Raw genomic sequence first — 43928 nt, forward strand, 5'->3', positions numbered from 1 at the left:
GTCACGACTCCAGAGCAGATACGCGTAACTCGAATTGGCGTCGAGCACTTGGGAATCCACTGCGATTCGCCACATCCGCGCTCCGTCGTCCACCCGCGGCCGACGAATCAGCGTCTGGGTCGAAACGTTCCGACGGCCGTTCCGCTCGTCGGTTGCCGGAGAACTGAATGACATACTCCGCGTTCGGGTCTGCATCACCTCTTCAGAATTGCCCGCGAACGTTGAGGTCTATCGTGCGACTACTTTACGGTTGTGTTACAGAAGTATGATCGGTGAATTTCGTCACGGTGGGCAACCACACCATGAATCGCGCCCCGCCGCCGGGACGGTCGTCACATTTCACGCGGCCGCCGTGGGCGGCCACCGTTTCGGCCACCAAAGCCAATCCGATGCCGGTGCCCGACCGTTTCCCGCGGCGGACGGTCACGAATCTTTCGAAGATGCGTTGCCGATCCTGTGGGGCGACTCCCGGACCGGCGTCGTCGACCGTGATCACCATTTCGTCACCGGCGCGCGCGACGCCCACCGCGATCACTCCGCCACCGTGCCGCTGCGCATTCTCGAGCAAATTCACCAGGGCACGCTCGAGTTCGAGCTTTCGCCCGGTCACGATTCCGTCGTCGGCGACGGTCAGCAGTTCCGGTGAATAATGCATTTCCGCGAGGGTGTGAGTGAGCAGTTCGCGCACCGACAGCGGTTCGGCGTCGGCGCCGTGCATCCGCGCCTCGGCCCGGGCCAGCGCCAGCAGATCGTCGAGCAGTCTGCGCAGATGGTCGAGTTCGGCGCGGACCAGCTCCAGCGCCCGCCGCGACCGTTCCGGCAGTTGATCCTCGTAGCGCGACATCACTCCGACGCTGGTGGTGAGCGTGGTCAGCGGGGTGCGGAGTTCGTGGCTCACGTCACCGACCAGCCGGCGCTCGCGATCGATGCGGTTCTGCAGCGAGTCGACCATGGTGTTGAACGCGTCCACGGTCGGGGCGAGATCGGGATCGTCGGTATCGGGCAACCGGGTGCCGAGCTCACCGGAGGCGATCTTGGCCGCGGTGCCGGTGACCTGGCGCAACGGTTCCAGCAAACGGTGCGACAGCCAGATTCCGAAGATCGCGCCGATCACGGTGCCGCCGAGCGCGCAGGCCAGTGCGGTGCCCCATCCGCCATCGATCCTCGCGATCAGCACCGCCAGCAATGCCGAGACCAGGCCCGTGACGGTGAAAGCGACGATCACGCGACCGCGCAGAATCTGGCGGCGGGGCAGGCGCGGAAATCTAGCGCTGCACATCGAGGCGGTAGCCGAGCCCGCGCACGGTTACCACGATCGCCGGCTCCGACGGGTCGCGCTCGATCTTGGTCCGCAGCCGCCGGACGTGCACGTCCACGATCCGCTCGTCACCGAAGAACCCACGGTCCCAGACCCTTTCGAGCAGGACGCTGCGCGACAGCACCCGCCCGGGAGTCTCGGCCAGTTCGCACAGCAGCCGGAATTCGGTGAGGGTGAGGTGCAACTCCTCGTCGCCGCGGTGCACGGTGCCGCCGTCGGCCGAAAGTACCAGCGGCGCTTCGGGATAGGCGTCGAGCACGACCTCCTGCGGGGCCGGCGGCTCCACGGTTTGCTGGGCGCGGCGACGCAGCGCCCGCATCCGGGCGGTGATCTCCTTGATCTCGAACGGCTTGGTGACGAAATCGTCGGCGCCGGCCTCCAGGGCGGCCACCACGTCGTGAGTGTCGTCACGCGCGCTGACCACGATGATCGGCACGTCGTGATCGCGACGAATCTCACGAATACAGGTGAATCCGTCCATCTCCCCCAGCATCAGATCCACGATCATCACATCCGGTGCGCCGTTGTCACGCAGATGTTCGAGCGCATCCTCGGCCTCCTCGGCCTCGGCGACGTCGTAGCCCTCGTCCTCCATGGCCAGCCGCAGCGCACTGCGGACCCGGTCGTCGTCCTCTACGATCATCAAATTTGCACTCATCGTCACACCTCGTCCAGCTGCGCGTCATCGGAGCGTGGTTCCCCGACCCGTCCGTTCCTCAGCAGTGCGAGCGGCCGCGCAGCCTGTGGTCTCGCACCGTTCTCTCATAACCACACATCCCTCACAGACATCGGTGGCGGACCACACGACGCCGGGCACGCCGGTCGATCGGTCACTGAGCGCCCACTGGGCACACAACAGTAACTGGAGTACCCGGCGCGACGATGCGTAAACACGGGGCAACACCACCGAGGTGCAAGCACCTGAAAAAGCCCCGTAAACTACGTACCGAGACAGTAAGGCGATTGGTGCGCTGCGGGGGCTTGCCCAGGCGCACGGCTAACGCAGGAGACACCATGTCCACTCGCCGCTGCCGATTCAGTGTTGCGCTCGGGGTTATCGCCCTGGTGACGACGCTGATGGCCGCGTGCTCGTCATCCCCGGATCCCGCGTCGAATCCGACGCGGGGCACCGCGGGGCCCGCCGCGCCGGCCATTGCGATGGTCCCGGCCACGGGTAGTGCCGACGTCGATCCGCTCGGCACCATCGAGGTGAGCGCAACCGACGGCATCCTCACGGATGTGACGTTGACCAACGAAGAAGGCAAACAGGTCGACGGCACGCTCAATCCGGAGCGGACCGCGTGGAAACCGAAGGTTCCGCTCGGTTACGGGCACAACTACACCATGAGCGCCAAGGGCATCACCGTCACCGGACCCAGCGGTCCGATGACGTCGTCGTTCACCACGCTCACTCCCAGCAACCAGGTCAAGGCGTATCTGACCACCACCGGCGGGCAGCCGCTGGCCGAGGGCGGAACCTACGGTGTGGGCACGGTCATCGTCGCCCACTTCGACGAGGCGGTCGGTGACCGCGCGGCGGCCGAGAAGCGGCTCTCGGTCACGACCGAACCGCAGGTCCAGGGTTCGTGGTACTGGCTCGACGACAAGAACGCGCACTGGCGCCCGCAGCAGTACTGGCAGCCCGGCACCAAGGTCACGGTCGCGGCGAACATCTTCGGCGCGCAGCTGGGTCCCGGCCTGTTCGGCCAGGAGGACTCCAAGACCAGCTTCACCATCGGCGACTCGCACGTCTCCATCGCCGACGACAACACCCACGAAGTGCAGGTGTTCGAGAACGGCAAACTGATCCGCACCATGCCCACCTCGATGGGCCGCGGCGGCAGCGAGCAGGTCGGCGGCAAGACGATCTACTTCAACACCCCTGCGGGCATCTACACCGTGATGGGCAAGGGCAATCCGGTCATCATGGATTCCTCCAGCTACGGCCTGCCGGTCAACTCGCGCCTGGGCTACAAGGAGGCGATCGGCTGGGCCACCCAGATCAGTGGCGACGGGATCTACCTGCACCAGCTCGACTCCACGGTGTGGGCGCAGGGCAATACCGACACCTCGCACGGCTGTCTGAACCTGAACCTGGACAACGCTCGCTGGTTCTACAACTTCGCGGTTCCGGGTGATGTGGTTGAGGTCCGCAACACCAGCGGCCCGCCGCTGCCGTCGTGGAACAACGGCGACTGGATCGTGCCGTGGGATCAGTGGGTGGCCGGCAGCGCGCTGCACTCCTGATCGCACCGGCACCGATCGCCACGGCACGTCGTGTTCGCGGGCACCGAGCCTCAGCGCCGCACCGGGTAGCGCTGGTCCAGCTCGAGATTCAGGCCGAGAACGTCGACCCTGGGCTCTCCCAGGAAGCCCAGGTCCCGACCGTCGGTATGTGCCGCCACCACAGCGGCGACCTGTTCGGCCGTGATACCCCGGGCGGCCGCCACCCGCGCGCTCTGGATCTGCGCGTAGCGCGGTGAGATGTGCGGATCCAGTCCGGACGCCGACGCGGTGACCGCGTCGGAGGGCACCGGGGTATCGGCCGGCGCGTCACCGCGGACGGGGACGATCAGCCCGGCCGAATAGTCCGTTCCGGGCTGGGCACAGTCCACCCGGACCCCGCGGTAGGCGTCCTGGAACGGCGTCGCCGGGCACGCCTCGTTCACGCTGACGACCTTCGTGGGGGCGGTGACCTGCCCGTGGCTGTCGCGGGGGCCGAAGACCGCCAGCACCGCACCGACCCCGCCGGGTGTGCAGAACGGTCGCGCCCCGGAGACGCCCTCGCGCTCGCCGATCTGTTTGCTGCGCGTGCAGACCGTGGTCAGCAAACCGGTCTTCGTCTGCGACGGGTCGGCGGCCATGGTGTCGACGACGTCCTCGGGACCTTTGTTGCCGAAGCCGGTGTTGGTGGGGTCGTAGCCGTCGGGGCGGCTGCCGTCGGCCGGGGCGGAATTCGACGGGCGGGTCTGGAAGTACTGCGGCAGCGCCGTCCCGCTGCCGTCGGTGAAGGCCTGACCGATGAGGCTGCTGCCCACCAGCTTCCCGTCGCGGTGGACGAGCGAACCCTCGGCCCGGTTGTGCAGGCCCGGCAACTGCGCGACCGCGAAAACGGCCAGCGGATAGGCGATTCCGGTGATCACCGTCAGCACGAGCAGTGCCCGCACGGCGGCCAGATGCTGGCGGAACCAGGTGGTGTATCGCATCGAGAACGAAGGCATATCAGGACATCCCAGGCAGGAATCGGACGACAAGGTCGATGAGTTTGATGCCGATGAACGGGGCGACGATGCCGCCCGCCCCGTAGATGGCGAGATTGCGGCTGAGCAGTTTCGACGCACTCGAGGGGCGATAGTCGACGCCGCGCAGAGCCAGTGGGATCAGCGCCACGATGACGATCGCGTTGAAGATCACCGCGGACAGGATCGCCGACTGCGGACTGTGCAACCGCATCACGTTGAGCACGTCCAGGCCGGGGAACAACGCCACGAACAGCGCGGGAATGATCGCGAAGTACTTCGCGATGTCGTTGGCGATGGAGAAGGTCGTCAGCGCGCCCCGGGTGATCAGCAACTGTTTGCCGATCTCGACGATCTCGATCAACTTGGTCGGATCCGAATCCAGATCGACCATGTTGCCAGCTTCCTTGGCCGCCGACGTTCCGGTGTTCATCGCGACGCCGACATCGGCCTGCGCCAGCGCCGGAGCGTCGTTGGTGCCGTCGCCGGTCATGGCGACCAGGCGCCCGCCGGCCTGTTCGCTCTTGATCAGCGCCAGCTTGTCCTCGGGAGTGGCCTCGGCCAGGAAGTCGTCGACTCCGGCCTCGTCCGCGATCGCCTTGGCGGTCAGCGGGTTGTCGCCGGTGATCATCACGGTGCGAATCCCCATGCGGCGCATCTCGTCGAAGCGCTCCCGCATGCCCTGTTTCACCACATCCTTCAGATGGACCACACCCAGCAGCCGGGCTTTCCCGTCGAGCAGTTCGCCGACCACCAGCGGAGTGCCGCCGGAGGCGGAGATGCCGTCCACAGTCCGCCCGACGTCCTCCGGCACCGAACCACCATGGACCCGAACCCATTCCGTGACCGCACTCGCGGCGCCCTTGCGCAACTGATGCCCGTCCCGCAGATCCACGCCCGACATCCGGGTCTGGGCGGTGAACTCCACCCAGTTCGCGCCCGCGAGCTCACCAGGGGTGCGTTCGCGTTTGCCGTACGCGGATTTCGCGTACACCACGATCGAGCGGCCCTCGGGTGTTTCGTCGGCGAGGCTGGAAAGCTGTGCGGCGTCGGCCATCTCGTCCTCGGTGACGCCCGGCATGGCGACGAAGCTCGACGCCTGCCGGTTGCCGAGGGTGATGGTGCCGGTCTTGTCGAGCAGCAGCGTGTTCACATCGCCGGCGGCCTCGACCGCGCGACCCGACATCGCCAGCACATTGCGCTGGACGAGGCGGTCCATGCCCGCGATGCCGATCGCCGACAGCAATGCGCCGATCGTCGTGGGAATCAGGCAGACCAGCAGCGACACCATGACGATGCCGGTGATGCCGTGCGCGTTCAGCGCCGCGCTGTCGCCGACCCCCGGATTGTTCACCTTGGAGAAGATCGCCGGCGGCTGCAACGTCACGACCGCGAACACGAAGATGATCGTCAACGCGGCCAGCAGGATGTTCAGCGCGATCTCGTTGGGTGTCTTCTGCCGGCTGGCGCCCTCGACCAGCGCGATCATCTTGTCGATGAAACTGCCGCCCGGCTCCTGGGTGATCTCGACGACGATCCGGTCCGAGAGCACGGTGGTGCCGCCGGTGACCGCGGACCGGTCGCCACCGGATTCGCGGATCACCGGCGCCGATTCCCCGGTGATCGCCGATTCGTCGACCGAGGCGATGCCCTCGACGACGTCGCCGTCACCCGGGACCACCTGCCCGGCCTCGACCACCACATAGTCGCCGCGCCGCAGTTCGGGTGCGGGGACCCGTTCCTCGACCGGCGCCTCGGCGCCCGGTTGCCAGTTCACCAACCGCCGGGCGACGGTGTCGGTCTTGGCTTTTCGCAGCGTATCGGCCTGCGCCTTACCGCGGCCCTCGGCGACGGCCTCGGCCAGGTTGGCGAAGATCACCGTCAGCCACAGCCAGATCACGATCGCCCACGCGAAGAGCGTGGGATGGGCAACGGCGAGGATCGTGGACCACAGGGCGCCGATCTCCACGATCAGCATCACCGGATTGCGCCACAGCGTGCGCGGATCCAGTTTGCGCAGGGCCTCGGGCAGCGACCGCGCCAGCAGCGCCGGATCGAACATGCCCCGGGACTTCCGGCGCGAGGAAGGTTCGGCACCGCGCGCGGCGGCCACGGAATCGGTTGTCGGAGCGGTCATGTCAGTGGATTCCTTCGGCGAGCGGCCCGAGCGCCAGCATGGGCAGGAAGGTCAGGGCGACCAGGATCAGCGTCACGCCGGCGACCATGCCGACGAACTGCGGCCGGTGCGTCGGCAATGTGCCGATCGATTCGGGCGTATGCCCCTGGCCGGCCAGCGATCCGGCCAGCGCGAGCACCAGGATGATGGGAACGAATCGGCCGAACACCATCGCCAGGCCGAGGGCGGTATTCCACCAGACGGTGTTGCCGCTGAGCCCGGCGAACGCCGAGCCGTTGTTGTTGGCGGCCGAGGTGAAGGCGTAGAGCACCTCCGACAGACCGTGCGGACCGGAATTCGCCATGGCCGCGCGCTCGCCCGGCAACGCCATCGCGATCGCGGTGCCCACCAGCACGATCAGCGGACTGACCAGGAAATACGATGCGGCGAACTTGATTTCGCGCGGGGTGATCTTCTTGCCGAGATATTCCGGTGTGCGCCCGACCATCAACCCGGCGACGAATACGGTGATCACCGCCAGGATCAGCATCCCGTACAGACCCGATCCGACACCGCCGGGCGCGACCTCGCCCAGCTGCATGTTCACCATGGTCATCATGCCGCCGAGGCTGGTGTAGGAATCGTGGGCGGAGTCGACGGCACCGGTGGAGGTCAGCGTCGTGGACGTGGCGAAGGTCGCGGAATCCGCTACGCCGAACCGTGTTTCGACGCCCTCGAGCGCCGAGCCGACCGCCGTCGGCACGGTGCCGTGATGGCGCAGCTGCAGGAAGTTGGTCAGCGTCACGCTGATCAGCGCGAGCACGCCCATCACCGACGCGATCGCGAAACCCTGCTTGGTGCTGCCCACCATGCGGCCGAAGGTCCGCGGCAGCGAGAAGGCGATCAGCAGGATCAGGAAGATCTCGACCCAGTTGGTCCAGGCCGTCGGATTTTCGAACGGGTGCGCGGAGTTGACGTTGAAGAAGCCGCCACCGTTGGTGCCCAGCTCCTTGATGCTTTCCTGCGAGGCGACCGGCCCGCCCGGAATCGTCTGCGTCGCACCGGTGATCGTCTGCGCGACCTGATCGTGCAGGTGGAAGTTCTGGATCGCACCACCGGCGACCAGCACGATCGCGAACACGAACGCGATGGGCAGCAGGATCCGGAGGGTGCCGCGCACGAGGTCGACCCAGAAGTTGCCGAGGTCGCCGGTGTGGCGGCGAGCGAACCCGCGCACCAGTGCGACCGCGACCGCCATCCCGACCGCGGCCGAGACGAAGTTCTGCACGGCCAGGCCCGCCATCTGGACCAGATGTCCCTGCGTCGACTCACCGGCGTAGTTCTGCCAGTTGGTGTTGGTCACGAAGCTGATCGCGGTATTCCACGCCAGCGCCGCGGTCATCTCGGTCCCGGGCTCGTGCAGATGCAACGGCAGGTGGCCCTGAATCAGCTGCAGGAAGAACAGCGCCAGGACGCTCACCGCGGAGAAGGCCAGCACGCTGCGGGCGTAGACGCCCCAGGTCTGCTCCACTCCGGGCTGGACCCCGATGGCGCGATAGAGGAGGCGTTCGGCGCGCGAGTGTTTCGTGCCCGAATACACCCGGTACATGTAGTCGCCGAGCGGGATGTGGACCGCCGCGAGCGCGATGATCAGGGTCGCCACGAAGACGACCCCGGCAGTGGTTGTGCTCACCTAGAACCTTTCCGGGAACAGCAGCGCCGCGATCATGTAGACGGCGACGCCGAGCGCCAGGATCAGACCGACGATGTTCTCGATCACAGCCGTTCCACCCCCCGTTGGAGCAGGCCGAGCAGGGCGAAGATCGCCACGGTCACGACGGTGAACACCGCGACAGACATAAGTGCAAACCTCTCTGTTGACGGCATCCGGAGCGGATGCGCCGCCAGAGAGTCAAGCGTCTCGAACGGTCCGTTTTCGACGGCCTTGACGGCTTCTTAGCGGCGCGGACGACGGCTTTGACGAGGTGCTTACGTCCCTCCAGCGTCCGCGAACGCGCCGTCAAAGTCAGCACCGGCCCCGTCAAGAAAGCGTCAAGATCGGCGAACGATCACCCGCGCAGGTGCACAGTGTGTTGTCCGGTTCGCCCAGTCGACCGGCACATCGGCAATCATCGGGGTCGTGAGGAGAAGACAGTGCCGGATTTCGCGGTCGCGGCGATGGTGATCATCGTCTTCGTCAGCTGCGCGCTGGGTCTGCGCGTGGCCGGCGGGCGCACCACCCGGGTCGTCCGGGTTTCGCGCCGTCCACGTCGTCCGAATCGCGCGATGATGGACCTGTGAAGCGCGGACAACTACGCATCTACCTCGGGGCCGCGCCCGGCGTGGGAAAGACCTACGCGATGCTCGGCGAGGCGCATCGGCGGATAAGCCGTGGCCGCGACGTGGTCGCCGCGGTGGTGGAGACTCACGGCCGCAGCAAGACCGCGGAACTGCTCGAGGGCATCGAGCGGATACCGCCGGCGATGCGCACCTACCGCGGCACGACCCTGCCCGAGCTGGATCTCGACGCGGTGCTGCGGCGGGCGCCGGCCGTGGCCCTGGTGGACGAACTCGCGCATACGAACGTGCCGGGATCGAAGAACGAGAAGCGCTGGCAGGACGTCCACGAACTGCTCGACGCCGGTATCGACGTCATCTCCACGGTCAACGTTCAGCATCTGGACAGCCTCAACGACGTCGTCGAGCAGATCACCGGCGTGGTGCAACGCGAAACCGTCCCGGATTGGGTGGTACGCGGCGCCGACCAGGTCGAACTGGTCGACATCACCCCGGAGGCATTGCGGCGCAGGCTTTCCCACGGCAACGTCTACACCGCCGACAAGGTCGACGCGGCGCTGCGCAACTACTTCCGGCCCGGCAACCTCACCGCGCTGCGCGAACTGGCCCTGTTGTGGCTGGCCGATCAGGTCGACGCGGCGCTGGCCAAATACCGCGCCGACCACAAGATCACCGCGACCTGGGAGGCGCGCGAACGCGTGGTCGTCGCGGTGACCGGCGGGCCGGAATCGGAGACGATCGTGCGGCGCGCGAGCCGCATCGCCACCAAATCCAGTGCCGAGCTGATCGTCGTGCACGTGGTGCGCGGCGACGGGCTGGCCGGGGTGTCGGCGCAACGGCTGCACCGGTTGCGTGAACTCGCCGCCGGACTCGGTTCCAGCCTGCACACGGTGACCGGCGAGAACGTACCGAGCGCCCTGCTGGATTTCGCCCGGCAGGTCAACGCCACCCAGCTGGTGGTGGGCACCTCCCGGCGCTCGCGGTGGGCGCGGATTCTCGATCAGGGCATCGGCGCGACCGTGGTGCAGCGCTCGGGAACCATCGACGTCCACATGGTCACCCACGAGGAGGCGCAGCGGGGACTGCGCTGGTCTGCCCTGCTGCGGCGGCAGCGACCGACCGCGTCGTGGCTGGCCGCGCTGGTCGTGCCCACCCTGATCACCCTGGTCTGCTATCTGTGGCTGGATTCGCGACTGGATCTGGCCGGTGAGAGCGCGATGTACTTCATCGGCGTGATCGCGGTCGCGTTGCTGGGCGGTGTCGCGCCGGCCGCGCTGTCGGCGGTGCTGGGCGGGTTGCTGCTGAATTGGTTCTTCACCACCCCACGCCACAGCCTCACCATCGCCGAGCCCAACAATTTCCTCACCATCGTCGTGATGGCGGGGGTCGCCGTGGCGGTCGCGGCGCTGGTCGACATCTCGGCGAATCGCACCCGCGAGGCACGCACGGCCTCGCGCGAAGCCGAGTTGCTGACCCTGTTCGCCGGCGCGATCCTGCACGGCGCCGACCTGCCCGATCTGCTCGAACGCGCCCGCGAGATCTACCGTCAGCGGGCGGTGAGTTTCGTCAGCGATGCCGAGGTGATCGCCTGCGTCGGTCACGATCCGGCGCGCACCCCCGGCGCCGCCGATACCGCGATCGGAGCCGGCGACGAGGAGCACTGGCTGCTGCTCAGCGGGCGCGCGCTGACGCCCGGGGACCGCCGGGTGCTCGCCGCGGTGGCCGGGCAGGCGGCCGGGCTGGTGCGCCAGCGCGAACTCGCCGACCAGGCCCAGGCGGCCGCCGGTGTGATGGCGGCCGACCGGCTGCGCCGCGCGCTGCTGTCGGCGGTCAGCCACGACCTGCGCACGCCGCTGGCCGCGGCGAAGGCGGCGGTATCGAGTCTGCGCAGCGAGGACGTGCAGTTCTCTCCCGCCGATACCGCCGAATTGCTGGAAACCATCGAGGAATCCACCGATCAGCTCACCGCGCTCGTCGGCAATCTGCTCGACTCCTCGCGGCTCGCGGCCGGCGCCGTGGAACCCAACCTCAAACAGGTCTACCTGGAGGAGGTGGTCAACCGCGCGGTCGTCGGCGTCGGGATGGGGACCCGCGGTGTGCGGCAGGCGGCGATGGACCGGGTGAAGGTCGAGGTCGGCGAGGTATCGGTCTATGCCGACAGCGGCCTGCTGGAACGGGTGCTGGCCAATCTGATCGACAACGCTCTGCGCTACTCGGCGCCGGCCGGAACGGCGGTCCCCGACACACCGGTGCGGGTTGGCGCCGAACGCGACGGCGGCCGGGTATCCATCACAGTGGTCGACTACGGTCCGGGCGTTCCTACCGGACTCGAGGACCAGATGTTCGAGCCGTTCCAGCGATTGGGCGACCGCGACAATTCGACCGGTGTGGGCCTGGGCCTGTCGGTGGTCCGCGGATTCGTCGAGGCGATGGGTGGGACCGTACACGCCGAACCGACGCCGGGAGGTGGGCTGACCATGGTGATCGAGTTGCCGGCAGAAGAGACACAGGAGGCGTCGTGAGCGACCATGCGCAACCCGCTCGCGACGCCGACCGGGTGCGGGTGTCCCGCAAGACACAGGAGGCGTCGTGAGCAACACTGCGCAGCCCGCTCGCGACGCCGACCGGGTGCGGGTGTCCCGCAAGACACAGGAGGCGTCGTGACATCGGCCGAACGACCGCCGGCCGCGACCCGCGTGCTGGTCGTCGACGACGAACCGCAGATCCTGCGCGCGCTGCGGATCAATCTGTCGGTGCGCGGCTACGAGGTGATCACCGCCGCCACCGGCGCGGCGGCGCTGCGGGCGGCCGCGGAGAAACACCCCGACGTGGTCGTGCTGGATCTCGGCCTGCCCGATATCGACGGGGTCGAGGTACTGGCCGGAATTCGCGGCTGGAGTTCGATGCCGGTGATCGTGCTGTCCGCCCGCACCGATTCCTCGGACAAGGTGCAGGCCCTCGACACCGGCGCCGACGACTACGTCACCAAACCGTTCGGCATGGACGAACTGCTGGCCCGCCTGCGGGCGGCGGTGCGGCGTTCCGCCTCGACGGCCGAGGAGTCGGCGCCCATCGTGGAAACGTCCTCGTTCACCGTCGATCTCGCGGCGAAGAAGGTCATCCGCGGCGGCCGCGACGTCCACCTCACGCCCACCGAATGGGGTGTGCTGGAAATGCTGGTGCGCAATCAGGGCAAGCTGGTGGGCCGCCGGGAACTGCTGCGCGAGGTGTGGGGCCCGACGTATGCGACCGAAACCCACTATCTCCGGGTGTATCTGGCGCAGCTGCGGCGCAAGCTCGAAGACGACCCTTCCCAGCCGAAACATCTGCTCACCGAGGCCGGTATGGGGTACCGATTCCAAGCCTGACCCGAGCCCGGCCACGCCCGGCAGAACCGGTGATATCGGACACAACGGCCTCCCCACGCCGTGGTGAGAACCGGCGTGCGGTGCGGATACGCCGGGCACGATGGCAGGATCGACGGTATGTCCGAACAGACCGCCAACTCCGCCGCACCCACCGCCGCCGCTGCGCAGCCCGCGACCGTCGCGGCCGCCCCGCAGACCAAGGCGCCGAAGCCGGTGACCGAATTGTGGGTGGAGCGGACCGGCACCCGCCGCTACACCGGGCGCAGCTCGCGCGGAGCCGAGGTACTCATCGGCTCCGACGGCGTCGAGGGCGTCTTCACCCCGGGCGAGCTGCTGAAGATCGCGCTGGCCGCCTGCACCGGGATGAGTTCGGACTTCCCGCTGTCCAACCGGCTGGGCGAGAACTACGACACCACGATCCGCGTCTCCGGCGACGCCGACCGCGAGAACGAGGTGTATCCGGAACTGAACGAGATCGTCGAACTGGACCTGTCCGAACTCGACGAGGCCGGGCGCCAGCGCCTGCTGGTCACCGTGCAGCGCGCCATCGACAAGGTGTGCACGGTGGGACGGACGCTGAAGGCGGGCACCACGGTGAATCTGACGTTCCAGATCGACAAGATCGACTCGTGAGCCCCGACCCCGTCCGGCTCAGCGCCTGGGTGCACGGCCTGGTGCAGGGCGTCGGGTTCCGCTGGTGGACGCGAGCGCGGGCGCTGGAGCTCGGTTTGGTGGGCCACGCCCGCAACACCCGGGACGGGCGCGTGCACGTGGTCGCCGAGGGCCCGCGACCGGCGTGCGAGCGTTTGCTGGCATTGTTGCGGTCGGGTGACACGCCTGGTCGAGTCGACCTGGTTGTGGAAAACTGGGGCGCCGCCCTCGGCGGAATCACAGGCTTCGAGGAACGGTAGCGGCGGGGATACAGGAGTCGATCGTTGGCAACACATGAGCCGGGCGGCGGACCCGGGGATCGGGATTCGCACGACCCCCGCGACACCCCGTCCGCGGGGGAAGACAACACCGATGGTGGCACGGAATCCGGCGAGTCGAAGGGAATCGGCGCCTCGGATCCGACGGTGCGTTTCGGCGCGCAGCCCGACGGCGAGCGCGAAACCGGCGCATCCGAGGCGGAACCGACGAGACGCCTGGGCGAACCGGACCCCACCCTCCCGAATCCGCGGACCGCGCCGACTCTCCCCGGCACGCCCATCCTGCCCGGCTTCCCCGACCCGGCCTCGACGATTCCCGGCCTGGCCACCCCCGGTGCGCCGAACCCGCTGTCGGACAACGCTTTCGGCACCGACGCCGGTGGGCCGGCCGATCCCGAGGGTGAGAATCCCGGCGCCGCGGGCGAATCCGACAGACCCCGGCGCATGCGCGGGAGTATGCAGCGGCAGGAGGCCGGCGTCACCCAGCCCCGCCCGCCGACGGTGGCCGAGGCGCGGGCGCGCGACAAGGCCCGCAAACGCGCCGAAGAGGCGGAGCGGGCCGCGGCGGAGGCCGCGGAAACCAAGCGGCGCAAGCGCAAACGGCTGCTCATCGGCGGCGTGGCGGTGGCCGGCATCGCCGCGGTGGTCGGCACCGGATATCTCGCCTACCAGGCCGCACACCGCCCCGCGAACGTGACCGCCTACTGCATCACCGACGACAACGGGCAACAGCAGGTCGTACCCGACGACGACTGTGTGCGCGCCCAGTCCTACGCGAGTACCGGCGGCTATTACGGCGGCGGCGGCCTCGGACCCGGCATCTTCCTCTACAACGGCCACCAGTACCGCTACTACTACGGCGGCAACAACACCGTCGGGCGCGCGCCCGTCGGCGGCAGCACGGTCGCGCCGAAGAAGGCCACCGTCAGCACCAAGAGCGGGACCGTCGTACGAGGCGGTCTCGGCAGTAAATCCGGTTCCACCAGTGGAGGCTCCTAGATGCGTCGGATGCGCAACCGGCAACGTACCGGCTGGCAGAAGATCATCGCCGATCAAGGGCTGGTATTCGGCTCGCCCGGCCGCGACGCGAACGGACAATCGCGCCCGTACTGGGACGAATCGGTGCACTACGAATTCGATCTCGACGAGATCCTCGCGCTCGAGGCCCAGGTCGAGGTGCTGCACTCGATGTGCCTGCACGCGGTCGAGCAGATCGTGCTCACCGAGCGCTTCGCCGATTTCGGCCTGCCCGAATGGAGTTGGGAGCCGATCAAGAAGTCGTGGCAGCGCAGCGACCCGTACGTCTACGGGCGTTTCGATCTGCGTTACGACGGCCGCGGTCCGGCGAAACTGCTGGAGTACAACGCCGATACGCCGACCTCGCTGCTGGAAGCGGCCATCGTGCAGTGGCACTGGCTCACCGACGTCTACCCCGACGACGACCAGTGGAATTCGCTGCACGAGCGTCTGGTCGAGCGTTGGGGCGAGCTGCTCGATCAGCTGCCCACCAATCAGCTGCATTTCACCTGGTCCTCGGCCGACGCCTCCGGCGAGGACAACGTGACCACCGCGTATATGCAGGAGACCGCCGCCGAGGCCGGTTTCTACACCATCGCGCTGCCGATCGAGGAGATCGGATTCGATACCGAGCTGGAGCGTTTCGTCGATCTGGCCGAGGCGCCGATCGGTTCGATCTTCAAGCTGTATCCGTGGGAGTGGGCGCTCGACGACGATTTCGGCAAGCGCGTGGTGGACTCCATCCCCGAGACCGCCTGGGTCGAACCCCTCTGGAAGACACTGCTGTCCAATAAGGCGCTGCTGGCGGTGCTGTGGGAGATGTATCCCGGGCATCCGAATCTGCTGCCGGCCTATCTCGACGATCCGCACGAGCTCACCGAGTACATCCGCAAACCGAAGCTGGGCCGCGAGGGCGCCAATATGACCATCGTCGGCGCCGGGATGGAGACCTCGACCGGCGGCGTGTACGGCGAGGAGGGGTTCGTCTACCAACTTCTCGATCCGCTACCGGATTTCGACGGCTTGCGGCCGGTCCTGGGCGCCTGGATCGTCGGCGACACCTCGGCCGGTCTCGGCATCCGCGAATCCCCCGGCCTGATCACCGACGACGGCGCCACCTTCGTTCCGCATCGCATTCCGACCAAGTAGCATTCAGCGACTCGATCAACATCACCGGAGGAATCTGTGTCGTCCACCCTCGCGCTCGAATCAGGGTATTGGAGCTCCGTCGGGCACGGCGTCGGCGCGATCGCGCTGTACGCGGTGCTGGGTCTGGCCCTGATGCTGATCGGATTCCAGGCCATCGACAGTTCCACACCCGGACCGCTGCGCAAGATGGTCGCCGCCGGTAATCCGAACGCGGTCGTCATCGCCTCCGCGGGCATGGTGAGTATGGCGTTGATCGTGGTGCTGGCGATCTACTCCTCCGGCGGCCGGCTGGTCGAGGGCCTGATCGCCACCGGCATCTACGGGCTGGTGGGCATCATCGCGCAGGTGGTCTCCATCCGGCTGCTCGAATGGCTGGTCGGCCTGCACATCGGCGATCTGCTGAAATCGTCCAGCTACCAGATTCAGTCGCTGCTGGTGGGCGCCGCGCATCTGGCGATCGGCATGGTCGTCGCGTTCGCGATCCTCTGAGCGGGCCCGGTTCGCCGCGAGGAGTCACCGCGCGGTGAACTCCAGGAGTTCATCCAGTGGCAGGCTGTTGATGATGCGATCGGCCGGGACCTCGTTCGCCGCGGCACGTTCACAGCCGTAGCCCTGCCAATCCAGCTGGCCGGGGGCGTGCGCATCGGTATCGATGCTGAAATAGCAGCCCATCTCCACGGCAAGGCGCAGCAGCCGGCTCGGCGGATCGAGCCGTTCGGGACGACTGTTGATTTCCACGGCCGTCCCGTAACGGCGGCAGGCCTCGAAGACGAGTTCGGCGTCGAACGACGATTCCGGCCGGATGCCGCGATTACCGGCGACCAACCGCCCGGTGCAGTGGCCGAGTATGTCGACGTTCGGATTCGCCACCGCGTACACCATGCGCTTGGTCATGGTCGCCGAGTCGGCGCGCAGGTTCGAATGCACGCTGGCCACAACGACGTCCAGGCGAGCGAGCAGTTCGGCCTCCTGGTCGAGGGTGCCGTCGTCGAGGATGTCGACCTCGATACCGGTGAGGATGCGAAACGGCGCGAGCCGCTCGTTGAGTTCGGCGACCACGTCCAGCTGGCGGCGCAACCGCTCCGCGGAGAGTCCGTTGGCGACTTTCAACCGCGGCGAATGATCTGTCAGCGCACAGTATTCGTGGCCCAGCGCCTGCGCGGTGCGCATCATCTCCTCGATCGGGCTGCCGCCGTCGGACCAGTCGGAGTGGGTGTGCAGATCACCCCGCAGCAACGCGCGGACCTCGCCACCGGCGGGTGCGATCAGCTTTGCGGCGGAACGCAATTCGGCCAGTCGCTGCGGTACGGCGCCCGTGCAGGCCTGTTCGATCACCGCCGCGGTCTTCGGGCCGATGCCCGAAAGTTCCTGCCAGGCACCGGATTCGCGGTAACGCTCGAAATCGGCGTCCGAAAGCTCGGCCACCACATCGGCCGCCCGCCGGTAGGCCTTGACCCGATGGGTCTGCGCGCGATCGCGTTCCATCCAGAACGCGATCTCGCGCAGCGCGGCCACCGGATCCGGAACCTGGCCGCCCACTAGGGCAACCGGCTGTATTTGATGAACGACACTCCGTCCTCGAACACCCGGCCGGTGAGCACCCGGAACAACGCCGGCTCGGGCAGCCGCGGTCCCGCACCGAAGAGCGGCCGGCCGTGTCCCAGCACGATCGGATACAACTTGAGGAAGATCTGGTCGATCTCCGGCAGCAGCGCCTGTGCCAGTTCACCGCCGCCGCACAACCAGATACCCGAGCCCTTCTCCTGCTTGAGCCCCCGTACGCGCCCCAGCGGGTCGGAGGAGATCAGCTCGACGTCCGGATCCGGATCGCCGGGCAGGGTGGTCGACACGACGAACTGCCGCAGATGGGAATACGGGCTCGAGGTGCCGGTCCGCACCCCGAAATCGTGGGTCTTGCGTCCCATGATCACGGTGTCGAAACTTTCGCCCGGACTGTCGATCCCGAGCGATTCCCGGATCTTGGTCGGTAACGTCTCCGGATACTGCGCGGTGATGGCGGGGCCGTGGTCACCGCCGACCGGGAAGAAGTCGACCGATCCGTCCGAGGTGGCGATATACCCGTCGATGGTCGAGGCCACGAAGTAGGTCAGCTTGCGCATCCGCTCTCCCTTCGTACGAAGTGGCTTTATCGGACACACCGCAAATTTAGCGCGTGCTCGCCGCTATCGCCGGGGCTTCGGCTGGCAGCGCGGACAGGAGTACGACGAGCGGTTCATGAACTTCTCGCGGCGGATCGGCGCGCCGCAGCGACGGCACGGTTCGTCCTCGCGGCCGTAGGCGGCCAGTGACCGCTCGAAGTATCCGGAATTGCCGTTGACGTTGACATACAGCGCGTCGAAGGAGGTGCCGCCGGCGTCGAGGGCCGCACCCATCACCGCCTGTACCTCGCTCAGCAGCCGCCGCAGCGCGGGCCGGGTGAGCGCCGCGGCGGGACGTTCGCCGTGGATGCGCGCTCGCCACAACGCCTCGTCGGCGTAGATGTTGCCGATGCCCGAGACCACCGTCTGATCCAGCAGCACCCGCTTGATCTCGGAGGATTTGGTCCGCATCCGCGCGACCACGGCCTCGGCGTCGAAACGGGGGTCGAGCGGATCGCGCGCGATGTGGGCGACCGATTCCGGCAGTTCCTCACCGTCGAGAGCGATGAGCCTGTTCAGCGCCCAGCCACCGAAGGTGCGCTGATCGATGAAGCGCAGCTGGGTGCCGTTGTCGAGTCCGGCGACGATATGCGCATGCTTCTCCAGCGGCGCCTGCGTGGACTGCACGAGCATCTGGCCGCTCATCCCCAGGTGGACGACGAGTGCGGCATCGGGATCGTCGAAGGTCAGCCAGAGGAATTTGCCGCGGCGGCGGGCGGATTCGATCCGCAGGCCCGCCATCCGGCCGGCGAGATCGTCACCGCCGAGTTCGTGGCGGCGCACCGACCGCGGATGTTTGACCAGGACCGATTCCACGACGTGGCCGACGACGTGCTCCTCGAGTCCGCGCCGGACCACCTCGACCTCGGGCAGTTCGGGCATCAGTCACCGGCTTCGGCGGAACCGTCCGCGGTGAGCGCCTGCCACGCGGCGCCCGCGGCCTTCTGCTCGGCTTCCTTCTTCGACCGGCCGACGCCCTGCCCGTAGGCCTGGCCGCCGATCACCGCGGTGGCGGTGAATTCCTTGTCGTGGTCGGGACCGGTCGAGGTGATCTCGTAGCTGGGCACGCCGATGCCGCGTTCCGCGGTGAGCTCCTGCAGACTGGTCTTCCAGTCCAGGCCGGCGCCCATCCGGGGACCGCGTTCGAGCAGTTCGGCGAACAGCCGCAGCACGACGCCGCGCGCGACCTCGATGCCGTGTTGCAGATGGACCGCACCCAGCAGCGACTCCATCCCATCGGCGAGAATGCTCGCCTTGTCCCGGCCGCCGGTGAGTTCCTCGCCCTTACCGAGCAGCAGATGACGGCCGAGGCCGCCCTCACCCAGGCCGCGCGCGACCTCGGCCAGGGCATGCATGTTCACCACACTGGCGCGCAGTTTGGCGAGCTCGCCCTCGGATTTCTCCGGATGCTCGAGGTACAGGCGCTCGGTGATGCTCAGACCGAGAACCGAATCGCCCAGGAACTCCAGGCGTTCGTTGGTCGGCAGCCCACCGTTCTCGTAGGCGTAGGAACGGTGGGTGAGCGCCAGCCGGAGCAGATCCGGGCGCACCTCCACGCCGAGCGCTTCCAGAAGGCTGGCGTGGTCAGCGGCATCGCCCGCTGCGGGTGCGTCCGCTTCGTCCTTACCGGCGGTCACTTCGCGGCTACCCGATCGGCAGATCAGATGGCCGAGGTGACCTGGCGGCCCTTGTAGGTACCGCAGTTCGGGCACGCGATGTGCGGGAGGGTCTTCTGACCGCACGCCCGGTTCGGGCAGGTGATCAGGGTCGGCGCGGTGGCCTTCCACTGGCTGCGCCGCGAGTGGGTGTTGGCACGAGACATCCGGCGCTTCGGAACGGCCACGACTACTTCTCCTCTGTCGTCGAACTTGCCGAACCATGGCGGTCGGCAAGCGATCGGTCTACGTCTGATAGGGCGTCGGAGACGCCGGAGCTGGGGGTTTCGCTCGCGAATTTCGCAAGCCCCGCCCAGCGAGGGTCCAGTATCTCATGCGTGTGATCCGGACCCGCAATCGCCATCCGGACACCGCATTCCGGGCACAGCCCGGCGCAATCGGGTTCGCATAGCGGTTGCAGCGGCAATTCCAGACCGACGGCGTCGGTGACCACCGGCTCGATGTCGATCATGTCGTCGACGAGCCGGTAGATCTCGTCTTCCTCGGTGGTCTGCTCGGTCGCGCTGTCCGGGTAGGCGAACAATTCGGTGATCTCGAGTTCCAGATCGTCGGTGAACGACTCCAGGCAGCGCGAGCACTCCCCCTCGATCGGCGCCGACACCGAACCGGTGACCAGCACGCCCTCCGAGACCGCCTGCAGGGTCAGATCGAGGTCGATCTCGGCACCGGCCGGGATCGCGATCAGGTCCAAGCCGATCTTCCCGGGGGCGGTGACGACCCGATGCACCTGCCGGATCGAGCCCGGGGCGCGCCCCAGACTGCGGGTGTCCAGCACGAAATCCGCGTCGGTCTGACGACGACGCGCACTGGGACCGGACTGGGCGGACATCGGACACTCACTCACGTTTCGAGGGGGTTTGGGCAACCACTCCACAGTACGCGAACTGCGCCGATCCCCCCAAATCCCGGAACGAGCGCGGGCAGATCAGCGCCGGAAGTCGGCGGCGTAGTCCGGAATGCCGGTCCCCGAACGCAATTGCTGGCGACCACGGCCCACCGTCCGCAGCGTCGAGTGCAGCGTCTCCTCGAAATCGGCGAGCTGGGAATCGACGTAGTGGTCGCATTCCTCGCGCAGCCGGTCGGCCTCGGTCTGCGCGGCGTCGATCAGGCGCGCGGATTCGGCGTGCGCGGCCCGCACCACCTCGGTCTGCGAGACCAGGCGCTCCTGTTCGGCCTGCCCCTCGGCCACCGATCGGTCGTAGGAGGCCTGGCCCGCCGCGATCATCCGCTCCGATTCGGTGCGGGCGCGGCCGGTGAGCGCCTCGTACTCGGCCTTACCGTCGGTCACGATGCGGTCGGCCTCGGCCTGTGCGGTCGCGACCAGGTGATCGGCGTGCGCGCGGGCCTCGGCGACCATCCGGTCGGCGTGGGCCTTGGCGTCGGCCAGCAGCCGGTCGGCCTCCTCGCGGGCGCCGGCGACGGTCTGTTCGGCCTGGTCGTTCGCGCCGGTCACCGTCGCGTCGGCGGTATTGCGGGCATCGGAGACGATCTTGTCGCGGTGGTCGAGCACGTCCTGGGCGTCGTCGAGTTCGCCGGGCAGCGCCTCACGCACGTCGTCGAGCAGTTCCAGCACATCACCGCGAGGCACGATGCAATTGCGAGTCGGCGGGATACCCCGCGCCTCTTCGACGATCGCGACCAGTTCGTCGAGTGCCTCGAATACGCGATACATCCTGCTGACCCCACTCTCGTGCCGAACTACTGCTCTCGGCCCAGTGTGCCCGCATCCCGCGTGTCTGCCCAGATCACCTTCGGTGTGTCGGATGGTGTTTCCTATCCCACACAAATCAAGTGGAGGAAATCTCTCCGCTTGGTGCTATCTTTTCTACCGAGCGGTAGACCAGCCGGAACCCGTCACCCTCGGGCGCCCGGCACTGTGCGATCGGAACGACCATGGTTGTCCTTTATCCGGCACCCCCGGGTATGTGGGTGAACCCACAGCCCGATCCGGGCGTATCCATCGTGCGCAGCGAACTGCCGGCCGAGACGCCGGAACCGCAGCGATCCCCGCTCGTTGTCCGCCGCCTCGCCTCGCGCTTCGCCGACTACCTGCGCGGGGACCACTGGCTGTCGCAACTCGTCCGGTTCGCGCTGGTCGGCGGTTTCAGCAATATCGGCTACTTCCTACTCTTCTTGGCCTGCTACAGCGGCGGGCCGCAGCTGGCCAACCTGACCGGATCCATCGTCAGCACGGCACTCGCCAACGAACTGCACCGCCGCCTCACCTTCCATGCCGCCGACCGGGTCGGCTGGCTCGCAGCCCAACTCGAGGGCGGTGGACTGGCGCTGGCCGGACTCGCCATCACCTCGGGGGCGCTGGCGGTGCTCGACATCGCGGCGCCCGGACTCGACGACGTCGCCGAGGCGATCGCCGTCATCGGCATCACCGCCGGAGTCGGTGCGCTGCGCTTCCTCACACTGCGACTCTGGGTGTTCTGAGTGTTCTGATCGCGGTGTTCCGATCGCGCCGCGGCTCCGGGTGTTCTGATCGCCGAGCACTCCTGCACGGGGTGCGGCTGCAACCTGGTCATCTGCGCAAGGAACCGAGTCTGCTTACCCCACGTCCTAACTCAGCAAACGTCGTTGCGAGTTCTCATCGTGGGAGGTTCGGCAATGCACCACCGTTCGGAGAACCACTGTCCGGGAAGCCCCACCATCTGGCGGGCGGGTCTGCGCTCGGCCACTTCCCCCCGCCCGCGGGTACCGGTCCCCTGTCCTCTTCTCCCCCACCCGCGCCGCACCCGGCCGTACCAGGACCCGCAATGACGCACCGAAACACGCGTGCCGAAACCTTGTGCTGCGCAAGCCGGTCAACGGTGCAGGGCGGGGTCGCCGGGTTGCACCGGCGCCGGGACGCGGTCTCGGCAGGGGTCGGCGACGACGAGATCCGGCGGCGGTGTGCGATCGGGAGCTGGCGGCGGGTGCGGCGCGGGGCGTACGCCGAGGCCTCGCTACTCGCGGAATTGGACGGCGTGGCGCGGCACCGGCTAGCGGTGGCGGCACTGCTGCCGGAGATGGCGGCCGATGCCGTGGTGAGCCACCAATCGGCGGCGGTCATGCTGGGTGCGCCGATGTCGCCGGCACTGCTGGACCGTGTGCACGTGACACGCAATCGACGCCACGGCGGGCGCATCAAACCGAATCTGAAGGTGCATTGCGCACCCGTCACCGTGGTGGCCGAACGGCACGGGCTGCTGGTCACCAGTCCCGCTCGCACGGTCATCGATCTGGCTCGCACCCTTCCGTTCGAATCGGCGGTCGTCGTCGGCGAAGCCCTCGCTCGCGAATTCGGCATCACCGCACCGGCATTGGCACGCGAACTGGCCTGCGCCCGGGGTCGGCGCGGCGTCGACGGCGCCCGGCACGTGATCGGTTTCCTCGATCCGCGCAGCGCCGGAGTCGACCACTCCCGGATCCGGGTGTTGCTGCGGCTGCTCGGTTTCCCGCCGGCGTCCGCGGGTGGGGTGATCCATGCCGAGGACGGGAGAGTGCTGGGGACGGCCGACCTGTATCTCGGCCGAACCGGGGTGGTGCTCGAGGTCGACGGAAACCGGCCGAGCAGAGCGCGGGCCCATGGCGGCCCGTCGCGCCGCCCGCCGGATGCGGTGTTGCGGCGCTACGGATTTCAGCCGGTCCGCACCACCTGGCGCGGTTTGAGTACGGGAGGCACCGCGGAACGCGTGCACGCCGCGCTGAGCCGGGCCCGCGAGCAGCGCCCCCGCGGTTACATCCGCCCCGCGCCCCTCCCGGCGCCGACGCCACTGCGGCTGCGTGCGCTGTGACGACCACGATCGGCTCGGCCCGCCCCGACCTGTTAGCGTCGCTGCATGGCTGGAGCACTGTGCCCCGGGTCCTTCGATCCGGTGACCAACGGGCATATCGACGTCATCTCGCGCGCGGCCGCGCAGTTCGACGAGGTCGTCGTGACCGTGATGATCAACAAGAGCAAGCAGGGCATGTTCAGCGTCGACGAGCGGATCGAGATGTTGCGCGAGGCGACCGCCGATCTGCCCAACGTACGGATCGAATCCTGGTACGGGCTGCTGGTCGATTTCGCTCGCGAACAGGGCATCACCGCCATGGTCAAGGGGCTGCGCGATGCCACCGATCTCGGGTACGAGATGCAGATGGCCCAGATGAACAAGCACCTCTCGGGCGTCGACACCTACTTCCTGGCCACCAACCCGGCGCTGAGCTTCCTGTCCAGCTCCCTGGTCAAGGAGGTGGCGACCTTCGGCGGCGACGTCACCGGCATGTTGCCGCCGGCCGTGCACAAACGCCTGCTCGCGCGCATCGCCGAACGCCGCGGCTGAGTCGGTCGCCGCGGCGGCGGGAGCCTCCGCGGCGGCAGGCCTTGCCGGCGGAACGACCGTCGACCGAGCCCGGGGGCCGGGGATTATCCGTGGTATTCCGCCAGATCGACGCGAGTTTCGCCGTATCGGCGCGACTTCAACGCCGAATAACCTGCGGGCCATGCCGTTTCCGGTGATCGCGCCGACCGCTCGACGACGATCAGCGCGTCCCCGTGCAACCAGCCGTTGGCCGACAACGCCCGCAGGTCGGCCTCGACAGCGGCGTCGGCGACCGCGTAGGGCGGGTCGGACAGCACCAGGTCGTACGGTTCGGCGGGTGCCGTCGCGAGGACGGAAGCGACTGTGCCCGGGCGCAATTCGGCGCCCGGGACCTCGAGATCCGCGATATTTCCGCGAATCACCGCGGCCGCCTTGCGATCGGATTCGATCAGCAGCGCATGGGACGCACCGCGCGACAGCGCCTCCAGACCGAGGGCCCCGGACCCGGCATAGAGGTCGAGTACCCGGATGCCGTCGAAATCCATGCGCGCGGAAAGCGCGTTGAACAGCGCTTCCCGCACCCGGTCCGAGGTCGGCCTGGTCCCCGCGGGCGGAACCCGCAGCCGCCGACCACCGGCCGTGCCCGCGACGATCCGGGTCACCGCGGTTCCTCCGCCACGGCAAGCCGAGGGCGCGGGGCCGTGCGGGCAGGTCGGCCCCGCCCGCACGACGACGTCGACCGATCCACCGGCATACGGCATGCGCGAGCCGGTCCGTGACCGATCACGGCCGGCCCTCGCCCCGCGCACGAATGTGGCTGACCGGCATCGTCATTCGGCCGATGTCTCGTTCATGCGCAGTTCCACCAGCAGGTCGCCACCTTCCACCTGCTGCACCGTGCCGATCGCCACCCGGGCGACGACTCCCGCGCGGGGTGCGGTGATGGCGGCCTCCATCTTCATGGCCTCGATGGTGCCGACCGTGTCACCGGCGGCGACCGTGTCGCCCTCGCCGACGGTCAGGGTGACGACACCGGCGAAGGGTGCGGCGATATGGCCGGCGTTGTTCTTGTCGGCCTTCTCCGCCACCGGAACCTCGCTGGCGATCGAGCGGTCGCGCACCTGTACCGGACGCAGCTGTCCGTTGAGAATGCACATCACCGTGCGCATGCCGCGCTCGTCCGGCTCCGAGATCGCCTCCAGGCCGATGAGCAGGGTGACGCCCTTCTCCAGTTCGACGCGGTGTTCCTCACCGTGGCGCAGACCGTAGAAGAACTGGTTCGCCGACAATCCGGTGGTGTCGCCGTACTTCTCCCGATGCGCCAGGAATTCCGCGGTCGGAGCGGGAAACAGCAACCGGTTCAACGTCTCTCGCCGCTGCTGTGACGAACCGTCCAGTGCCGCGGCGTCTTCCGCGGTCAGCGGCACTTCCGGCTTCGCCGGGCCGCGACCTTCGAGGGCGCGGCTGCGGAAGGGTTCGGGCCAGCCGCCCGCCGGGGTGCCGAGTTCACCACGCAGGAAACCGATGACAGAGTCCGGGATGTCGTAGCGCGCGGGGTCGGTGGCGAAATCGTCCACGTCCACGCCCGATCCGACCAGCGACAGGGCCAGATCGCCGACCACCTTGGAGGACGGGGTGACCTTCACCAGCCGGCCCAGCAGCCGGTCGGCGGCCGCGTATTTCGCCTCGACCTCTTCGAACCGGTCGCCCAGCCCGAGCGCGATGGCCTGTTGCCGCAGATTCGACAGCTGCCCTCCCGGGATCTCGTGGTGGTACACCCGGCCCGTCGGTCCCGGCAACCCTGATTCGAAGGGCGCGTACACCTTTCGCAGCGCCTCCCAGTACGGCTCGAGGTCGCAGACGGCATCGAGGTTCAGCCCCGTGTCGTAGGGCGAATGCGCGGCCGCGGCGACGATCGCCGAGAGCGCGGGCTGGCTCGTGGTGCCTGCCATCGGCGCACTCGCCCCGTCCACGGCGTCCGCGCCGGCCTGCCAAGCGGCCAGGTAGGTGGCGAGCTGCCCGCCCGGAGTGTCGTGGGTGTGCACGTGCACCGGCAGATCGAAGTTGCTGCGCAGCGCGGTCACCAGCGTGTGCGCGGCCGGCGCCCGCAGCAGCCCGGCCATGTCCTTGATGCCGATCACGTGCGCGCCGGCCTCGACGATCTGCTCGGCGAGCTTCAGGTAATAGTCGAGGGTGTAGAGGTTCTCGTCCGGATTCGACAGATCACCGGTATAGGACATCGCGACCTCGGCCAGCGCGGTGCCGGTCTCGCGTACCGCGTCGATCGCCGGCCGCATCTGATCCACATTGTTCAGTGCGTCGAAGATCCGGAAGATATCAATACCGGTACCGGTCGCTTCTCGCACGAACGCCCGCGTCACCTGCTCCGGATACGGCGTGTACCCGACGGTGTTGCGCCCGCGCAGCAACATCTGCAGGCAGATGTTCGGAATCGCCTCCCGCAGCGCGGCCAGCCGCTCCCACGGGTCCTCGTACAGGAAGCGCAACGCCACATCGTAGGTCGCGCCACCCCAGCATTCGACCGAGAGCAGTTCCGGGGTCATCCGCGCGACGTGCCCGGCGACGGTCAGCAGGCCGCGCGTGCGCACCCGCGTCGCGAGCAGCGACTGATGGGCGTCGCGGAACGTGGTGTCGGTGACGCCGACCGCGTCGCGCTCCCGCAACCACCGCGCGAAACCCTCGGGTCCCAGTTCGAGCAGACGCTGGCGGGTGCCGTCCGGCGGCGGCGCACTCAGATCGATCGCCGGCAGCTTGTCGTGCGGATATACCGCCGTCGGCCGCTCACCGTGCGGCTTGTTCACCGTCACGTCGGCCAGATAGCGCAGGATGCGGGTGCCGCGGTCGGCCGAACCGCGCTGGGTCAGCAGCTCGGGCCGCTCGTCGATGAACGAGGTGGTGATGCGTCCGGCGCGGAAATCCGGATCGTCGAGCACGGCCTGCAGGAACGGGATGTTGGTGGCCACGCCGCGGATGCGGAATTCCGCCACCGCGCGCCGGGCCCGCGCCACCGCCGCGCCGAAGTCGCGGCCGCGACAGGTCAGCTTGACCAGCATCGAGTCGAAGTGGGCGCCGACCTCGGCGCCGAGATTCGCCCCGCCGTCGAGCCGGATGCCACCGCCGCCGGGCGAGCGGTAGGCGGTGATGCGGCCGGTGTCGGGACGGAATCCGTTGGCCGGATCCTCGGTCGTGATCCGGCACTGCAGCGCGGCACCGTGAATCGACACGCTGTCCTGACTCAGCCCCAGATCCGCCAGCGACTCCCCGGACGCGATGCGCAACTGCGACTGCACCAGATCCACATCGGTGATCTCCTCGGTCACCGTGTGCTCGACCTGGATCCGCGGGTTCATCTCGATGAACACGTGATGGCCGCGCTCGTCGAGCAGGAACTCCACGGTGCCCGCGCACGAGTAGCCGATCTGGCGCGCGAACGCCACCGCGTCGGCGCAAATACGTTCGCGCAGTGCGGGTTCCAGATTCGGCGCGGGCGCCAGTTCGATCACCTTCTGATGCCGCCGCTGCAGCGAACAGTCGCGCTCGAACAGATGCATGACGTTGCCGTGCTGATCGGCCAGGATCTGCACCTCGATATGCCGCGGGTTGATCACCGCCTGCTCGAGGAAGACCGTCGCGTCCCCGAACGCCGATTCCGCCTCGCGCATGGCGGCCTCGATCGCCTCGCGCAGTTGCACCCGATCCGCCACCCGGCGCATACCGCGACCGCCACCGCCGGCGACCGCCTTCACGAACACCGGGAAGTCCATCTCCTCCGATGCCCGCAGCAGCTCCTCGACATCGGCCGAGGGCGCGCTGGAGTTCAGCACCGGGAGCCCGGCCGCCTTCGCCGCCGCGATGGCCCGCGCCTTGTTACCGGTCAGTTCGAGCACCTCGGCCGAGGGGCCGATGAAGGTGATGCCCTCGGCCGCGCAGGCCGCGGCGAGGTCCGGATTCTCCGACAGGAAACCGTAGCCGGGATAGACCGCATCGGCGCCGGCGGACTTGGCGGCGCTGATGATCTCGGGAATCGAGAGGTAGGCGCGCACCGGGTGTCCGGGGACACCGATCTGGTACGACTCGTCGGCCTTGAGGCGATGCACCGAGTTGCGATCTTCGTAGGGAAAGACCGCCACGGTGCCGATGCCGAGTTCGTAAGCGGCGCGGAAGGCACGGATGGCGATTTCCCCGCGGTTGGCGACCAGCACTTTGGAGAACATTCGATAAAGGTACCTGCCCGGCGAGCGGGGCCGGGCAGTGAATACGGCTTCGCAGCCATCCTCACAAACCGGATCGGCGAGTCTGCGAAGTTGTGTTCTTCCAGCGGAAACATATCCGGCCGGGCGGGCGGCGTTTCCCCTGCCGCTCGCGGTGGATTACGCTCGGGAACGCAGCTGGTTCGCTGCCGTCGACGAGTTGGAGCCCCGAGCGTCGCGCGCAGCGTCGAAACCGGTCCTCGCGGGCCGGCGAGAGGGAACCCGGTGAGAATCCGGGACTGTCCCGCAGCGGTGAACAGGAACGACCGCCGTCATGAGCACTGGATCCATTCCGGGAAGCGACGGCCAGTAGGCGACATCCGGGGCCCTCTCCGGACCGGTCCGCACGACCGATGCCTGTGAGTCCGAAGACCTGCCGGTTGTGCCGGATACGCCGTATCCGGCGGTCACCGCCTCGTGGATCGGGCGGGCGGACCCGTGGCACACCGGATACCCCGGTGCGGCAGTGTTTTTCGGGGCTTCGTCCGTCGTGCGGCGGTGATCTGTGGCTTCCAGTTTGGAGAACACCGTGACTGTCACAACGCATACTCGTTTCACCGCAACGGTTCTGGGCCTGCCGCGCATCGGGCCGCGGCGCGAACTCAAACGTGCTGTCGAAAGCTACTGGGCCGGACGGATCGACGCCGCCGAACTCGAGCGCGTCGCCCGGCAGCTTCGCGCGCAGGGCTGGTCGGCGGCGCAGGCCGCCGGACTCGACGCGGTACCGGTCGGCACCTTCTCGTTCTACGACCAGATGCTGGATACCGCGGTCATGCTCGGCGCGCTGCCGCCGCGGGTCGCCGGCATCGGCGATCCGCTGGACCGCTATTTCGCGGCCGCGCGCGGCGCCGAGGGCATCGAACCGCTGGAGATGACCAAGTGGTTCGACACCAACTACCACTATCTGGTGCCGGAAATCGGCCCGGACACCCGGTTCGCCCTCGATCCGTCGGCCCTGCTCGGCGAGCTGCGGGAGGCGCGTGAGCTGGGCATCCCGGCACGTCCGGTGGTGATCGGGCCGGTGACCTTTCTGGCCCTGTCCAAGGGTGCCGACGGCGGCGCGCCGATGGACCGGCTGGCCGAGCTGATCCCGCTCTACCGCGAGCTGCTGGACCGGCTGGCCGACGCGGGCGCCGCCTGGGTCCAGATCGACGAGCCGGCCCTAGTGCGTGACCTCTCCGAGGCCGAGCTCGTCACCGTGCGCACCACCTACGCCGAATTGAGCGCCGGGGACCGGCGGCCGAGCATCCTGGTGGCCACGTACTTCGGCTCCCCGGGCCCGGCACTGAGCGCCCTGGCCGCCACGCCCATCGAGGGCGTGGCGCTGGACTTCCGTTCCGGCACCACCGCTTCCGAGGTCGCGGCGGTTCCCGCCCTGGCGGACAAGCTGGTGGTCGCCGGAGTGGTGGACGGCCGCAACATCTGGCGCACGGACCTGGAAACGGCGCTGAGTGAGCTGGCGACCCTGCGGGGTTCGGTCGGCGCGCTGGCGGTCTCGACCTCGAGTTCGCTGCTGCATGTGCCGTATTCGCTGGCGGCGGAGTCCGGCCTGGATCCGGTGTTGCGATCGTGGCTGGCGTTCGGCGCCGAGAAGATGGACGAGGTGCGGATATTGGCGCACGCGGTCGGTGCCGGCACCGACGCGGTCGCCGCGGAGCTCGCCGCATCGCGCGCCGCGATCGAAAGCCGCCGCCGCGATCCGCGCCTGCACAACGCGGCCGTGCGAGCCCGGCTCGCCGGCCTCGGCGACGATCGAGCGCAGCGGGCACCGGCGCAGCGCCGTCGCGAGCTGCAGCGCGCACAGCTGCGCCTGCCGCTGCTGCCCACGACCACGATCGGCTCCTACCCGCAGACCACCGCGATCCGCACCGCCCGCGCCGAGCTGCGCACCGGCACGATCGACGACGCGCAGTATCGCGAGCGGATGCGCGCCGAGATCGCGGATGTGATTGCGCTACAGGAGAATCTGGGGCTCGACGTCCTCGTGCACGGTGAACCCGAGCGCAACGACATGGTCCAGTACTTCGCCGAACAACTCGACGGATTCGCCGCCACCGACCACGGCTGGGTGCAGTCCTACGGCACCCGCTGCGTGCGCCCGCCGATCCTCTACGGCGATGTCGTTCGCACCGCGCCGATGACCGTCGAGTGGATCACCTACGCCCAATCGCTGACCGGCAAGCCGGTCAAGGGCATGCTCACCGGTCCGGTCACGATTCTGGCGTGGTCGTTCGTGCGCGACGATCAGCCACTGGCCGAGACCGCGCGGCAGGTGGCGCTGGCCATTCGCGACGAGACGGTGGACCTGGAGGCCGCCGGAATCCGTATCGTCCAGGTCGACGAGCCCGCGCTGCGCGAGCTGCTGCCGCTGCGCCGCGGTGATCAGCAGCCGTACCTGGACTGGGCGGTGGGCGCGTTCCGCCTGGCCACCGCCGGGGTTCGCGACGACACCCAGATTCACACCCATCTGTGCTACTCCGAATTCGGCGAGATCATCGGCGCCATCGCGGCATTGGACGCCGATGTCACGTCGGTGGAGGCGGCGCGCTCGCATATGGAGATCCTCGACGATCTCACCGCCGCCGGGTACGCGCTCGGTATCGGGCCGGGTGTCTACGACATCCACTCACCGCGGGTTCCGAGTGTGGCCGAAATCGAGAATTCACTGCGTGAGGCCATGAAAGCCGTTCCGGCGGAACGGTTGTGGGTGAATCCGGACTGCGGCCTCAAAACCCGCGGCCGCGCCGAGGTGGAGGCGTCGCTGCGCAATATGGTCGAGGCGGCCGCGCTGGTGCGCTGATGCTGTGATGCGCCGTTGGATGTGACGCGCTGCTGCATGTGACGCGCTGCAGCCGCACGGTCGGCGACTCGCCCGGACGCGAGTCGTCGGCCGGACGACCCGCCGTAAAAATTCGGGGCCCAGCAGCTTTTCCGGCAACCTTTTCCACCTGGTAGTTCACCACCTCCGAGCAGCACTTCCACTGTCGTGGGTCTACCGGATCCGGCCGCATACTTCGCACGCTACGCATCATCGAAGTTGATCAAAACTCCTTGCAACAGCAGATTTTTGTACGCGCCTAGTAGCGAAATTGCAATGATTGCGAAGGTGTGAAGGTAGCATCTGCGGCGTGCGCAAGATGTATGCGGGTGCCCGGTTACGGCGGTTGCGCGAAGAACGACGGATGACCCAGGCCGCCCTGGCCAAGTCGTTGGAGCTTTCGCCCAGCTATCTCAATCAGCTCGAACGTGACCAGCGGCCTCTGACGATTCCCGTTCTCCTGAAACTCAATTCGACCTTCGATCTGGATGTGCAGTTCTTCGCCGCCGACTCCGACGCGCGGCTGGTCTCGGACCTGCACGAGGTGCTCGTGGAAGCGGCCGGCGGTACCGCCCCACCCGCCGCGGAGGTCGAGGATCTCGCCACCCGGCTCCCGGAGGTCGCCAAGACCATCGTCGCCATGCATCGCCGTCTGCGCGCTACCACCGATCAGCTCGATCTGTTGTCGTCGAAGGTCGCCACCCCGGCCGGTACGCCCGGTGTGCCGATGCCCTACGAGGATGTGCGCGATTTCTTCTACGACCACCACAATCACATTCCCCAATTGGATCTGGCCGCCGAACGGCTGTTCGACGAATGCGGTCTGACCATCGGATCGATCGATCGCCAACTGGCGCGCGTCGCCGAGGAGCGGGCCGGTGTCACCGTGCTGGTCCGCGGCGACGGCGCCGACCCGGCCATCCCGAAACGGCGCTTCGACCCCGAGACCCGCACCCTCATCCTCGCGCGCCGGCTGCGCCCCGGTCAGCGGGCATTCCAGATCGCCACCACACTGGCCTTCCTGCTGCACGGCGATCTGCTCGACGAGGTTCTCGACGCCACCCCGTCGCTGGTCGGTGAATCGCGGGCCCTGGCCCGGGTCGGGCTGGCCAACTATTTCGCGGGTGCGGTGGTGCTGCCGTACGGGAAGTTCCTGCGCTCGGCCGAGGAACTGTCCTACGACATCGACCTGCTCTCGCTGCGATTCGAGGTCGGCTTCGAGACGGTCTGCCATCGGCTGAGCACCCTGCAGCGGCAGGGACAGCGCGGGGTGCCGTTCTTCTTCGTCCGCACCGACCGAGCGGGCAACATCTCGAAACGCCAGTCCGCCACAGCGTTTCACTTTTCCCGGGTGGGCGGCAGTTGCCCGCTGTGGGTGGTGCACGAGGCGTTCTCCCATCCCGGCCGGATCCTCACGCAGGTCGCGGCCATGCCGGACGGCCGGCGCTATCTGTGGATCGCGCGCACGACCTATCCCAGTCCGCACGGCTTCGGCACCGCCACCAAGGAATTCGCGGTCGGGCTGGGCTGCGATATCGAATACGCCGATCGGCTGGTGTACTCGCAGGGCCTGCAACTCGACGAACCGGCCGCCGCGGTGCCGATCGGCGCCGGATGCAAGGTGTGCGAACGGCCCGCCTGTCCGCAGCGCGCATTCCCGCAGATCGGTCGCCCGCTGGCGGTCACCGAGAATTCCAGCGTCGATCTGCCGTATCCGCCCGCGATCCGGTGATCAGGATTTCGCCAGATATTCCAGCCGCTCGGAGTCGACGGCGGCATGCATCATATTCGCCAGGCCCGGATGGTCGGTCAGCCCCGGATCGGCGTCCACGACCTCCCGCGCCAGCACCTGGGCGGTGGTGATGACGTCGAGATCGTCGAGCAGCGAGAGCAGTTTCAAACTGCGCGCGGTACCCGACTGCGCGGAACCCAGCACATCGCCCTCCCGGCGCTGTCGCAGATCGAGCACCGACAGTTCGAAGCCGTCCAGCGTGCCGGCCACCGCCTCCAGCCTCGCCATGGCCGTGCCCATCGGCGAGGTTTCGGTGATGAGCAGGCACAGCCCCGGATGTTTACCCCGGCCCACCCGGCCGCGCAGCTGATGCAGCTGGCTGACGCCGAACCGATCGGCGTCCACGATGACCATGACGGTCGCGTTGGGCACGTCGACGCCGACCTCGACGACCGTCGTGCAGACCAGCACGTCGATATCGCCGTCGTTGAACGAGCGCATCACGCGGTCTTTGTCGTCGGTCGGCAGCCGGCCGTGCAACAAGCCCAGCCGCAGGTCGGCCAGCGGCCCGGTGCGCAGCGTCTCGAACACGTCGATCGCGGCGTGGGTGGTCGGCGCCTCGCCCGTGTCGTCGTCGGCTTGCTTCCGGCTCTTGCCTTTCGACTTGGCGCCCTTCTTCGCTGCGCCGTCGTCCTCCTCGTCGCCGATGCGGGAGCACACCACATACGCCTGCCGGCCCGCCGCCACCTCCTCGCGGATCCGTTCCCAGGCGCGTTCGACCCACGCCGGTTTCATCCGGGCGGGCACTACTCGGGTGGTGATCGGTGAGCGCCCGCGCGGTAGCTCGGTCAGGGTGGAGGTTTCCAGATCGCCGAGGGTGGTCATCGCGATGGTGCGCGGAATCGGCGTCGCGGTCATCACCAGTAGATGCGGGGTGATGCCGTCTTTCGCCTTGGCGCGCAAGGCATCTCGCTGCTCCACGCCGAAGCGGTGCTGTTCGTCGACGATCACCATGCCGAGGTCGAAGAATTCGACCGCGTCCTGGATCAGCGCGTGTGTGCCGATCACGATGCCGGCCGTCCCGGTCACCACGTCCAGCAGTGCCGCCTTCTTCGCAGTCGCCGACATCGAACCGGTCAGCAGCACCACCTTGGTGGCCCGGTCGGCGGCGCCCAGTTCGCCCGCCGCACCGAGGTCGCCGAGCATGGACCGCAGCGACCGATAGTGCTGGGCGGCAAGGACTTCCGTCGGCGCCAGCAGCGCACACTGCAGTCCGGCGTCGACCACCTGCAGCATCGCGTGCAGCGCGACGATGGTCTTACCGGAACCGACCTCACCCTGCAGCAGCCGGTGCATGGGATGCGGGCGCGACAGGTCGCCGGAGATCTCGGCGATCACCTTGTTCTGGCCGGCCGTCAGTTCGAACGGCAGGCGTTGTTCGAATTCGGCGGCGATGCCGTCGGAACGCGGCGGGCACGCCCGCGCGGTGCGCCCGGCCGCGTCGTGGCGGCGTTGGGCCAGTACCAGCTGCAATGCCAGCGCCTCGTCGAAGCGCAGCCGCTGCCGGGCCTGGTCGATATCGGATTTCCGTTCGGGTAGGTGGATCAGCCGCAGCGCATCCGAGACGGGGAGCAGCTCGTGGTCTTCGCGAAGATCCCGCGGCAGCGGATCGTCGATCGGATCGAGTTGGTCGAGCACCTGCCGCACACACGCCAGGATGTCCCAGCTCTGCACCTTGGCGGTCGCCGGATACACCGGAATGTATTCCCGTTCGAAGAACGAGATGTCCACTCCCCCGGCACCTTTCGCGCTCTCCGCCAGACCGCGCAGCGCGCCGCCGCCGCGCACGGAGGTGAGACTGTCCACCGATTCGGCGGTCTCGGGCAGGATCAGATACGACGGATGCGACAGATTCCAGCGATCCGGCCGCCACCAGTGCACGGTGCCCGACATCATGGCCCGGACACCCTGTTTGACGAGGTAGCTCACCTTGTCGCCGTTGAAGAAGGTGATCTCCACCGGTTTCGCGGAGCCGGTGTCCAGTTCCACCTTGAGCAGTTTGCCGCGGCGCTGCCGCATCGGCCGCAGTTCGGTCTTGCTCACCCGGCCCACCACCGTGATGTGGGCGCCCTCCTCGGGGGCCTCCTCGGTGAGCGGCTGCCCCTGGGTGGCATAGCGCAGCGGATAGTGGCGCAGCAGATCCTCGACGATATGCATATCGAAGGCGTCGGCCAGCGGTTCGGCCGCCTTCACCCCCAGCACATGGTCGAGCCGGTCGCTCAGTGTCGCCATCTACTCCACCCCGATCTGGACCAGGTCCACGGCCTGTCCGCCGTCGTAGGTGACGACTTCGACGCCGGGAAATTCCGTGGTGATGTGTGTGGTGAGTTCGTCCGCCAATCCGGCGGGCGCCTGCGCGCCCAGCAGCAGCGTCACCAGTTCCCCGCCCAGCCCGAGCATGCGATCGAGCAGGGTGCGGGCGGCCCGGCGCAGGTCCGGATCGATGACGACCACGTCGTGGCCGACCAGGCCGAGACCGTCGCCCTGTTCGCACGTGCCGACGATGGTCAGCGCGCGTTCGGTGGCGACGCGGACCGCGCCCCACCGGGTACTGGCCGCCGATTGCGACATCGTCAGCGCATCGTCGACGGCCAGGCTGCCGCTGTCGTGCAGGGCGAGGGCCGCCAGCCCCTGCACCATGGAGCCGCTGGGCAGCATCATCACCTCGCGCCACCCGTCCCGGGCGGCCATACCGAGCGCCACCAGCTCCGGCGCGGGCAGCGCCCCGTTGGGCAGCACCAGCACCTCCCGCTGCGGCATCGCGCGGATGGCGGCCAGCAGCCGGTCGGCGGTCACCGCACCGGTGAGCACGACGGCACCGGAGTCCTCGAACAGACGCACCGCCCCGGCGCCGGTGGCGATCGCGAGAATGCCTCGATCGGACTGTCCCTGCGCGGCAACGGACGTGCCGAGCAACCCCTCGATCCGGATATTGCCCAGGGCGCCGGCGGCGAGGCCCGCCTCCACCGCGGCGCCGGCATCGGCGCAATGCACGTGCGCCGACCAGCTGCCCTCGCCGTCGCCGACGACGACCACCGAATCTCCCAGCGTGGCAAGGTCGTGACGCAACCGGTCGATGCGCGCCGGATCGGTCTCGCCGATCCGGTACATGACCTCGTACTGCGGCACGCTCGCCCGATTTCGCCGGCCCGACTCCGCCCCGGCGTGCCGGACGGCTTCCGTGCCGGATTCGCTCTGCGGCGAGATCATCGGCAGCGCAGCATCGTTCGTTCGCGATCGCATACTCGTGATGTGCGCGCGATCGAAACCCGCCGGTGCCCCGCGGCTCGCGACGGAGCCGTCGCCCGCGAGCGCCTCCGGCCGGATCTCCCCGGGGCGCACCGGCGAATCCGGCTGCGCCGCAGTGTTGTTCGCCCGCGCGGTCGGGGAATCGTCACCGGGAGCATCGCGTCGCACCGGCCCGGCGGCCCGCCGCGCGGGGGCGGAATCGGTCACCCGGTAGACCGGACGCGCCGGCGCGCTCCCGGTACACACCTCCACGAGGGCGTCCAGCAGGACCAGCAGCCCGCGCGCCCCGGCATCGACCACACCGGCCGCACGCAGCACCACCAGTTGTGACGGGGTCTCGCCGAGCGCCTTCACCGCGCCGTCGGCGGCGGCCACGGCCACCGCGGCGACCGTCTCCTCCGCACAGTCCTCGGCGCGGTCCGCCGCCGCCTCCAGCACGGTGAGCATGGTGCCCTCGACCGGTTCGCTCAGCGATTCCCGGACCAGTACCGCCGCCCGGCGCAACGCGGTACGCAGCGTGGCCGCGGTGAGGCCGTCGCGATCGGCCGATTCGGCCAGCCCCCGCAGGACCTGCGACAGGATGATGCCCGAATTTCCGCACGCCGCGGCGGTCGCGGCCCGGGCCGTGGCAGCGAGCAGATCGGCGGCATCGTCGGGCGGATCGGCGTCGCCGGGTATCTCCGTCGCGGCGAGCGCGGCGCGCATGGTGATGAGTAGATTGGTTCCGGTGTCGGAATCGGCCACCGGAAAGACGTTCAGCGCGTTGATCTCCTCGCGATGGGCGAGCAGGTGTTCCACACACAGCGCGCCCCACTGCCGCAGTGCGGCCGCATCGAGCCTCTCCCGGACCCCGCGCACGTCACCGTCCTTCCCGCCACCGCGATCACACCGTCGAACCCGCCAGCCAGGGTAGTCGTCCACACCGACAGCCTCGACACGCGAAGCCCGGTGAGGACGGGGATCCGCCGGTGCCGGCGCCGCGGCCGCGGATCGGCGCACGCGGCGCCCCCGGGGCGATTGGACATCGAATACGACCGGCCGCTACTCTTGCAGGGTTGCCTCACGCGGCCGCTGCCCGGTTGCGTTGACCGGCGGTAGCGCTGGTAGGCATTGAGGATAAAGTTTCCGGACAGGCTGTCTCCCCGACAGCGGTCCCCCATGACATGAAGGAGCTCGCGACTATGGCTGCCGTCTGCGACGTCTGCGCCAAGGGCCCCGGCTTCGGTAAGTCGGTTTCGCACTCGCACCGGCGCACCAACCGTCGCTGGAACCCGAACATCCAGACCGTTCGTGCGCAGGTTGCCCCCGGCAACACCCGCCGCATGAACGTCTGCACCTCCTGCCTGAAGGCCGGAAAGGTTGTTCGCGGCTGAGCTGCGTAGACATCTTCGACGCCCCGGCGCACCCACAGGGTGACCGGGGCGTTGTCATGTGGTCACCCGCCGTCATGTCGTCACCCGGCAGGACGCGATGGTGAACCCGCACCGCCCGCGGATCGCGGCGGCGTCCACCGAATACGCCCGTGATCTGGCGATCTGCCATATCGAATCGTGGCGGGAGGCCTATCGCGGCCTGGTGCCCGACCACGTGCTCGCCGCCTTCGACGTCGACCGCCGTGCCGCCCGGTGGGCCGCGCTCATCGCTTCGATCGACGAGAGCGCGGCGGCCGACCGAACGGCCCACACCATCGTGCTGGCCCTCGACGACACCCGCGCCCCCGGCGATCGCGTCCTCGGATTCGCACACGCCGGCCCGCCTCGCGACGAACCGCGCGTCGCCGATCGGGAACTGTATGCGCTCTACGTCCGGGCCGACCGATACGGCACCGGCATCGCGCAGGAATTGCTGCGTGCGATTCTCCTCCCCGACACCGACACCGCGTTATGGGTGTTCGAGGAGAATCCACGCGCCCGGAATTTCTATCGAAAGTTCGGATTCGCCGCTGACGAGGCCCGCCGAATCGAACCGTTCTCCCTGGCGAGCGAGCTCCGGATGATCGCCCGCCGCCCGATTACTGGGCGCCGGTGAAGCAGTCGAGTCCGCCCTGCGCGCTGATGCTCTGGAAGATGCACAGACCGCGCGCATTGACGTTGGACGACAGCGACGACGAACCCGTCTGCGGATCCCACAGGGCCAGCACCGGTCCCGCGTGCTGAGTGGTGGTGACCTCTTCCTGCGGGGTGGCCGGCTCCAGCGGCAGGCCCGCGGCCTGCGCTATCGCGGGTGCGCCGAGAACCGCCGCACCGGCGGCGACGGCGACTACGGCACCGCGCACGGATGTGATCTGCATGCATCTGCTCCTGTTTCGCTCGAACTGTTACGCCGCGGTCAGGGCAAGCGCCAATCGACCGGGGCGGCCCCCAATGTACCGAGCAATTCGTTGGTGCGGGAGAAAGGCCTCGATCCGAAGAAACCGCGCGAGGCCGACAGCGGTGAGGGATGGGCGGATTCGATGATCGGGACATCGCCGAGCATCGGCTTCAACGTCGAGGCGTCGCGGCCCCACAGAATCGCCACCAGCGGCTGCTCGCGGGCCACGAGCGCGCGAATTGCCTGCTCGGTCACCGCTTCCCAGCCCTTGCCCCGATGCGATGCGGGCTGGCCGGGCGAGACCGTCAGCACTCGGTTCAGCAGCAGCACACCCTGATCCGACCACGGCGAGAGGTCACCGCACGACGGGGTCGGATGGCCGAGATCGCGCGAGTACTCGGAGAAGATGTTCGCCAGGCTGCGCGGTACCGGCGAAACATCCGGCGCCACCGAGAAACTCAGGCCCATCGCATGACCGGGGGTCGGATACGGGTCCTGTCCGACGATCAGCACGCGCACCTTGTCGAAGGGGCGGGTGAAGGCACGTAAGACGTTCTCTCCCTTGGGGAAGTATCCGCGTCCGGCGGCATTTTCCGCCCGCAGGAACTCGCCCATCTCGGTGATCCGGTCGGCCACCGGTTCCAATGCCTCGGCCCAGCCCGTATCGATGATCTGCGGCAGTGGTTTCGCGCCCATGTCGGGAAAAGATAGTCGCCGCGGCTCGGCGTCGTCACGCCGCCCATCCGCCGTCGCATCATCGGGCCGCATGCTGTTCGCCCCCTCCGAACGACTCCCAGCCCAGCGGGCCCGGCCACCGCGCTCCGTCGACGAAAACGCCGGAGCCGGTGCACACCCGGCCGATCGCCCGCCAGCCCGGCGGGATCGCGGTACCGGCTCCGAAGGTGGCGGCGAAGGCATGGTCCTCACCGCCGGTGAGTACCCAGCCGAGCGGATCGGCGTGCAGCGCGGCGGCGACCGGCGACAGCGCCGGATCCGCCACGGCCGCCGAGTCGACATCGACCGCCACACCGGAGGATTCGGCGATATGGGACAGATCGGCGAGCAGTCCGTCGGAGACGTCGGTCATCGCGGTGATCCCCATGGCATCCGGCAACTCCAGCACGGCGGAGTACGGCGGTCGCGGAACCCGATGGGCGGCAATCACATCGGCGAACCGCTCGGCGCCGGCAGCACCGGCCGACAGGGCCGCCAGTCCCGCCGCCGACCAGCCGAGCCGGCCGGCGACCGCGACGATATCGCCGTCGCGTGCCCCCGAGCGCAGCACGGTCCGGCCTCGCGGATCTCCGAACGCGGTCACCGAGATCACCACCTGGGGGCTGCGCACCACATCGCCCCCGGCGATCGAGGCCCCGGCCCGCCGCGCCTCCGCCCACATACCGTCGACCAACCCGTCGACGAACGCCACCGGCGTCTCGGCGGGACAGCCCAGCGCCACCACGAACGCGCTGGGCGCGGCACCCATCGCGACGACATCGGCGGCATTCTGCGCGATCGCCTTCGCCCCGATGTCCTGCGGCCGCGACCAGTCCAGCCGGAAATGCCGATCTTGTACGAGCATGTCGGTACTGACCACGTAGCGCCCGGCCGGGGCCGCCACCACCGCCGCATCGTCCCCGGGCCCCAACTCGACGCCACCACCGAACGAACGCCCGGCGTTCATCCGTTCGATCAATGCGAATTCGCCCAGGTCGCGCACGGTGCGCGGGCCGCTCTCGGTGATGTCGATCTCCTTCTTCCCACCCGGTTACGTCACCGGGGACACCACACTCCGACGCTACCCTGTGCCCGGGCAGCCGCACCGATCCGCTGTGGCCTCCCCTCGGGCGCGGCAGCGCCCGGATGCCGCGGGAGCGCGCCGACGGCCGTTCGATACCCTCGAACACGCATTTCCAGACAATCAGCCGGGCGCGACGCCCGCCCGGCACGAGTGGAGACGAATCCCGGATGAGTAGCGAGACGGACCGGCCGACAGCGGACACCCCGCAGCCCGACCGACCGGAGTCCGAGCCCGGCCTGCCGGCCGCGGCCGGTTCGGAACCCGCTACCGACCGGCCCGAGAATTCCGCGCCGACCGCGTCCGAGACCCCCGAGTCCGATGCGGCCGAGTCGTCGAAGTCGCAGCCGGCCGAGTCCGAATCCACCGATCGCGGCGATTCCGACCGCGACGCCTCGTCGGACACCGAATCCACCGCCGAGCAGGCCTCCGACGACTCCGGCCCGCAGCTGCATCCGGCGCTGATCGCGACCGCCGTCGCACTTCCGGTGGCGCTGATCGTCGTCGTCCTCGTCATCGCGGCCATGTCGCGACAGTCCGCCGGTCGCGAGCCGCTGGCGCTGGGCTCGGTACCGGCGCCCGCCGCGTCGAGCCAGGATTGCACCGCCCTGCTGGCCGCACTGCCGGAGTCACTCGGCGACGACTACACCAAATCCGAACTCGCCCAACCGGCTCCGCCCGCGACCGCGGCCTGGCAGTCGCCGGGCGGCGGCGATCCGATCGTGCTGCGCTGCGGCCTGGACCGGCCCCTGGAATTCGACAAGGCGTCCGCCCTGCAGGTGGTCAACGGCGTGAACTGGTTCGAGGTGCGCGATCAGACCAGCGGCGTGACCTCGGGCACCTGGTACGCGGTGGACCGCGGCACCTATATCGCCGTGACCATGCCCGCCAAGGCGGGCCCCTCTCCGCTGCAGGAGATTTCGAACACGATCGCCGAGACCGTGCCGGCGAAGCCGCTCGATCCGAACCCTGTTCCGAACTGAAAGCCGTTGCCGCACAGATCGGCTGGGCCGGGCGGTGACGCGGATCAGGCGCGCGGTAGGCGGGCCCGGCCGGTGCTCAGATCTATCTCCGTCTCACCGGGAGTCCCGTCCCCCGGATTCTCCCGGTGCATGAGAACCGTCTGCCGCTCCTCGAATTCGTGCCGTTTGCCCGCGTCGAACAACGCGTCGAACTGCTCGAATCCGATACCCGCCGCACTCGGCCCGGTGGAATCGCGCATCCACGGCAGCGCGGCGCGGCCGGTCATCTTCCGGTAGCCCACCTCGGCGAAGGCGACCGCGATGATCAGCAGCGCCAACCCGGGCAGAGTCATCGCGAGCATCACCCCACCCAGATTACGCGGGCCGGGCCGCCGCTCAGCGCAGTCCGGTGCCCCGGGTCAATGCCGTCTCGATCAGCGTGGTGATCAGGGTGCGATTGTCGATTCCGGTGGCATCCCACATGCGCGGATACATCGAGATCGAGGTGAATCCGGGCAAGGTGTTGATCTCGTTGATCACCGGTCCGGATTCGGTGACGAAGAAGTCGACCCGAGCCAGCCCCTGACAGTCCAGCGCGCGGAACGCCCGCACCGAAAGCTCCCGGATCTGTTGCGACATATCGTCGTCCAGCTTGGCCGGAATATCGAACTCGCACACGTCGTCGAGGTATTTGGTGTCGAAATCGTAGAATTGCGGTGTGCCGGAAGCGGTTTCGCTCTCGGAAACGTCGTCGCCCGGCATGCGGATCTCGGCGATCACGCTGGCCTGCACCCGGCCGTCCGGGAATTCCAGTACGCCACACTCGACTTCGCGTCCGACGATAGCGGCTTCCACGATCACCTTCGGATCGTGCAGACGAGCCGCGGCGATCGCCGAATCGAGATCGATCCAGTCCTCGACCTTGGTGATGCCGATCGAGGAACCCCCGCGCGCGGGTTTGACGAATACCGGCAGGCCGAGCCGGTCCCGGTCGGCCTCGCTCAGGGTGTCGGTGCCGGGGCGCAGCACCACCTGCGTGCCGACCGGAAGTCCTTCCGCGGCAAGCAGTTTCTTGGTGAACTCCTTGTCCATGCCGGTGGCGCTGGCCAGCACGCCGGGGCCGACGTAGGGCACCCCCGCCAGCTCCAGCAGCCCCTGCAGGGTGCCGTCCTCGCCCCACGGCCCGTGCAGCACCGGAAACACCACGTCGACCACGCCGAGCAACGCTTCGGCGCCGTCGAGCGCGACCAGGGCGCCCGAGCGGCTCGGGTCGGCGGCCAGGGTCAGCACGGTGCCGGCCGAGTCGACCGTGGGCAGCGCGCGTTCGCGAATGGCGAGTGCGCGCGCATCGGCGCCGCTGAGCACCCAGGCGCCCTCGCGGGTGATGCCGATGGGCACCGCCTCGTAGCGTTCGGGATCCAGGTTGGTCAGCACCATGCCGGCCGAAACGCACGACACCGCGTGCTCGTTGCTGCGGCCACCGAACACCACCGCAACCCTGATCCGGTTTGTCATAGTCCGAACCGTACCCCGGCCGGACCGAAATCATTCATTCCGGTTTGATCCGCCGACCGAGTAATTGCCCGACGGCATCGGAAACCGAGAGCCCCTCGTGACAGACCTGGTGCACCGCGGTGGTCAGCGGCATCTCCACATGGTGGGTCTCGGCCAGCGCGCGGATCGAGGTGCACGACTTCACACCCTCCGCGACCTGCCCGTGCGTCGCGTCCTGCGCGGCCCGCATCGACCCGCCTGCGCCCAGCACATGGCCGAAGGACCGGTTGCGCGACAGCGGCGAGGTGCAGGTTGCCACCAGATCGCCGACGCCGGCCAGACCCGCGAACGTGACCGGATTCGCACCCAGGGCCACACCCAGTCGAATGATCTCGGCGAGCCCGCGGGTGATCAGACTGGCGACGGAGTTGTCGCCCAGTCCCATGCCCGCGGCGATCCCGCAGGCCAATGCGATCACGTTCTTGCACGCGCCGCCGATCTCGCAGCCGATCACATCGGTATTGGTGTAGGGCCGGAAATAGCCGGTGGCGCAGGAATGCTGCACCGTCTCCGCACGTGCGGCGTCGGAGCAGGCGACCACGGAGGCGGCCGGCTGTTCGGCGGCGATCTCGCGGGCCAGGTTCGGGCCCGACAGCACCGCGATGCGCCCGGGATCCGCGCCGGTCACCTCCGCGACGACCTCGCTCATCCGCATCAGGGTTCCGGTCTCGATGCCCTTGGCCAGACTCAGCAGCGTCGCATCGGAGCGGATCGCCGCGCGCCAGTGCGCGAGATTGGGACGCAAGGACTGGGACGGAACCGCCAGCACGACGATGTCGGCATCGTCGAGGGCCACCCGGTAATCGTCGGTGGCCGCGATCCCGTCGAGCCACACGTCGGGTAGGTAGGCGGGATTGCGATGTTCGGTCGCCACGGCCTTCGCGATCTCGGACCGTCGCGCCCACATCGTGACCTCGGTACCCGCGTCGTTGAGCACTTTCGCGAATGCGGTACCCCAGGATCCCGCACCCATCACTGCCGCCCTCGTCATCGTTTCAATATGCCACTCGCCGCCGCGCGAGTATCCGGTACTCGGGGGTTCGCGTGTTCGATCGGTCACTGCTCGCAGCCTGCGACCACCCGGAACGTGCGACCATGAACGCATGCGTCCGGATGCCGTCCACGCCGTGATCGCGGTCAAGCACCTCGACCGAGCCAAGAGCCGACTCGCCGACCGATTGCCGGCCGGTGAACGCTCGCGGCTGGTGCTGGCCATGCTGTCGGATACGGTCGCCGCCGCCCTGGCCGCCGGACTGGGCTCGGTCACGGTGGTGACACCCGACCAGCGCGTGGCTAAAGTCGTGCGCGAGCTCGGTGCGACGGTCCATCCGGACCCGTCCGCGCCGGCCCTCGCCGATACACCGGCGCCCGCCGATACCGCACGGCCGCTCGCGGACAGCGACGGCCTGAACACCGCACTGGCCTCGGCCGCCGTCGCCGTGCGCGAGCGCCACGGCGCCGTCGATCTGCTTGCGCTGCAGGCCGATCTGCCGGCCGTGCACGCCGACGAATTGCGATCGATGCTCGCCGCCGCCCCCGGCAGCGGCCGCTCCGTGATCGTCGACCACACCGGCCGGGGCACCGCGGCCCTGCTCGTCCGCGCGGCGGGCCACGCC

General features: G+C 68.5%; 42 protein-coding genes and 1 riboswitch (1 of these 43 only partly in view). Of the genes, 18 read left to right on the forward strand and 24 right to left on the reverse strand.

What is annotated here, in order from left to right:
* The 3 genes from ectA to NE2_RS22475 form a co-directional block, all read right to left on the reverse strand.
* A protein-coding gene (ectA, locus tag NE2_RS22465) for a diaminobutyrate acetyltransferase (protein WP_063065010.1) crosses the window boundary here: on the reverse strand, window positions 1-75 show its start. The gene continues 375 nt to the left of window position 1, outside the view; the window shows 75 of its 450 coding nt (coding positions 1-75); it begins with the start codon at window positions 73-75; the stop codon falls past the left edge of the window.
* Window positions 76-244: 169 nt separating this feature from the next.
* On the reverse strand, window positions 245-1225 hold the full coding sequence (locus NE2_RS22470) for a HAMP domain-containing sensor histidine kinase (RefSeq protein WP_233429855.1): 981 nt from the start codon (window positions 1223-1225) through the stop codon (window positions 245-247).
* A 40-nt stretch (window positions 1226-1265) separates the two neighbouring features.
* Window positions 1266-1976: a response regulator transcription factor gene (locus tag NE2_RS22475; protein WP_030513041.1), complete on the reverse strand. Its 711-nt coding sequence runs from the start codon at window positions 1974-1976 to the stop codon at window positions 1266-1268.
* A gap of 356 nt (window positions 1977-2332) precedes the next feature.
* On the opposite strand from NE2_RS22475, the gene NE2_RS22480 reads away from it, so the two are divergent.
* The gene (locus NE2_RS22480; protein ID WP_063029121.1) at window positions 2333-3565 is read left to right on the forward strand and encodes a L,D-transpeptidase; all 1233 of its coding nucleotides are present in this window, start codon (window positions 2333-2335) and stop codon (window positions 3563-3565) included.
* 50 nt (window positions 3566-3615) lie between these two features.
* Here NE2_RS22480 and NE2_RS22485 read toward each other — a convergent pair whose 3' ends face one another.
* From NE2_RS22485 to kdpF, 4 genes are read right to left on the reverse strand one after another with little or no spacing between them, the layout of a single operon-like run.
* Window positions 3616-4524: a potassium-transporting ATPase subunit C gene (locus NE2_RS22485; RefSeq protein WP_063029172.1), complete on the reverse strand. Its 909-nt coding sequence runs from the start codon at window positions 4522-4524 to the stop codon at window positions 3616-3618.
* Window positions 4525-4540: 16 nt separating this feature from the next.
* A complete protein-coding gene (gene kdpB, locus NE2_RS22490; protein WP_063029123.1) occupies window positions 4541-6694 on the reverse strand; it encodes a potassium-transporting ATPase subunit KdpB in 2154 nt (717 codons plus the stop codon).
* Window position 6695: 1 nt separating this feature from the next.
* Window positions 6696-8366 carry a potassium-transporting ATPase subunit KdpA gene (gene kdpA / locus NE2_RS22495; protein ID WP_063029125.1) on the reverse strand — a complete coding sequence of 557 codons (1671 nt, stop codon included), beginning with the start codon at window positions 8364-8366 and terminating at the stop codon, window positions 6696-6698.
* On the reverse strand, window positions 8367-8453 hold the full coding sequence (kdpF, locus tag NE2_RS37235; RefSeq protein WP_104363013.1) for a K(+)-transporting ATPase subunit F: 87 nt from the start codon (window positions 8451-8453) through the stop codon (window positions 8367-8369).
* A gap of 374 nt (window positions 8454-8827) precedes the next feature.
* Here kdpF and NE2_RS35870 point away from each other — a divergent pair, with 374 nt between their 5' ends.
* From NE2_RS35870 to NE2_RS22535, 8 genes are all read left to right on the forward strand, one after another.
* Window positions 8828-8974 carry a hypothetical protein gene (locus NE2_RS35870; RefSeq protein WP_156055458.1) on the forward strand — a complete coding sequence of 49 codons (147 nt, stop codon included), beginning with the start codon at window positions 8828-8830 and terminating at the stop codon, window positions 8972-8974.
* Complete coding sequence (locus NE2_RS22505; protein ID WP_063029127.1) at window positions 8971-11493, forward strand: DUF4118 domain-containing protein; 2523 nt, start codon at window positions 8971-8973, stop codon at window positions 11491-11493. Before NE2_RS35870 ends, NE2_RS22505 begins: the two co-directional genes overlap by 4 nt.
* Window positions 11494-11631: 138 nt before the next feature.
* The gene (locus NE2_RS22510) at window positions 11632-12339 is read left to right on the forward strand and encodes a response regulator (protein ID WP_063018042.1); all 708 of its coding nucleotides are present in this window, start codon (window positions 11632-11634) and stop codon (window positions 12337-12339) included.
* Between the two features lie 117 nt (window positions 12340-12456).
* Window positions 12457-12972, forward strand: coding sequence for an OsmC family protein (locus NE2_RS22515; RefSeq protein WP_084494250.1), 516 nt, complete (start codon window positions 12457-12459; stop codon window positions 12970-12972).
* A complete protein-coding gene (locus NE2_RS22520) occupies window positions 12969-13250 on the forward strand; it encodes an acylphosphatase (RefSeq protein WP_030513032.1) in 282 nt (93 codons plus the stop codon). Before NE2_RS22515 ends, NE2_RS22520 begins: the two co-directional genes overlap by 4 nt.
* 24 nt (window positions 13251-13274) lie before the next feature.
* Window positions 13275-14267 carry a hypothetical protein gene (locus NE2_RS37240; RefSeq protein ID WP_228817825.1) on the forward strand — a complete coding sequence of 331 codons (993 nt, stop codon included), beginning with the start codon at window positions 13275-13277 and terminating at the stop codon, window positions 14265-14267.
* Entirely contained in the window at window positions 14268-15434 is a 1167-nt protein-coding gene (locus NE2_RS22530; protein WP_063029129.1) for a glutathionylspermidine synthase family protein, read from the forward strand.
* A gap of 36 nt (window positions 15435-15470) precedes the next feature.
* Complete coding sequence (locus NE2_RS22535; protein WP_063029131.1) at window positions 15471-15923, forward strand: DUF350 domain-containing protein; 453 nt, start codon at window positions 15471-15473, stop codon at window positions 15921-15923.
* A 24-nt stretch (window positions 15924-15947) separates the two neighbouring features.
* Here NE2_RS22535 and NE2_RS22540 read toward each other — a convergent pair whose 3' ends face one another.
* The 7 genes from NE2_RS22540 to NE2_RS22570 all read right to left on the reverse strand — a co-directional run bounded on the left by NE2_RS22540 (window position 15948) and on the right by NE2_RS22570 (window position 20941).
* On the reverse strand, window positions 15948-16973 hold the full coding sequence (locus tag NE2_RS22540) for a PHP domain-containing protein (protein WP_084494245.1): 1026 nt from the start codon (window positions 16971-16973) through the stop codon (window positions 15948-15950).
* Window positions 16973-17554, reverse strand: a complete 582-nt coding sequence (locus tag NE2_RS22545; protein WP_030513027.1) for a dihydrofolate reductase family protein — start codon at window positions 17552-17554, stop codon at window positions 16973-16975. Before NE2_RS22545 ends, NE2_RS22540 begins: the two co-directional genes overlap by 1 nt.
* A 63-nt stretch (window positions 17555-17617) precedes the next feature.
* The gene (gene mutM / locus NE2_RS22550) at window positions 17618-18475 is read right to left on the reverse strand and encodes a bifunctional DNA-formamidopyrimidine glycosylase/DNA-(apurinic or apyrimidinic site) lyase (RefSeq protein ID WP_063029133.1); all 858 of its coding nucleotides are present in this window, start codon (window positions 18473-18475) and stop codon (window positions 17618-17620) included.
* Window positions 18475-19230: a ribonuclease III gene (rnc, locus tag NE2_RS22555; RefSeq protein ID WP_063029135.1), complete on the reverse strand. Its 756-nt coding sequence runs from the start codon at window positions 19228-19230 to the stop codon at window positions 18475-18477. The genes mutM and rnc overlap by 1 nt, the downstream gene beginning before the upstream one ends.
* Window positions 19231-19253: 23 nt before the next feature.
* Window positions 19254-19436 (reverse strand): 50S ribosomal protein L32, encoded by a 183-nt coding sequence (gene rpmF, locus NE2_RS22560; RefSeq protein WP_030513024.1) that lies wholly within the window; start codon window positions 19434-19436, stop codon window positions 19254-19256.
* Window positions 19437-19438: 2 nt separating this feature from the next.
* Window positions 19439-20098 carry a YceD family protein gene (locus NE2_RS22565; RefSeq protein WP_063029137.1) on the reverse strand — a complete coding sequence of 220 codons (660 nt, stop codon included), beginning with the start codon at window positions 20096-20098 and terminating at the stop codon, window positions 19439-19441.
* 96 nt (window positions 20099-20194) lie between these two features.
* The gene (locus NE2_RS22570) at window positions 20195-20941 is read right to left on the reverse strand and encodes a DivIVA domain-containing protein (protein WP_063018054.1); all 747 of its coding nucleotides are present in this window, start codon (window positions 20939-20941) and stop codon (window positions 20195-20197) included.
* Window positions 20942-21192: 251 nt separating this feature from the next.
* On the opposite strand from NE2_RS22570, the gene NE2_RS22575 reads away from it, so the two are divergent.
* The 3 genes from NE2_RS22575 to coaD all read left to right on the forward strand — a co-directional run bounded on the left by NE2_RS22575 (window position 21193) and on the right by coaD (window position 23582).
* Window positions 21193-21708, forward strand: a complete 516-nt coding sequence (locus NE2_RS22575; protein ID WP_084494246.1) for a GtrA family protein — start codon at window positions 21193-21195, stop codon at window positions 21706-21708.
* Between the two features lie 323 nt (window positions 21709-22031).
* The gene (locus NE2_RS22580) at window positions 22032-23051 is read left to right on the forward strand and encodes a hypothetical protein (protein ID WP_233429857.1); all 1020 of its coding nucleotides are present in this window, start codon (window positions 22032-22034) and stop codon (window positions 23049-23051) included.
* 45 nt (window positions 23052-23096) lie between these two features.
* A complete protein-coding gene (coaD, locus tag NE2_RS22585) occupies window positions 23097-23582 on the forward strand; it encodes a pantetheine-phosphate adenylyltransferase (protein ID WP_030513019.1) in 486 nt (161 codons plus the stop codon).
* Window positions 23583-23665: 83 nt separating this feature from the next.
* Here the strand turns inward: coaD and rsmD are convergent, their stop codons facing one another.
* Together rsmD and NE2_RS22595 are read right to left on the reverse strand one after the other, a co-directional pair.
* Window positions 23666-24223: a 16S rRNA (guanine(966)-N(2))-methyltransferase RsmD gene (rsmD, locus tag NE2_RS22590; protein ID WP_063029182.1), complete on the reverse strand. Its 558-nt coding sequence runs from the start codon at window positions 24221-24223 to the stop codon at window positions 23666-23668.
* 168 nt (window positions 24224-24391) lie between these two features.
* Complete coding sequence (locus NE2_RS22595; RefSeq protein WP_063029141.1) at window positions 24392-27796, reverse strand: pyruvate carboxylase; 3405 nt, start codon at window positions 27794-27796, stop codon at window positions 24392-24394.
* Between the two features lie 213 nt (window positions 27797-28009).
* Window positions 28010-28227, forward strand: a riboswitch (cobalamin riboswitch).
* 134 nt (window positions 28228-28361) lie between these two features.
* Between NE2_RS22595 and metE the strand changes: the two genes are divergently transcribed.
* A complete protein-coding gene (metE, locus tag NE2_RS22600) occupies window positions 28362-30632 on the forward strand; it encodes a 5-methyltetrahydropteroyltriglutamate--homocysteine S-methyltransferase (RefSeq protein ID WP_063029184.1) in 2271 nt (756 codons plus the stop codon).
* Window positions 30633-30960: 328 nt separating this feature from the next.
* Window positions 30961-32382, forward strand: coding sequence for a short-chain fatty acyl-CoA regulator family protein (locus NE2_RS22605; protein WP_174553970.1), 1422 nt, complete (start codon window positions 30961-30963; stop codon window positions 32380-32382).
* Here NE2_RS22605 and recG read toward each other — a convergent pair whose 3' ends face one another.
* The gene (gene recG / locus NE2_RS22610) at window positions 32383-34674 is read right to left on the reverse strand and encodes an ATP-dependent DNA helicase RecG (protein ID WP_063029143.1); all 2292 of its coding nucleotides are present in this window, start codon (window positions 34672-34674) and stop codon (window positions 32383-32385) included.
* A complete protein-coding gene (locus tag NE2_RS22615) occupies window positions 34675-36549 on the reverse strand; it encodes a DAK2 domain-containing protein (RefSeq protein WP_063029144.1) in 1875 nt (624 codons plus the stop codon).
* A 323-nt stretch (window positions 36550-36872) separates the two neighbouring features.
* Here NE2_RS22615 and rpmB point away from each other — a divergent pair, with 323 nt between their 5' ends.
* The gene (gene rpmB / locus NE2_RS22620) at window positions 36873-37064 is read left to right on the forward strand and encodes a 50S ribosomal protein L28 (protein WP_011210730.1); all 192 of its coding nucleotides are present in this window, start codon (window positions 36873-36875) and stop codon (window positions 37062-37064) included.
* Between the two features lie 58 nt (window positions 37065-37122).
* The gene (locus NE2_RS22625; protein ID WP_106958565.1) at window positions 37123-37719 is read left to right on the forward strand and encodes a GNAT family N-acetyltransferase; all 597 of its coding nucleotides are present in this window, start codon (window positions 37123-37125) and stop codon (window positions 37717-37719) included.
* Here NE2_RS22625 and NE2_RS22630 read toward each other — a convergent pair.
* The 3 genes from NE2_RS22630 to NE2_RS22640 are packed head-to-tail and all read right to left on the reverse strand — an operon-like array spanning window position 37703 to window position 39718.
* Entirely contained in the window at window positions 37703-37981 is a 279-nt protein-coding gene (locus tag NE2_RS22630; protein WP_063029146.1) for a hypothetical protein, read from the reverse strand. The two genes, NE2_RS22625 and NE2_RS22630, sit on opposite strands and share 17 nt — an antisense overlap.
* A gap of 38 nt (window positions 37982-38019) precedes the next feature.
* The gene (locus NE2_RS22635; protein ID WP_063015206.1) at window positions 38020-38697 is read right to left on the reverse strand and encodes a uracil-DNA glycosylase; all 678 of its coding nucleotides are present in this window, start codon (window positions 38695-38697) and stop codon (window positions 38020-38022) included.
* A 58-nt stretch (window positions 38698-38755) separates the two neighbouring features.
* Window positions 38756-39718: a thiamine-phosphate kinase gene (locus NE2_RS22640; protein ID WP_084494247.1), complete on the reverse strand. Its 963-nt coding sequence runs from the start codon at window positions 39716-39718 to the stop codon at window positions 38756-38758.
* Between the two features lie 527 nt (window positions 39719-40245).
* On the opposite strand from NE2_RS22640, the gene NE2_RS22645 reads away from it, so the two are divergent.
* Window positions 40246-40779, forward strand: coding sequence for a DUF3515 domain-containing protein (locus NE2_RS22645; protein ID WP_063029190.1), 534 nt, complete (start codon window positions 40246-40248; stop codon window positions 40777-40779).
* 44 nt (window positions 40780-40823) lie between these two features.
* Here the strand turns inward: NE2_RS22645 and NE2_RS22650 are convergent, their stop codons facing one another.
* The 3 genes from NE2_RS22650 to NE2_RS22660 are packed head-to-tail and all read right to left on the reverse strand — an operon-like array spanning window position 40824 to window position 43303.
* Window positions 40824-41120, reverse strand: a complete 297-nt coding sequence (locus NE2_RS22650) for a DUF6191 domain-containing protein (RefSeq protein WP_228817830.1) — start codon at window positions 41118-41120, stop codon at window positions 40824-40826.
* A 34-nt stretch (window positions 41121-41154) separates the two neighbouring features.
* Window positions 41155-42273, reverse strand: a complete 1119-nt coding sequence (locus NE2_RS22655) for a D-alanine--D-alanine ligase family protein (RefSeq protein ID WP_063029150.1) — start codon at window positions 42271-42273, stop codon at window positions 41155-41157.
* Window positions 42274-42307: 34 nt separating this feature from the next.
* Window positions 42308-43303: an NAD(P)H-dependent glycerol-3-phosphate dehydrogenase gene (locus tag NE2_RS22660; RefSeq protein WP_063029152.1), complete on the reverse strand. Its 996-nt coding sequence runs from the start codon at window positions 43301-43303 to the stop codon at window positions 42308-42310.
* Between the two features lie 112 nt (window positions 43304-43415).
* Between NE2_RS22660 and cofC the strand changes: the two genes are divergently transcribed.
* Window positions 43416-43928, forward strand: a 513-nt coding sequence (cofC, locus tag NE2_RS22665; RefSeq protein WP_063909453.1) for a 2-phospho-L-lactate guanylyltransferase, incomplete at its 3' end; no start/stop codon positions are given.

The organism is Nocardia elegans NBRC 108235 (assembly GCF_001612845.1).
Taxonomy (GTDB): domain Bacteria; phylum Actinomycetota; class Actinomycetes; order Mycobacteriales; family Mycobacteriaceae; genus Nocardia; species Nocardia nova.

Coding starts and splice junctions, on each gene's coding strand:
- NE2_RS22655 (WP_063029150.1), bottom strand. CDS start 42,273: ATGACAAACCGGATCAGGGTTGCGGTGGTGTTCGGTGGCCGCAGCAAC.
- NE2_RS22570 (WP_063018054.1), bottom strand. CDS start 20,941: ATGTATCGCGTATTCGAGGCACTCGACGAACTGGTCGCGATCGTCGAA.
- NE2_RS22635 (WP_063015206.1), bottom strand. CDS start 38,697: ATGGGCGCGAAACCACTGCCGCAGATCATCGATACGGGCTGGGCCGAG.
- recG (WP_063029143.1), bottom strand. CDS start 34,674: ATGGCGACACTGAGCGACCGGCTCGACCATGTGCTGGGGGTGAAGGCG.
- NE2_RS22485 (WP_063029172.1), bottom strand. CDS start 4,524: ATGCGATACACCACCTGGTTCCGCCAGCATCTGGCCGCCGTGCGGGCA.
- NE2_RS22475 (WP_030513041.1), bottom strand. CDS start 1,976: ATGAGTGCAAATTTGATGATCGTAGAGGACGACGACCGGGTCCGCAGT.
- NE2_RS22595 (WP_063029141.1), bottom strand. CDS start 27,796: ATGTTCTCCAAAGTGCTGGTCGCCAACCGCGGGGAAATCGCCATCCGT.
- NE2_RS22580 (WP_233429857.1), top strand. CDS start 22,032: ATGACGCACCGAAACACGCGTGCCGAAACCTTGTGCTGCGCAAGCCGG.
- NE2_RS22530 (WP_063029129.1), top strand. CDS start 14,268: ATGCGTCGGATGCGCAACCGGCAACGTACCGGCTGGCAGAAGATCATC.
- NE2_RS22630 (WP_063029146.1), bottom strand. CDS start 37,981: ATGCAGATCACATCCGTGCGCGGTGCCGTAGTCGCCGTCGCCGCCGGT.
- coaD (WP_030513019.1), top strand. CDS start 23,097: ATGGCTGGAGCACTGTGCCCCGGGTCCTTCGATCCGGTGACCAACGGG.
- NE2_RS22515 (WP_084494250.1), top strand. CDS start 12,457: ATGTCCGAACAGACCGCCAACTCCGCCGCACCCACCGCCGCCGCTGCG.
- NE2_RS22565 (WP_063029137.1), bottom strand. CDS start 20,098: ATGTCCGCCCAGTCCGGTCCCAGTGCGCGTCGTCGTCAGACCGACGCG.
- NE2_RS22650 (WP_228817830.1), bottom strand. CDS start 41,120: ATGCTCGCGATGACTCTGCCCGGGTTGGCGCTGCTGATCATCGCGGTC.
- mutM (WP_063029133.1), bottom strand. CDS start 18,475: ATGCCCGAACTGCCCGAGGTCGAGGTGGTCCGGCGCGGACTCGAGGAG.
- NE2_RS22480 (WP_063029121.1), top strand. CDS start 2,333: ATGTCCACTCGCCGCTGCCGATTCAGTGTTGCGCTCGGGGTTATCGCC.
- rpmB (WP_011210730.1), top strand. CDS start 36,873: ATGGCTGCCGTCTGCGACGTCTGCGCCAAGGGCCCCGGCTTCGGTAAG.
- kdpB (WP_063029123.1), bottom strand. CDS start 6,694: ATGACCGCTCCGACAACCGATTCCGTGGCCGCCGCGCGCGGTGCCGAA.
- NE2_RS22545 (WP_030513027.1), bottom strand. CDS start 17,554: ATGCGCAAGCTGACCTACTTCGTGGCCTCGACCATCGACGGGTATATC.
- NE2_RS22575 (WP_084494246.1), top strand. CDS start 21,193: ATGTGGGTGAACCCACAGCCCGATCCGGGCGTATCCATCGTGCGCAGC.
- NE2_RS22660 (WP_063029152.1), bottom strand. CDS start 43,303: ATGACGAGGGCGGCAGTGATGGGTGCGGGATCCTGGGGTACCGCATTC.